Annotated in this window: 44 protein-coding genes and 2 pseudogenes; 22 read left to right on the plus strand and 24 right to left on the minus strand. The window is 64.1% G+C overall.

What is annotated here, in order from left to right:
- Positions 1-1,197 (minus strand): hypothetical protein (locus ACH2AT_RS04080; protein WP_394963874.1); only part of this gene is annotated, 1,197 nt, incomplete at its 3' end.
- A 239-nt stretch (positions 1,198-1,436) separates the two neighbouring features.
- Here ACH2AT_RS04080 and ACH2AT_RS04085 point away from each other — a divergent pair.
- Positions 1,437-1,568 carry a hypothetical protein gene (locus tag ACH2AT_RS04085; protein WP_394963876.1) on the plus strand — a complete coding sequence of 44 codons (132 nt, stop codon included), beginning with the start codon at positions 1,437-1,439 and terminating at the stop codon, positions 1,566-1,568.
- Between the two features lie 50 nt (positions 1,569-1,618).
- On the opposite strand, the gene ACH2AT_RS04090 is transcribed toward ACH2AT_RS04085, so the two are convergent.
- Positions 1,619-3,721, minus strand: coding sequence for a sodium-translocating pyrophosphatase (locus ACH2AT_RS04090; protein ID WP_394963877.1), 2,103 nt, complete (start codon positions 3,719-3,721; stop codon positions 1,619-1,621).
- A gap of 267 nt (positions 3,722-3,988) precedes the next feature.
- Here ACH2AT_RS04090 and ACH2AT_RS04095 point away from each other — a divergent pair, with 267 nt between their 5' ends.
- Entirely contained in the window at positions 3,989-5,137 is a 1,149-nt protein-coding gene (locus tag ACH2AT_RS04095) for a patatin-like phospholipase family protein (protein ID WP_394963879.1), read from the plus strand.
- Positions 5,138-5,179: 42 nt separating this feature from the next.
- Positions 5,180-6,805, plus strand: a complete 1,626-nt coding sequence (locus tag ACH2AT_RS04100; protein ID WP_394963881.1) for a phosphoenolpyruvate--protein phosphotransferase — start codon at positions 5,180-5,182, stop codon at positions 6,803-6,805.
- A 97-nt stretch (positions 6,806-6,902) separates the two neighbouring features.
- Here the strand turns inward: ACH2AT_RS04100 and ACH2AT_RS04105 are convergent, their stop codons facing one another.
- The 9 genes from ACH2AT_RS04105 to ACH2AT_RS04145 are packed head-to-tail and all read right to left on the minus strand — an operon-like array spanning position 6,903 to position 15,341.
- Positions 6,903-7,808, minus strand: a complete 906-nt coding sequence (locus tag ACH2AT_RS04105; protein WP_394963883.1) for a PfkB family carbohydrate kinase — start codon at positions 7,806-7,808, stop codon at positions 6,903-6,905.
- A gap of 22 nt (positions 7,809-7,830) precedes the next feature.
- Entirely contained in the window at positions 7,831-8,847 is a 1,017-nt protein-coding gene (locus ACH2AT_RS04110) for an SIS domain-containing protein (protein ID WP_394963885.1), read from the minus strand.
- A complete protein-coding gene (locus ACH2AT_RS04115) occupies positions 8,840-9,712 on the minus strand; it encodes a sugar phosphate isomerase/epimerase family protein (RefSeq protein ID WP_394963887.1) in 873 nt (290 codons plus the stop codon). The genes ACH2AT_RS04110 and ACH2AT_RS04115 overlap by 8 nt, the downstream gene beginning before the upstream one ends.
- Before the next feature lie 14 nt (positions 9,713-9,726).
- Entirely contained in the window at positions 9,727-10,548 is an 822-nt protein-coding gene (locus ACH2AT_RS04120; protein ID WP_394963889.1) for a TIM barrel protein, read from the minus strand.
- Positions 10,549-10,578: 30 nt separating this feature from the next.
- Positions 10,579-11,460 (minus strand): carbohydrate ABC transporter permease, encoded by an 882-nt coding sequence (locus ACH2AT_RS04125; RefSeq protein ID WP_394963891.1) that lies wholly within the window; start codon positions 11,458-11,460, stop codon positions 10,579-10,581.
- 57 nt (positions 11,461-11,517) lie between these two features.
- Entirely contained in the window at positions 11,518-12,819 is a 1,302-nt protein-coding gene (locus tag ACH2AT_RS04130; protein ID WP_394963893.1) for an ABC transporter substrate-binding protein, read from the minus strand.
- Between the two features lie 35 nt (positions 12,820-12,854).
- A complete protein-coding gene (locus tag ACH2AT_RS04135) occupies positions 12,855-13,676 on the minus strand; it encodes a carbohydrate ABC transporter permease (protein ID WP_394963957.1) in 822 nt (273 codons plus the stop codon).
- 31 nt (positions 13,677-13,707) lie between these two features.
- Complete coding sequence (locus ACH2AT_RS04140) at positions 13,708-14,532, minus strand: sugar phosphate isomerase/epimerase family protein (protein WP_394963895.1); 825 nt, start codon at positions 14,530-14,532, stop codon at positions 13,708-13,710.
- Positions 14,533-14,534: 2 nt separating this feature from the next.
- Positions 14,535-15,341 (minus strand): sugar phosphate isomerase/epimerase family protein, encoded by an 807-nt coding sequence (locus ACH2AT_RS04145; protein ID WP_394963897.1) that lies wholly within the window; start codon positions 15,339-15,341, stop codon positions 14,535-14,537.
- A gap of 274 nt (positions 15,342-15,615) precedes the next feature.
- Here ACH2AT_RS04145 and ACH2AT_RS04150 point away from each other — a divergent pair, with 274 nt between their 5' ends.
- Positions 15,616-16,332 carry a GntR family transcriptional regulator gene (locus ACH2AT_RS04150; protein ID WP_394963898.1) on the plus strand — a complete coding sequence of 239 codons (717 nt, stop codon included), beginning with the start codon at positions 15,616-15,618 and terminating at the stop codon, positions 16,330-16,332.
- A 75-nt stretch (positions 16,333-16,407) separates the two neighbouring features.
- Here ACH2AT_RS04150 and ACH2AT_RS04155 read toward each other — a convergent pair whose 3' ends face one another.
- Positions 16,408-17,289: a Cof-type HAD-IIB family hydrolase gene (locus tag ACH2AT_RS04155; protein WP_394963900.1), complete on the minus strand. Its 882-nt coding sequence runs from the start codon at positions 17,287-17,289 to the stop codon at positions 16,408-16,410.
- Positions 17,290-17,360: 71 nt separating this feature from the next.
- On the opposite strand from ACH2AT_RS04155, the gene ACH2AT_RS04160 reads away from it, so the two are divergent.
- From ACH2AT_RS04160 to ptsP, 6 genes are all read left to right on the plus strand, one after another.
- Entirely contained in the window at positions 17,361-17,513 is a 153-nt protein-coding gene (locus tag ACH2AT_RS04160) for a hypothetical protein (protein ID WP_394963902.1), read from the plus strand.
- Positions 17,514-17,768: 255 nt separating this feature from the next.
- Entirely contained in the window at positions 17,769-18,524 is a 756-nt protein-coding gene (locus ACH2AT_RS04165; RefSeq protein ID WP_394963904.1) for a DeoR/GlpR family DNA-binding transcription regulator, read from the plus strand.
- A complete protein-coding gene (pfkB, locus tag ACH2AT_RS04170) occupies positions 18,521-19,420 on the plus strand; it encodes a 1-phosphofructokinase (RefSeq protein ID WP_394963906.1) in 900 nt (299 codons plus the stop codon). The genes ACH2AT_RS04165 and pfkB overlap by 4 nt, the downstream gene beginning before the upstream one ends.
- 52 nt (positions 19,421-19,472) lie before the next feature.
- Positions 19,473-21,467: a fructose-specific PTS transporter subunit EIIC gene (locus ACH2AT_RS04175; RefSeq protein ID WP_394963908.1), complete on the plus strand. Its 1,995-nt coding sequence runs from the start codon at positions 19,473-19,475 to the stop codon at positions 21,465-21,467.
- Positions 21,468-21,535: 68 nt separating this feature from the next.
- Positions 21,536-21,799 (plus strand): HPr family phosphocarrier protein, encoded by a 264-nt coding sequence (locus tag ACH2AT_RS04180; RefSeq protein ID WP_394963910.1) that lies wholly within the window; start codon positions 21,536-21,538, stop codon positions 21,797-21,799.
- Positions 21,800-21,827: 28 nt separating this feature from the next.
- The gene (ptsP, locus tag ACH2AT_RS04185; RefSeq protein ID WP_394963912.1) at positions 21,828-23,537 is read left to right on the plus strand and encodes a phosphoenolpyruvate--protein phosphotransferase; all 1,710 of its coding nucleotides are present in this window, start codon (positions 21,828-21,830) and stop codon (positions 23,535-23,537) included.
- 73 nt (positions 23,538-23,610) lie between these two features.
- On the opposite strand, the gene ACH2AT_RS04190 is transcribed toward ptsP, so the two are convergent.
- The 6 genes and pseudogenes from ACH2AT_RS04190 to ACH2AT_RS04215 form a co-directional block, all read right to left on the minus strand.
- Complete coding sequence (locus tag ACH2AT_RS04190; RefSeq protein WP_394963914.1) at positions 23,611-24,480, minus strand: DegV family protein; 870 nt, start codon at positions 24,478-24,480, stop codon at positions 23,611-23,613.
- 173 nt (positions 24,481-24,653) lie between these two features.
- A complete protein-coding gene (locus ACH2AT_RS04195) occupies positions 24,654-25,352 on the minus strand; it encodes a TVP38/TMEM64 family protein (protein WP_394963916.1) in 699 nt (232 codons plus the stop codon).
- 58 nt (positions 25,353-25,410) lie between these two features.
- Positions 25,411-25,656: a hypothetical protein gene (locus tag ACH2AT_RS04200; protein WP_394963918.1), complete on the minus strand. Its 246-nt coding sequence runs from the start codon at positions 25,654-25,656 to the stop codon at positions 25,411-25,413.
- Between the two features lie 86 nt (positions 25,657-25,742).
- Positions 25,743-26,462 (minus strand): RsmE family RNA methyltransferase, encoded by a 720-nt coding sequence (locus ACH2AT_RS04205; protein ID WP_394963920.1) that lies wholly within the window; start codon positions 26,460-26,462, stop codon positions 25,743-25,745.
- Positions 26,463-26,465: 3 nt separating this feature from the next.
- Entirely contained in the window at positions 26,466-27,383 is a 918-nt protein-coding gene (prmA, locus tag ACH2AT_RS04210; RefSeq protein WP_394963921.1) for a 50S ribosomal protein L11 methyltransferase, read from the minus strand.
- Between the two features lie 217 nt (positions 27,384-27,600).
- Positions 27,601-27,723, minus strand: a pseudogene (locus ACH2AT_RS04215) (aspartate carbamoyltransferase); the annotation flags it as partial.
- Between the two features lie 236 nt (positions 27,724-27,959).
- On the opposite strand from ACH2AT_RS04215, the gene ACH2AT_RS04220 reads away from it, so the two are divergent.
- From ACH2AT_RS04220 to ACH2AT_RS04230, 3 genes are all read left to right on the plus strand, one after another.
- Positions 27,960-28,172, plus strand: coding sequence for a FeoA family protein (locus ACH2AT_RS04220; protein WP_394963923.1), 213 nt, complete (start codon positions 27,960-27,962; stop codon positions 28,170-28,172).
- A 123-nt stretch (positions 28,173-28,295) separates the two neighbouring features.
- Positions 28,296-30,302 carry a ferrous iron transporter B gene (locus ACH2AT_RS04225; RefSeq protein ID WP_394963925.1) on the plus strand — a complete coding sequence of 669 codons (2,007 nt, stop codon included), beginning with the start codon at positions 28,296-28,298 and terminating at the stop codon, positions 30,300-30,302.
- Positions 30,299-30,481, plus strand: coding sequence for a FeoB-associated Cys-rich membrane protein (locus ACH2AT_RS04230; protein WP_394963927.1), 183 nt, complete (start codon positions 30,299-30,301; stop codon positions 30,479-30,481). Before ACH2AT_RS04225 ends, ACH2AT_RS04230 begins: the two co-directional genes overlap by 4 nt.
- Before the next feature lie 136 nt (positions 30,482-30,617).
- On the opposite strand, the gene ACH2AT_RS04235 is transcribed toward ACH2AT_RS04230, so the two are convergent.
- Together ACH2AT_RS04235 and ACH2AT_RS04240 are read right to left on the minus strand one after the other, a co-directional pair.
- On the minus strand, positions 30,618-31,670 hold the full coding sequence (locus tag ACH2AT_RS04235; RefSeq protein ID WP_394963929.1) for a M42 family metallopeptidase: 1,053 nt from the start codon (positions 31,668-31,670) through the stop codon (positions 30,618-30,620).
- A 77-nt stretch (positions 31,671-31,747) separates the two neighbouring features.
- On the minus strand, positions 31,748-32,650 hold the full coding sequence (locus tag ACH2AT_RS04240) for a LysR family transcriptional regulator (RefSeq protein ID WP_394963931.1): 903 nt from the start codon (positions 32,648-32,650) through the stop codon (positions 31,748-31,750).
- A 182-nt stretch (positions 32,651-32,832) separates the two neighbouring features.
- On the opposite strand from ACH2AT_RS04240, the gene ACH2AT_RS04245 reads away from it, so the two are divergent.
- From ACH2AT_RS04245 to ACH2AT_RS04285, 9 genes are all read left to right on the plus strand, one after another.
- Positions 32,833-33,333 (plus strand): hypothetical protein, encoded by a 501-nt coding sequence (locus tag ACH2AT_RS04245; protein WP_394963933.1) that lies wholly within the window; start codon positions 32,833-32,835, stop codon positions 33,331-33,333.
- 28 nt (positions 33,334-33,361) lie between these two features.
- Positions 33,362-34,531 (plus strand): MalY/PatB family protein, encoded by a 1,170-nt coding sequence (locus tag ACH2AT_RS04250; protein ID WP_394963935.1) that lies wholly within the window; start codon positions 33,362-33,364, stop codon positions 34,529-34,531.
- A gap of 19 nt (positions 34,532-34,550) precedes the next feature.
- Complete coding sequence (gene nhaC / locus ACH2AT_RS04255) at positions 34,551-35,978, plus strand: Na+/H+ antiporter NhaC (protein WP_394963937.1); 1,428 nt, start codon at positions 34,551-34,553, stop codon at positions 35,976-35,978.
- A 219-nt stretch (positions 35,979-36,197) separates the two neighbouring features.
- Positions 36,198-36,506 (plus strand): DUF4176 domain-containing protein, encoded by a 309-nt coding sequence (locus ACH2AT_RS04260; protein ID WP_394963939.1) that lies wholly within the window; start codon positions 36,198-36,200, stop codon positions 36,504-36,506.
- Between the two features lie 3 nt (positions 36,507-36,509).
- Complete coding sequence (locus ACH2AT_RS04265; RefSeq protein WP_394963941.1) at positions 36,510-37,160, plus strand: hypothetical protein; 651 nt, start codon at positions 36,510-36,512, stop codon at positions 37,158-37,160.
- A gap of 120 nt (positions 37,161-37,280) precedes the next feature.
- Positions 37,281-38,135, plus strand: coding sequence for an S-adenosyl-l-methionine hydroxide adenosyltransferase family protein (locus ACH2AT_RS04270; RefSeq protein WP_394963943.1), 855 nt, complete (start codon positions 37,281-37,283; stop codon positions 38,133-38,135).
- Positions 38,136-38,224: 89 nt separating this feature from the next.
- Positions 38,225-38,773 (plus strand): ECF-type riboflavin transporter substrate-binding protein, encoded by a 549-nt coding sequence (locus tag ACH2AT_RS04275; RefSeq protein WP_394963945.1) that lies wholly within the window; start codon positions 38,225-38,227, stop codon positions 38,771-38,773.
- 131 nt (positions 38,774-38,904) lie between these two features.
- Positions 38,905-40,617: an ABC transporter ATP-binding protein gene (locus tag ACH2AT_RS04280; protein ID WP_394963947.1), complete on the plus strand. Its 1,713-nt coding sequence runs from the start codon at positions 38,905-38,907 to the stop codon at positions 40,615-40,617.
- Positions 40,607-41,440 (plus strand): energy-coupling factor transporter transmembrane component T family protein, encoded by an 834-nt coding sequence (locus tag ACH2AT_RS04285; protein WP_394963949.1) that lies wholly within the window; start codon positions 40,607-40,609, stop codon positions 41,438-41,440. The genes ACH2AT_RS04280 and ACH2AT_RS04285 overlap by 11 nt, the downstream gene beginning before the upstream one ends.
- Before the next feature lie 64 nt (positions 41,441-41,504).
- Here ACH2AT_RS04285 and ACH2AT_RS04290 read toward each other — a convergent pair whose 3' ends face one another.
- The 4 genes and pseudogenes from ACH2AT_RS04290 to ACH2AT_RS04305 all read right to left on the minus strand — a co-directional run.
- Positions 41,505-43,154, minus strand: a complete 1,650-nt coding sequence (locus ACH2AT_RS04290; RefSeq protein WP_394963951.1) for a DUF4091 domain-containing protein — start codon at positions 43,152-43,154, stop codon at positions 41,505-41,507.
- 70 nt (positions 43,155-43,224) lie between these two features.
- On the minus strand, positions 43,225-44,811 hold the full coding sequence (locus ACH2AT_RS04295) for an ABC transporter substrate-binding protein (RefSeq protein ID WP_394963953.1): 1,587 nt from the start codon (positions 44,809-44,811) through the stop codon (positions 43,225-43,227).
- Positions 44,812-44,874: 63 nt separating this feature from the next.
- The gene (locus ACH2AT_RS04300) at positions 44,875-45,789 is read right to left on the minus strand and encodes a carbohydrate ABC transporter permease (RefSeq protein ID WP_394963955.1); all 915 of its coding nucleotides are present in this window, start codon (positions 45,787-45,789) and stop codon (positions 44,875-44,877) included.
- 14 nt (positions 45,790-45,803) lie between these two features.
- A pseudogene (locus ACH2AT_RS04305) lies at positions 45,804-46,058 on the minus strand (sugar ABC transporter permease); the annotation flags it as partial.

Raw genomic sequence — 46,058 nt, forward strand, 5'->3', positions numbered from 1 at the left:
GCGCAGGGCGGGCCGCCGCAGGGGGACGATCTCCCCCGCCGCGGCCACCGCCGCGACGGCCAGCGGCGCCACCAGCAGCCAGTAGCTGCCGTTGATGCCGTTCATGTCGTTCATGCAGGCGTAGGCGAGGCCGTCCACCAACAGGCAGGCGGCCAGCGTGACGCCGGTCAGCTGATGGGCGAAGGGCAGCGCGCCGCCCTGCTTCAGCAGCCAGACCAGCGAGACCACCACCGCCCCCGCCAGCAGGACGCCCGCCGCGCCCAGCAGGCCGGGCAGGGAGAACAGGGGCACCGCGCCGGTGGCTCCCTGCTGCCAGCGGTCCGCCGGGTAGCCGAAGAGGGCGAGGAAATCACCCCAGGTGGTCAGCAGATTGGTGAGGGAGAGGGCCGTCCAGCTGCGGCCGCTCTGGTCCTGGAAGAAATAGCTGCCCGCCAGCACCCTGCTGTTGACGGCATAGCCCGCCAGGGAGCAGACGCCCGCCACGAGGGCGGCGGCGAAGGCCCGCACCTGGGGCAGGGCCGTCCAGCCGGGGCCCAGGGGGGCCTGCACAAAGCGCAGCACAAGCAAAAGACAGCAGGCTGCCGCCAGCGGCACATAGAGGTTCATCAGCAGCCGCACCCCGTTGAGGCCGGCGGCAAAGCTCACCAGCGCCAGCGCCGCCGCCAAAAGGCCGGCGCGCAGCCGGGAGGAGGGGCGGACGAGGCGCACCACAAGGCCCAGGCTTGCCAGCACAAAGGTCATGTGCACGAAGTAAAAGCCGCCGAACACCCCGTGGTAGAGCTGCCAGAAGCCGAAGGGGCACAGCAGCGCCCCCGCCGCCCAGGGAGCGCTTTTCCACAGCCCCGCGCCCCGGGCGAAGAAGAGGCAGCTTGCCGCCAGCAGGGCGGACAGAAGCCCCTGGGCCAGCATCCGGGCGGCGTGCCAGCTGGCGGGAAAGACCAGCAGCCCCAGCTTGAACAGCAGCTGCTGGCAGAACACCCGCAGCTCGGTGGAGTAGTACCAGTTGCGGGAGATCACGCCTCCCTCCCGGTTCAGAAGGTCCGCCAGCACCATCTCGGAGGCCATGTCGCTGTCCACCATGGTGTGGCCACAGCGCCACAGGAAGGCCATGCCCGCCAGCCAGGCCGCCGCCAGCCACAGCCAGCCGGCAGCCTGCCAGAGCTTTTCCGGGTCCCGCAGTTTTTTCGTTTCCGTCATCCAAAGCACCCCGCAATTGTGCGTTTTACAGTGCCAGTATAGCACATCCTGGGCAAAAACAGAAGACCGTTCAGGGCGGCCCGCATTCAAGAAGGCGCTTTCCGCCGTCAGCTTCAGCCGCACCAGGGCGGCGTCTCCGGAAGGCCGCCGGGCCCGGCGGCGCGGCGCTGCTGCCCTCCTTCGCCTACCCCTACGGCGCGCTGGACCCGAACGCGGAAAAGGCGCTGAAAGCGGCGGGCATGCAGGCCACCATGACCAGCGAGGAGCACGCAAACCGCCTCGCCCGCTCGCCGGAGTGTTTGTTCGGGATGGGGCGCTTTGAGCGCACCGGCTTTATGACCACGGCCCGGCTTTTGGAAAAGCTGGAATGAAAAAGGCCCCGGGACGTTTCGTCCCGGGGCGCCTTTGCCGATCGCGCGTTTTACAGCAGGTGCACCGCCACGATCAGGCCGGCGAACACGATGGAGACCATGCTGGTCAGCTTGATGAGGATGTTGATGGCGGGGCCGGAGGTGTCTTTGAAGGGGTCGCCCACGGTGTCGCCCACCACGGCGGCCTTGTGGCAGTCGCTGCCCTTGCCGCCGTGCTGGCCGCTCTCGATGTATTTCTTGGCGTTGTCCCACGCGCCGCCGGAGTTGGCCATCATCACGGCCAGCACGAAGCCGGTGACGGTGGTGCCGGCCAAAAGGCCCGCCACACCGTTCACGCCCAGGATGAGGCCCACCACAACGGGCACGATGACCGCGATGAGGGCGGGGGCCAGCATCAGCTTCTGGGCGCTGCGGGTGCACATGTCCACGCAGCGGGCGTAGTCCGGCTCCGCCTTGCCTTCCATCAGGCCGGTGATGGTGGAAAACTGGCGGCGCACCTCCACCACGATGCTCTGGGCCGCCTTGCCCACCGCGTCCATGGTCAGCGCCGCGAACAGGAAGGGCAGCATGCCGCCGATGAACAGGCCGATGAGGGTGGTGGGGTTGGTGATGGTCAGATCCAGGGCCATGTCCGGCCTGATCTGATGCACCTTGTCGATGTAGCTGGCGATGAGGGCCAGGGCGGTGAGGGCCGCCGAGCCGATGGCAAAGCCCTTGCCGGTGGCGGCGGTGGTGTTGCCCAGGGAATCCAGCGCGTCGGTGCGCTGGCGCACCTCGGCGGGCATGTGGGTCATCTCGGCGATGCCGCCGGCGTTGTCGGCGATGGGGCCGTAGGCGTCGGTGGCCAGGGTGATGCCCAGGGTGCTGAGCATGCCCACGGCGCTCACGCCAACGCCGTAGAGGCCCATGTTGAAGTCGGAAACGCCGCCGGCGCAGAAGTAGCTCAGCAGAACGCTCACGCCCACGATGACCACGGGGGCCACGGTGCTCAGCATGCCCAGGGACAGGCCGCTGATGATGACGGTGGCGCTGCCGGTCTCGCTGGAGGCGCTTAAGTTCCGGGTGGGCTTGTAGGTGTCGGAGGTGTAGTACTCGGTGATGGCGCCGATGGCAACGCCCGCCACCAGGCCGCTGAGCACCGCGATGAACACACCGGTGGCGTGCTCGGCGGGCAGCAGCCAGTGCACCGCGAACCAGGCGCACACCGCGATGAGGGCGCTGGCGATGTAGGTGCCGGTGCGCAGGGCGGTGAGCAGGTTTTTCTGGCTGGCGCCCTCCTTGGTCTTGACGAAGAAGCTGCCCACGATGGAGCACAGAACGCCCAGCGCCGCCAGCAGCATGGGCACGCTGACGCCGCTCGCGCCGTAGCCCGCGGCCACGGCCAGGGCGCAGGTGGAGACGATGGAGCCCACATAGCTCTCATACAGGTCGGCGCCCATGCCGGCCACGTCGCCCACGTTGTCGCCCACGTTGTCGGCGATGACGGCGGGGTTGCGGGGGTCGTCTTCGGGGATGCCCGCCTCCACCTTGCCCACCAGGTCGGCGCCCACGTCGGCGGCCTTGGTGAAGATGCCGCCGCCCACACGGGCGAACAGGGCCATGCTGGAAGCGCCCATGCCGAAGGTGAGCATGTTGGAGGTGATGTTCTGGATCAGCAGCTCGGTGCTGGCCACCGGGTCAACGGCGGTGTACCAGAAGCGCAGGAAGAAATACCAGAACGACAGATCCAAAAGCCCCAGGCCCACCACGGTGAAGCCCATGACGCTGCCCGCCGAAAAGGCCACCCGCAGGCCGCGGTTCAGGCTTTCGGAGGCCGCGTTGGCGGTGCGGCAGTTGGCCATGGTGGCCGTTTTCATGCCGATGAAGCCCGCCAGGCCGCTGAAGAAGCCGCCGGTGACGAAGGCGAAGGGGGTGAAGTAGCTCAAAAAGCCCATGGCGGCCATGGCCAGCAGGATGCAGAAAACCACCGCGAAGAAGACGGCCACGCCCTTGTACTGCCGCTTCAGATAGGCGGTGGCGCCGCTGCTCACCGCATTGGAGATCTTCTCCATCTGCGGCGTTCCCGCGGGCTGGCCCTTCACCCGCCGGAACATGGTGGCGGCAAAGACCAGCGCCAGCACCGCGCCCGCCGCCACAAGGAACATCGCGTTCATAAAAATGAGACCCTCCTTTAGCTCTTGGCGCCCCGGTGTAAAACAGCCTGCCGCATTCTGCGGCAGGCTACCGGACGACGCACTGCTTCTGTTTCATTATATCCTGTTTTCCCGCAAAGAGCAAGGGAATTTGCAAAATCCGCGCCGTATTTTGTCAATTCGGCCACCCTCTCCGCCGCCACAGTCTTTGTTCCGTCATAATTCCGTGGTATAATATGGTGGAATAAAGAAATCACACGCGGCCCCCGGGCCGGAAAGGACGCTGGAATGATAAAAGGGCTCGTGCTGGCCGGCGGCGGCGCCAAAGGCAGCTATCAGGTGGGGGTCTACAAAGCACTCTCCGAACTGGACTGGCGTCCCGGCGTGATCGCGGGCACCTCGGTGGGGTGCCTGAACGGGGCGCTCTTCGCGCTGGACAACTGGGAGCTGGCCCAGGAGATGTGGCTGACCATCGGCAACGGGCAGGTGATGGAGCCGCCTCCGGACGGCCGCCCCGCCGGCTGGGGCGACTTTGTGCAGGCGGCGGTGGAGCACGGCGGCATGGACGTGACCCCGCTGGAGGCCACCGTGCGCCGGGCGGTGGACGAAGCGGCCCTGCGGGCCTGCCCGGTGCGCTACGGCCTGGTGACGGTGCAGAAAAACACCCTGAGGCCTTTGAAGCTGACGCTGGAGGAGATACCGGAAGGCCGCCTGGCGGACTACATGCTGGCTTCGGCCGCCTGCTTCCCGGCCTTCCGGGCCCGCACCATCGACGGGGAGGAATACATCGACGGCGGCTGGTCCGACAACATGCCCCTGGGCCTCGCGGCCCGGATGGGCGCGGAGGAGCTGCTGGCGGTGGATGTGGACGGCGTGGGCGTGACCCTGCCCAACCTCACCGGCCTGCCCACCACCTGCGTGCGCAGCTACTGGGACCTGGGGCCCATCCTGCGCTTCGAGCCCGCCACGGCGAAACGGAACATCGCCCTGGGCTATCAGGACTGCTACCGGGCGTTCGGCCGGCTGGCGGGCACCGCCTACGCCCTGCGGGCGGGGGAGGAAAAAAAGCTGGCCGAGCGGTTCGTGCGGCCCTATGCCCGGCTGCTGCGCTCGGCCATCGGCCGCAGCCCCTCCCTGGCGCTGGCGGAGGGCGCGGCGCTGCGCCCCATGGAGCGCTGGTGCGCCACCGAGCAGGCCCGGGCGCTGGCCCCGCTGGAGCGGGCGGCCGAGCTGGCCGGGGTGGACCCGGTGGGCGTTTACACCGCCGACGGGCTGTGCGAGGCTTTTTTGCAAAAGAGCGACGGCGAGGCCGCCGCCCGCTTCTACCCGCTGCTGCGGCAGGAGGCGGGCTGGCGCCCGGTGGAGGCGGCGGCGTCCGCCGCGGCGCCGGGCGAATTTCTGACAGCGCTGGTGCGCTTTGTTCTCACCGGGCAGTAAGGCCGTTTTTTAAAGGGCCTTGGAAGGAAAGGGGGAGCATCCATGCAGATGTATCAGGGCGCGATGGCGTCGCCGGGCCTGGTGATGGGGCCCGTGCGGCGGCTGCAGCACAGCGGGCCGGGCCTGGAGCGGGTGGTGCAGGCCCCCGGCCGGGAACAGGCCCTGCTGAACGCGGCGGTGGTGCTGGCAAAAGACGAGCTCCGCCTTTTGGAAGAAGCCGCCGTGGGCACCGACAAGGACATCTTCCTGTTCCAGCAGGTGATGCTGGACGACCCCGGCCTCAACCGGGAGATCGCGGCCTACATCGCCGCCGGCGCGGGGGCGGCCCCCGCGGTGGAGCGGGCGGCCCAGCTGTACGCCGGGCGCATCGAGGCCGCTGACGACGACTACATACGCCAGCGGGCGGTGGACGTGCTGGACGCCTGCCGCCGGGTGGTGAACATCCTGGACGGGCGGCCCCGCACCCCCCTGCGGCTGGAAACGCCCTCCATCCTGGTGAGCGAATACGTCTATCCCAGCGACATCGTGTCCATCGGGCGGGGCATGCTGCTGGGTGTGGCCTGCGCCGGGGGCAGCGCCCAGAGCCACGCCTCCATCATCGCCCGCACCATGGGCATCCCCGCGGTGGTGCAGCTGGGGGCGGGCTTTCTGGGCCAGAACTGCGCCGCCGGCGCGGTGCTGGACGCGGACAACGGCCGCCTCATCCTGGAGCCGGACGAAGCTGCGCGCAAGGACGCCCAGCGGCGCATCGTGGGCGCTTCCATCCTGAAAAAGCGGCTGGCGGCCCTGGGCGCGGGGCCCTGCCGCACAAAGGACGGCACCCATGTGGCCCTGATGGCCAGCTGCTCCGGCCCCGAGGACGTGGAGCTGGCCATGCAGGCGGGCGCCGAGGGGGTGGGCCTGCTGCGCAGCGAGTTCTCCATCATGGCGGGGCGCATCCCCAGCGAGGAGGAGCAGTATTATTTCTACCTCAGCTGCCTGCAGGCCGCGGGCGGCAAGCCGGTGACGGTGTGCACCTTCGACATCGGCGCGGACAAAAGCGTGCCCGGCCTCACCGAGGATTCCCCCAACCCCGCCCTGGGCATGCGGGGCCTGCGGATGAGCCTGGCCCATCCCCAGATATTCGAGGAGCAGCTGTGCGCCCTGCTGCGGGCGGGGGCCAAAGGGCCGCTGCGGGTGTCCATCCCCATGGTGTCCGGCCCGGAGGACTGGCAGCGGGCCATGCATCATGTGGAAAAGGCCCGCCGCACCCTGCGCCGCCGGGGGGTGGCGTTCAACGGGGAAATGGAGTTCGGCTGCATGGTGGAGACCCCCAGCGCCGCCCTGCTGGCGGCGGACATCCTGGCCGCCGGGTGCCGTTTCCTGGTGTTGGGCACCAACGACCTGGTGCAGTACACCTATGCCGCCGACCGGCTGGACGGCCGCTTCTCCGACCTTTTCGGCGACCGCAGCCCGGCGGTGCACCGTCTGGCGGGCATGGTCATCGAGGCAGCCGCCCAGGCAGGCGTGCCGGTGTGCATCTGCGGGGTGCACGCGGGCAGCCCCAACCAGGTGGCGCGCTATGCCCGGCAGGGCGTGCGCTGCTTTTCCACCGAGGCGGCCAGCCTGCTGCAGGTGAAGGCCCGCCTGCTGGAGGAAGACCTGACCCAGCCCCCCGCCGAACTCTGAGCGCCCGCCGCTTGCGAACAGCTCCGCGTAAAATCGCCGGAAGGCCGCCCTGGAAAAGGGCGGCCTTCCTTTGTGCGCTTCTTTGCCGTGCGGGGCGTCAGCTTTCTGGTTGGATCGGCTGCCCCATCCCGAAGGCGCCTCGGGTGGAGCAGCTTCGCATGGCGCACAGATTCCCGTTGCACAGCGCATATTCCACAAGGTGCTCCCGGTAATCGTCCGCGTCCTTCTGCGCCAGAGAGCGCTCTCGCACCAGTGCGTCCAGAAGTTTGAGTCCGCTGAAATAGGCCACGGAAAAGCCGGTAAGGAAGGCATCGCCCGCCCCCATCGTGTCCAGCTTCTCCGCGCTCACCGCATAGGGCCGCTTGCGATAGAGCCGCTTGCCGTCCCACGCGATGGCGCCGTCGCCGCCCATGGTAGCAATGGCAATCTTTGCGCCGCAGCCGCAGGCGCGCCGCAGCGCATCTTCCAATTCGCCGGCAGAGCGGCCGCCGCCGGACAGGAACGCCACCTTCACGTCCGCGCAGATCGTCTCGAACCCGTCCCGCACCCACTGGTCGGAAAAGTCATACAGGATGGGCACGCCGGTGGAGGCGATACGGTGCAGCTGTGAGGCGAGATACCCGTAACAGCACATGTGGATCACATCGAAGGTCTTGAGATACAGCAGCAGTTCCTCCGTGATGGGCAGCGGATCGGTGCGCACACTGCCGCCGTCGTTGTCGTCGCTGATGACGCGGTCGCCGTTGATCAGCCGAATCGAGCCGATACCCGTCTCACCGCCGGGCAGATGCAGACAATGGGAGTATTCCACACCATATTCCACCAGTGCCCGCTCGATCAGCCTGGCCTCGCGATCCTCGGCCAGCACGCCGCAGTATGCGCTGAAAACGCCCTGCTGCCGGGCATACACCGCGAAGTTGACCGAGTTCCCGCCGGGATACATGGTGTTTTCGTCCCAATACCGGTCTACGAAATTGTCGCCGACCCCCACCACTCTGAGCATGGAAGGACTCCTTTCTGCGTGATCAGTATTCCATCTGCCGATAGTACCGGCGCACCGTGAGCGGGTGATTGCGCTCCTTCTCCAAATGGCAGCTCAACCGTTCGGTGATGGCATAAATCACCATCGGGGAGGCGATTTTGCGATACGCCGGGTCGGTGAAGGGAAGCGCCACTTCCTTGGTGTCGAAGACGCTGATCTCGGTGGTGATCTTTTTGGCAAACGCCAGCACGCGGTCCATCAAAGGCCGGGTCTCGTCCTCGCCATAGAAGAGGATGAGGCTGGTGTTCTTTTCCACCAGTTCCAGTGTGCCGTGGAAGAACTCCGCCGCGTGAATCGACTTGGTCTTGATCCACTGCATCTCTTCCAGGATGCACATGGCATAGTCGTACGCTTCCCCCCACAGCATGCCCGAGCCGATCACCATGTGGTAATCGGTGTCCTTGTGATGGGCCGCCATTGCGGCGCATCGCCCCTCGTACTGCTCTTTGGCCTGCAGCAGGTAGGGTGTGATCTGGGCATACTGCTCCATGAATTGGTCGTAGCCGTCGAACTCGCCCGCGTTTTTCAGGAAGCGGGCCAGCAGCGTGATGGTGTAGGTGTAGATCGCTTCGCACAGGCAATCGTCCTCTGCAAAGCTGAAGAACTTGTAATCCGCATATTCGCAGACGGGGGTGTTGTCGTTGGAGACGTACACCAGGGTTCGGGCGCCCGCCTCTTTGCAGAATTTTGCGGCCGCAACGATCTCCTTCGTGTTGCCGCTGCGAGTGGAAAAGATGCAGACGGAATCCTTAGAGAAAGCTTTGTGGCCCATGAGCATGAATTCCGCAGCGATCACTGAATGCACACAGATCTTCTGCGAAGTGGTGTCCATCCAATATTTCATTGGCAGGGAATGGGCGTACGTACCACCACAGCCGATGAAGAACAGGTTTTTGTAGCCCTGTTGGCAGATCTCGTCCACAGCCTGTTCGATTTGGGGGCGCAGGGCGATTGCGTCGTTCACGACCTTTTCATAGCGGGGCACGTCAAAGTTAAACATCGTATTTTCCTCCATTGCTTAAATTAAACGGGCGGAAGATCTCCGCCAGTTTGTTTTGCACATAGTTCACGTTTTCCTGCAAGGCACGGTCCGCGTCCACGTAGTGAGGCAACGAACAAATCTCTAGTGTGCAGAACTTGTCGTAGTCATACCGTGACAGAACCTCCAGAAAATGCCCCAGGTCCAGCGTTCCCTGGCCCCACGGCACTTGATCGGATTCATTCAGGTGGATATGGCCGATCCCGTCACCCAACAGGTCGAAATATTCCTCCAAAGATTCGCCGCGCACAGACATGTGCGTAGTGTCGACCACGATCTTCAGCGCGTCGCTGCCCACATCCCGCAGGATGTTCTGCGCGTCATAGCGGTCGTTCACCAGGTTGGACTCGATGATCTGCAGCGGTTCTAGCAGCACGGTGACGTCCCGCTGCGAGGCATAGCTGCACAACTCCGAAAGTGAGCCGACCAGCGCGCTCCAGGCGGCGGTCTTGGGCGAATCGTACCAGCCGTAGCCCGGAACCACCTGGACCATCCCCGCGCCCAGTACGCCAGCCGCGTCCACGCCGCGCTTTAGGTATTCCAGCGTGCGTGCACGCACCCCCGGCTCCGTGGACGCCAGATTCAGCGGGTAGCGCACCTGCTCCGGCGTGCAGCAGATGATGCGCAGGCCCCGCTCGTCCGCCGCCGTGCGCACCGCACGTGCGGCGGGCTCCCAGTCCTTGTCCAACAGCAAGTGCGGATATCCCGCCCACAGGTCCACTGCGTTCGCGTTCAGCCTTCGTGCGGTGTCAAAAAAACGGGCCAGCGGGTAAAACTGGTAGTGGATACTCATGACGGCGATCTGATCCGCTTCGATCTTTTTCATGCGATGCCCCCCTTTTAGTTCTCCAAAAAGGAATCCATCAACCGCTTGCTGTTTGCCAGATACAATTCGGGGTCCCGGAAATAGGGGCTCAGCAGTTCGATGGAATACCAGCCGTCAAAACTGTGCTGCTGCAAAACAGCGAATACATCCTGCAGCGGTAGTACCCCCCGCCCCAGCTCCGCATGGAATTCACTCGCCCCGTCGCTGTTGCAGACATGTACATAGTCCAGCCGACCCGCGAAGCGGTCAAGATAGCTAGCCAGCGGTTCATTGGCGATGATGGGCGGGACCAGGTCCAGCATCACCGTCATGGCGTCGCTCGCCACCCGTTCCAAAAGGTCCTGCGCCTCGTCCGCCGTGGTGATCAGGCTGCTCTCCGAGGGGGAAAGGGTCTCAAGCATTAGCTTCACTCCCAGCCGCTGCGCCAGGTCGCTCAGCCGCTTAAGGCGCTGCACCGCTTCCGCCAGCACCTTTTCGCGGCGAGCGGCATAGCCCGGATGTGGCAGGGTGAACAATACCCTCTCGGCCTCCAGCTCCGCTGCGATTTCCAGCGCCCTTGCCAGATATTGCTGCGTCTCTTCCCGCTCCTTTTCCAGCGGTGACACGAGGTTGTAAGGATAGGCTAAAAGCTCCGGGGTGTAGGCGGAGATGCGCACCCGGTTTTCGCGTGCGGCGCGTCGGATATCCGCGATCTCGCCGGCACCAAGGTCGGGAGGATACGCGTGAGGCCTGGCTCCCCAGATCTCCACACCGTCAAAGCCATAGCGGCCCGCCGCCGCGAAGCTGTATTCCAGCGGGAAGCGGCGGAACAGATAACTCAAAAAGGACAGTTGCAACGTATCTCCCTCCTTGGCAGGGCGCCCGCCTCACTCACGGCGGCTCATCTTGACAAAGAACACACTGATCGCCATAACGATCAGCAGCAGGATGTACGACATTGCCGCCGCACGCCCGGTGTTCAGATACTGATAGGCTTGTTTGTAGATGTTGTAGGTCATCACCTCGGTGCTGACCCCCGGGCCGCCCTTGGTGACCACATACACCAGATCGTAGGTCTTCAGCGCGCCGATGGCCCGCAGAAGCGTGGCCACGATGAGCGTGGGTTTCATCAGCGGCAGCGTGATGCGCCAGAACGTTTGCACCCTGTTGGCACCCTCGATGATCGCTGCCTCGTAGGGGTCCTTGGGAAGCGACACCAGCCCCGCGAGGATCAGCAGGGACATGTAGGGCGTTTCCTGCCAGACGTCAATGAAGATCAACGTGCCCAGCGCCAGTGACGCGTCACCGTACCATGCCCGTCCCGTTCCGCCCAGGCACTCGATCACATAGTTGACGATGCCGAGTTCCGGGTGCAGGAGCAGACGCCAAATCATGCCCACCGCCACGCAGGAGATCATCATGGGAACGATGATGATGGAGAAAAACAGCTCCCTGCCCCGCCCGACGCGGTTGAGCAGCGCCGCGATGAGGTACCCGAAACACAGCTCAAACACCACCGAAACGACGGTGTATTTCAGCGTTGTGAAAATGGACTTGCGGAAGTATTCGTCGGTAAGGGCGGTGACATAGTTTTTCAGCCCCACAAAGTCTCCCAGCCCCTGGGATCGTAGGTTGGTGTCTGTAAAACTGAGGATCAGGGAATAAGCCAGCGGAAAAACGACCACCGCGGCGATGCAGAGCATCGCTGGCAGGAACAGGATGGCCATGTCCCGCCGGTTTCGCTTCCCGAGCCGTTTTGATTTGTTCATGATTGGCGTTCCTTTGTCTTAGTGCGTCTTACATGTTCGTGGGCTTTGCGCGTGCCATCAGGTCATGGCTTCCATTTCCTGGGCAACGGTGTCCAGCGCCTCCTGCGGGCTCTTCGAACCGGCGACCGCTTCCGAGAGCTCGCGGCCGAGGATCTCCAGGATCTGCGGCAGCTCCGGCATGCGGGGCAGCGCCTTGGCGTTGGAGATGATGGTCAAAGCGTCCTGGTAATAGGGCCAGGCGGCCAGTACGTCAGGATCGCTGAAAACGTCGGAACGGGTGGGAGAGCCGCCCTTGATGGCCCGCTCTTTGGCTACCTCGAAGGACTCGATGTACTCGATGAACTGCCAGGAGGTATCCTTGTCTTTGGCGTTGCTGGGAATACCCCAGCCCCAACCGCCGTTGTTGGAATGGCCACCGGGCGCGTCGGTAAGATACACTTTGCCCTCCACCTCGGTGCCGGCCAGCTGCGGGATCATCCAGTAATTGCCGATGTACATGGCGGCCTTGCCGCTGGAGAAGACCGCCAGGGTCTCGTCGAAGCCAAAGCCGGCAGATCCTTCGGGGGCGGCGTTGTTAACGCAATCCACATAGTACTCCAAGGCCTGCACTGCCTCGGGAGAATTGATGGCAATGTTGCCGCTTTCGTCGTAATAGTCGCCGCCGTTGCCGAACAGGAAATTGGTGTACTCCATGGTGATGGGGTCGGAGCGTTGGGCCTGCATGGCCGCGCCGTAGAGTTCTGTGTCGGTGTAGGAGGTTAGGAATTTGGCCACATTCACATACTCTTCAATGGTAGCGGGCACACCAAAGTCCTCGCCGGTCGCCTCTTTGTAGGCAGCGGCGTATTCCTCGTTTTCAAACACATCGGTGCGGTACAAAAGGGCATAGGTATAGGTGCAGAAGGGGATGAAGTAGGTGGTGTCAGGGTCGGAAGCACAGCTCATCATCTGCTTGACGGAATCCAGATACACGCTGGTGTCAAAGCCGGAGGACTCGATGTAGTTGTCGAGAGGAATCACCCAGCCCGCTTCCGCGAACTCGCCGATCCAGCTGTGGTCACAAATGACCACGTCGTAGCTGCTGGTGGCCGCAGTCATCTCCGTGACGATTTTCTCGTGCATCGTCTGGTAGTTGACCGCCTCGATCTCCACCTTCACGCCGGTCTGCTCGGTGAATTTTTCGGCGGCTTCCTGTACATATGTGGTGTCCGGCACGGCCTCCATCAGAATGTGGATGGCGTCGACCTTTTCCTGCGGCTGCGAAACAGAGGCTCCGCCTGCCCCGCATCCGGCAACGCCGATGCTCATGACGACCGCCAGGCCTATCGCCAATGCATTTTTCAACAGTTTCGATTTCATGTTTTTACCTCCTTGTGCGTGTGATGTATTGCGGTTTACTTGATCGAACCGAAAGCAAGCCCCCGAACCAGGTACTTGCGAACGAACAACGACAGCACGGCCACCGGGATGATCACCACGATTACCGACGCGCACAGCTCGGCGATCTGCACGCCCTGCTGGGTCTCCATCGCCGCCACGCTCACCGGGATCGTTCTGGTCTCGTTGCCTGTCAGTACCAGTGCGAACATGAACTCGTTCCAAGAGTTCAAAAAGCTCAGCACGCCGGCGGCGATGATCCCTGGCGCGATGATGGGAAACACGACCCGCGCATAGGTTTGGAACTTGGAACAACCGTCGATCTCCGCCGCATCATCCAGTTCCTCCGGCACGCTCTCGATAAAGCTCAGCAGCATCCAGATCACATAGGGCAGATTGAAGCTCAAGTAGGTGATTATAAGCCCTAAATGGGTGTTTTTCAGCCCGATGTTCGTCATAACGTTGAACAGCGGGATCACCAGTACGATGGCTGGCAGCATCTGCACCGAGAGCACCCCCACGCGCAGGCCGATCCCCTTGGACTTTCTGCGGGCCAGCCAATAGGCGGCCATGGACCCGAGAGCGATGGAGATCAGCGTGCTGGCGAGCGAAACGATCAGGCTGTTCAAAAAATACTGGCCGAAGTTGTTCTCGCGGAAGATCGTGATGTAGTTGTCCAGCGTGAACGGTGCGCTCCAGTCAGGCGGGATCTGGTAGGCGATCTGCTTGGTGACCAGTGAAGTGCGCAGTACCCAAAGAATGGGCAGCAGGAAAAACAGGGATATTAAGATCAGCGCCGCATAGGTGAACGCGTCGGCAATCCGTTTGCGTGTACGCATCTTTAACACGGAAATCCTCCTTTCTGCGTTCTCAAGAGAGAAGCGAACGCAGCGCTCGTGCGCTTTTTTCCAGCGCCGTCGATGGGTCGAGCAGATAACGGTCGTTTAAGATCTCCATTGTCAGAATACCTTTGTAGCGACGTTCGTCGAGCTGGCGCAGCCAGCGCTCCAGCGGGAAAGCTCCATCTCCCCAGGCCTGATGGGCGGAATCGATGAAGTGAGCGTGCCAAAGCTTATCGCCAAGGACCTGATAACATACCTCGAGGTCCTCGCCCGCCGCAGCCATGGGGCAGGTATCTACGATCGCGCCTAGGTTTTTCGCCCCCACTTGATCGATGGCCTCCCGCAGTTCCGTCGCGGTGCGGATCAAGTTCGACTCCTCATCTTCCAGCGCTTCCAGCACTACCCGGATGCCCAGCCGCTCCGCCTCCTGGCAGATCACGCTCACAGACTCCAGACTTCGCTTCAGCGCCTCCTGCCGCGGTTCCGTGCGCATCCCCCAGCCGGGTACGATCTGGAACAGGGGCGATTCGAGCGCGGCGGCGATCTTTAGGTTCCGCAAAAAGTATTCCAGGCTGTACTTTTGAAGCTCCGGGTCCTTTGCGGCAATGTTGAAAGGATATACGCATTGTTCGGGCGTGTAGCAGATCAGCTCTATCTGTCGCCGGCGAAGCTGGCGGGCGATGTCGTTCACCTTTTGGGGCGTTGTGTCCGGCGCATAAAGATGCGGCAGTCCTGCCCACAGCTCGATTTTGCGGATACCGCTGCGCTCGGCGCTGTCCAGGAAGGACGAGAAGGTGTGGAGAACGAAGTGTTCGTTCATTGCCGCCACCTGTGAAAAGCTCAGATTCACCATCTTCATCCCTCCATATACATTTGCAGCCGGCCCGCCGCTCGCTGCAGGGCCGCTGCGGGGTCTTTGTAATAGGCAGAGCCGCAGATCTCCAGGCCCAGAGAGCCGCCGTACCCGTTCCGGTCCATGACCTCCAGCAGCTCTTTGAGCGGCATTTGGCCGTCGCCGCAGGGGACCCACCCCGTCTGCTCGGTCCGGTCGCAAAAATGGAAGTGGTTGATTGCCGCGCCCAGCTGGTCAAAGTAGTCCTGCAGTGGGGTATGAGTGAGGTCTGCGGGCACTGTGTCCACGTTGATCCCCAGACAGGGCGAGCCGATCTGGGCAAGCATCGTTTTGGCCGCGTGCAGGCTGTTTACCAGGTTCGACTCGTAAGGCGAAAGTGGCTCGAGGGTGAGCTGAACGCCGCACTGGTGCGCCCGCTCCGCCAGCAGGCTGAGGCTTTCACGAGCCCGATCCCAAGCTTGGTCATTTGGCTCGTCGAAATACCCCTTCCCACTGACCACCTGCATCAGCGGCGCTTCCAGCTCGGCCGCGATGTCCACGCCCCGCAGGCAGTAGCGAAGGCTCCTGTTTCGCGTTTCCTGGTCCGGCGAGGCCAGGTTGATGGGGTAAAAGCAGGTCTCCGGTGTGAAGCAGGCGATCGTCAACTCCCGCTGCTCCACCATCTTTTTGATCTGCCGCACGCGAAAGTAGGAAAGCGTGTCAATGCAAACCTCCGGCCCGCCGCCCCACAGCTCTATGCGCTCCAGTTCCAGCGCGGCCACGGTGTCGAGGAAATATTCCAGAGGAAACTGCACGAAATGAATGTTCATGGGCGCCAGTTGACAGAACTTCAGATGTTTCATATTTCCCTCCGCTCCAAAACGTTCTATAACATTATATTACATTTAAACTTTTTGTCTGTCAAGATAATGGGAAAAAATGTGCTTTTTCAATAATTTGGAAATAAATTTTTTAGTTAATCCGATATATGGCGCAAATTTCGACTCACTTTTAGTTGACTGTTGCCTATTTTGTATCGTATTATAATATCATAAGCTTCCGTTCACGAACGGAAGAGGTCGGATGGGAGTGGAGGTTGTCTTTATGGCGCCGCAGAAATTGAATCCCAGCAGCAGCACGCCCCTTTATAAGCAGGTCTACACCATTTTAAAAAACCGCATCGCCAACGGCGAGTTAAAGCCTGGTGATAAGATCCCCACCGAAAACGAGCTGATACAGGAGTATGGCGTCAGTCGCATAACCATCCGCGCCGCCATCTCTGAGCTGGTGGAAGACCGGGTGCTGGAGCGGGCACAGGGCAAAGGGACCTTTGTGTGCAAACCGAAGGATGCCTATCAAGCGGATGATTCCCACGGCTTTACCCAGTCTTGCTATCTAAGTGGCAAGATCCCCAAAACGACGCTGCTGACGCTGGAGTATGTTCTGCCCTCTCCGAAGGTGCAGTCCTTTTTGCAGCTGCGGGACGGGGAGCCGACACTACTCTCCCGCCGGCTCCGCTTTGCCGACAACGAACCGATCCTGATCGAGAGCAATTATTACGCCCCCTGTTTGTCTTTTCTGGAAAAGGAAGATCTTTCCGGCTCGCTGTTTAGCATCCTGCATCAACATGGGTATTCCATCGTGACACAGGCCCGCAGCCTGGACGTGTGCACCGCCAACAAAGAGGAGGCGGCCCTGCTCAACGTGAAGCGAGGCTCCCCTCTGTTGCTGTTCACCGACTATCAGCTGGACAGCGAGGGCAAGCCTCTTTTCTTCTCCAAGCAGGTCTACTGCACCGAGCGCCTCAAGTTTTACATTTGAGGCAAAACGGCCGCATGGCGGCCTCGCCAGCGCAAAAAGGCCCCGGCGCCCTTGGGCGCCGGGGCCTTTTTGCGGTCATGGGGCGCTATGCAAAACGCCTCGGGTGGCGCCCCCTGTGGGGAAGGCTTCGGAGGGCCACGCTTCGCCCTGGAGCAGCCGGCACAGTGCCTGGGCGGCGCCGTCGCGGGCACAGGTGTCCGTCACCAGGTCTGCCTTCTCTCGGATTGCGGCGGGGGCGTTTCCCATGGCCACGCCAACACCGGCAGCCTGCAGCATCGAAAGATCGTTGTAGCTGTCCCCCATTGCAATGGTCTGTGGCAGCGGGACTCGCAGGTGGGCGCAAAGCTGTTTCAGAGCGGCGCCCTTGCACACTTGGGGCCGCACACACTCCAGAAAATAGGGCTTGGACCGGCAGAGCGCAAAACGCCCGCAGGCCTGCCCGGCCAGCTGGCGCTCGATCTCCGCAAGGCGGGCCGGCGCCTGCATCATCAAAACCTTGGGCGTATAAGGCGGAATGACAAAGGGCAGATCCGGACACACCACCGCCTCCAGCCCAGTCAAGCGGCTTTCGATATCCGTGTATTCATTCGCCTGGGGAGTCAGCAAGCGCGAGCCGTCGTAAACGTGAACGAAAGCCCCCCACTCCCGGGCCTTTTGACACAGCCAAAGCTGGTCGGGCCGGTCCAGCATGCAGGAATAGAGCTGCTCGCCGGTGGAACAGCAAACGATCTGCGCCCCGTTGAACGCGATCAGAAACCCGTCGTGCGCCGCCATTTCCAGCTCGTCGGCAATCCGCTCCATCGCCTGCACGGGGCGCCCGGAAGCGAGCGCGATGCGCAGTCCCTGCGCCTGGGCCTGCCGCAGGCAGTCGCGGGTGAATGCAGACATGCATCCGTCTTCCCGGAGCAACGTGTCATCCAGATCAAATGCCGCAAGTGCGTAGGGCAACTGTCCCACCCCCGTCCTCAGTTTATATTATATTATAATATAACATATTATAATATTTTTGACAAGAGGCCTTTGTTGCGGTGTGCATCTGCGGGGTGCACGCGGGCAGCCCCAACCAGGTGGTGCGCTATGCCCGGCAGGGCGTGCGCTGCTTTTCCACCGAGGCGGCCAGCCTGCTGCAGGTGAAGGCCCGCCTGCTGGAGGAAGACCTGACCGCCCCCGAAACGGACTGACCCCCCATCAAACCTTCAGGTCCCGGCACGCTGCGTGCCGGGACTTTTTTGCGCTTTGCGTGCGCGAACGTGCTCGATTTTTGGCGATTTCATCCACAAGCGGGTGAAATCCGTCGGCATTTCAAGATAATCCAGTCAAAACTGTGCATACTATCCAAAACCCGCCGTGAAATTTGTGCGTTATCTTGAATGAATTTGCTTGATTTTGATTATTTTCCGTGGTATAGTGAAGGCAGAAGAAAGGAAGTGAGGGAAATGCTGGCAGAGGAGCGGTTCGCGGCCATCCAGGAGCTGCTGCACAAAAAGCGGGCGGCCACCGTCACCGAGCTGGCCCAGGCGCTGGACGCATCCGAGTCCACCATCCGGCGGGATCTGATACTTCTGGCCGGGCAGGGCAAACTAAATAAGGTGCACGGCGGCGCGGTGGCCCGGGAAGAGGCCTTCGACGCGGGCGAAGCGGCCATGAGCGCCAAGGAGCAGCTGCACGTGGCCGAAAAGCAGGCCATCGCCCGCTATGCGGCAAAGCAGATCCAGCCGGACGACGTGGTCTTTCTGGACGCGGGCAGCACCACCCTGATGATGCTGGACTTTCTGCAGCCGGGGGGCGCGGTGATCGTGACCAGCGGCGTGATGCACGCCCAGAAACTGGTGCAGAAGGGCTTCAAGGCCTATGTGCCGGGGGGCATGCTCAAGCCGGGCACCGAGGCCATCGTGGGCGCCGCGGCGGTGCAGGGCCTTTCCCGCTACAACTTCACCAAAGCCTTTTTAGGGGTGAACGGCATCGCCCTGGGCCAGGGCTACACCACCCCCGACCCGGAGGAGGCGCTGGTGAAATCCACCGCCATGGACCAGGCCTATGTGAGCTACATCCTGGCGGATTCCTCCAAGTTCGGCCGCGTCTCGGCGGTGACGGTGGCCCCTCTTGAGCGGGGCTGCATCATCACCGACCGCCTGCCGGACAAAGTTTACGCAAAACATGCCGTCATCAAGGAGGTCGAGCCTGACCAATGATCTACACCGTGACCTTCAACCCCGCGCTGGACTATGTGGTGCGCCTGCCGGCCTTTGCGCCGGGGGAGGTGAACCGCACCGAGAGCGAGGACATCCAGCTGGGCGGCAAGGGCATCAACGTCTCCTGCGTGCTGGGCCAGCTGGGCGTCCAGAGCGTGGCCCTGGGCTTCGTGGCGGGCTTCACCGGCGCGGCCCTGGAGGAAGGGCTGGCCCGCCGGGGGGTGCGCGCCGATTTCATCCGCCTGCCCGAGGGGCTGACCCGCATCAACGTCAAGATCAAGGCCTCCGTGGAGACCGAGATCAACGGCCAGGGCCCGGCCATCCCCGCCGGGGCGCTGGAAGAGCTGTTCCGGAAACTGGAGCGCCTCGCCGCCGGCGACGTGCTGGTGCTGGCGGGCAGCATTCCCGCCAGCCTGCCCAGCGACATCTACCAGCGCATCCTGGAGCGGCTGGCCCCGAAAGGGGTGCTCTGCGCGGTGGACGCCACCGGCGAGCTGCTGGTGAAGGTGCTGCCCTACCGCCCGTTCCTCATCAAGCCCAACGACCACGAGCTGGGCGAGATCTTCGGCCGCACCCTTTCCTCCGACGGGGAGATCGCGGAGTGCGCCCGCCTTTTGCAGCAGAAGGGCGCGCGCAACGTGCTGGTGAGCATGGCGGGCGACGGCGCGCTGCTGCTGGATGAGGGCGGCAACGTGCACCGGCTGGAAGCCTTTAAGGGCAAGGTGAAGAACTCGGTGGGCGCGGGCGATTCCATGGTGGCCGGCTTTTTGGCCGGCTGGCTGGAAAAGGGCGACTACGCCTGGGCCCTGCGCCTGGGCTCCGCCTGCGGCAGCGCCACCGCCTTCTCCGACGCCCTTGCCACCCGGGCCGAGATCGAGGCCCTTTTGGATCGCTGACCCTGAGCGGGCAGAGCCTTAGCTTTTAGAGATAGAGAGAGGAAGGAACAACATGCGCATCACAGACTTGCTCAAACCCCAGAGCATCCTGCTGGGCGGTCAGGCCGCCGACAAGGCGGGCGCCATCGACGCCCTGATCGACCTGCAGGCCGCCGGCGGCCACCTGGCGGACAAAGCCGCCTACAGGGAGGCCATCCTGGCCCGCGAGGCCCAGAGCAGCACCGCCATCGAGGCGGGCATCGCCGTGCCCCACGCCAAGAGCGAGGCGGTTTCGAACCCCGGCCTCGCGGCCATGACCCTCAGCCAGGGCGTGGACTACGGCGCCATGGACGGCCAGCCCAGCGACCTGTTCTTCATGATCGCCGCCCCCCTGGACGGCAACCTCCATCTGGAGATCCTCAGCCGCCTGATGGTGCTGCTGATGGACCCGGAGTTCACCCGCGGCCTGCGGGCCGCGGGGACCGCCGAGGAATTTCTGGCGGTGATCGACAAGGCCGAGGCCGCCAAGTACGGCGAGACCGGCGTGCCGGGCGTTGAATCGGTGGACACCGCCGAGGAAGCCGCCGCCAAGGCCGCCAGGAACGCGGGCGCCGAGTACCGGGTGCTGGCCGTCACCGCCTGCCCCACCGGCATCGCCCACACCTACATGGCCGCCGAGGCCCTGGAGAAGGCCGGCAAGGCCCTGAACATCACCGTGAAGGTGGAGACCAACGGCTCCGGCGGCGTGAAGAACGCCCTGACCGCCGCCGAGATCGCCGCGGCTGACGGCATCATCGTGGCCGCCGACAAGAACGTGGAGACCGCCCGGTTCGACTCAAAGCCCGTCCTCTTCGTGCCGGTGAGCGACGGCATCCACAAGGCGGAGGAACTGGTGAAGAAGGCGGCGGCGGGCGCGGCTCCCGTCTACCACCACCAGGGCGGAGCCGGGGCCGTGGAGGCTGCCTCCACCGTGAAGGAATCCCTGGGCCGCAAGACCTACAAGGACCTGATGAACGGCGTTTCCCACATGCTGCCCTTCGTCATCGGCGGCGGCATCCTCATCGCCCTGGCTTTCCTGCTGGACACCTTTGACCCCAACAACGCCGCCAACTTCGGCATGGGCACCCCCGTGGCCGCCTTCTTCAAGACGGTGGGCGGCGTGGCCTTCAACTTCATGCTGCCCATCCTGGCGGGCTACATCGCCATGAGCATCGCCGACCGTCCGGGTCTGGTGGCGGGCTTCGTGGGCGGCAGCATGGCCGCCGCGGGCACCAGCTTCGCCACCATCGCCGGCACCGCCGACCCCGTTTCCTCCGGTTTCCTGGGCGCGCTGCTGGCGGGCTTTGTGGGCGGCTACTTCATGCTGGCCTTTGAAAAGCTGTGCGAAAAGCTGCCCCGCAGCCTGGAGGGCATCAAGCCCATCCTGCTCTACCCCGTGGCGGGCGTTCTGTTCATGGGCCTGTTCATGTGCGCCTTCGGCCCCATCGTGGGCGCGCTGAACGCCAGCCTCACCGGCTTTCTGGCGGGCCTGGGCGGCACCAGCAAGGTGCTGCTGGGCGCTGTTCTGGGCGGCATGATGAGCATCGACATGGGCGGCCCCTTCAACAAGGCCGCTTACGTCACCGGCACCGGCGCCATCGCCACCGCCCTGGCGGCGGGCCTGGGCCAGGGCGCCATCGAGTACCAGATGATGGCCAGCGTCATGGTGGGCGGCATGGTGCCCCCCATCGCCATCGCCCTGTGCACCACCTTCTTCAAGAAGAAGTTCACCGCCGACGAGCGCAAGTCCGGCGTGGTGAACTACATCATGGGCCTGTGCTTCATCACCGAGGGCGCCATCCCCTTCGCCGCCGCCGACCCCCTGCGGGTCATCCCCAGCTGCGTTGCGGGCAGCGCGGTGGCCGGCGCTCTGTCCATGGTCTTCGGCTGCGGCCTGATGGCCCCCCACGGCGGCATCTTCGTCTTCCCCGTGGTCAGCAATGTGATGGGCTATCTTCTCAGCCTGGCGGCAGGCAGCGCCGTGGGCATGGCCCTGCTGGCGGTGCTGAAGAAGAACAAGGAAGCCTGAACCCTTTGCACCCCGCGGGGGCGGCAGCGCCCCCGCTGTAAAACCAACGAACAAAAAGGAGGATCAAAATGGTCTCGACTAAAACCACGATCACCAACCCCATGGGCATGCACATGCGGCCCGCCGGCATGTTCGCCAACGCCATGATGAAGTTCGACAGCGACGTGAACCTGGTGGCGAACGGCAAGACCGTGAACGCCAAGAGCATCATGAACCTCATCGCCGCCTGCATCAAGTGCGGCACCGAGGTGGAAGTGCAGTGCAGCGGCCCCGACGAGGAGGCCGCCCTGCTGGAGGCCGTGCGCCTGATCGAAAGCGGCCTGGGCGAGTAACCACAAAAAAGGGAAGGAGAGGTTCGACATGCTGAAGGGAACGGGCGTTTGCGCGGGCGTGGGCCTGGGCACGGCGCTGGTGGTGCAGACCCAGGCGCTGGACTGGTCCGGCGTGCAGTACGCCGGAGCCGAACAGGAAAAGGCGCGCCTTGCCGCGGCCGCCAAATCGGTGAGCGACACGCTGGCCGCCATGGCCCAGGCCATGACCAGCCAGGTGGGCGAGCACGCGGCCCAGATCCTCTCCGGCCAGATCATGATGCTGGCCGACCCCTTCATGGTGGGCCAGATGAACGAGCAGATCGAGGGCGGCGCGGTGGCCGAGGCCGCGGTGGACGCGGTGTGCGGCAGCTTCATCGCCATGTTCAGCGCGGTGGAGGACGAACTGACCCGCCAGCGGGCCGCCGACGTGGCCGACCTGCGGGACCGGCTGCTCAAGACCCTGCTGGGCCGGGAGGACCAGGACCTGGCCGCCGCCCCGGCGGGCACGGTGATCGTGGCCCATGACCTGACCCCCAGCATGACGGTGGGCCTCAAACGGGAGAACATCGCCGGCATCATCACCGAGACGGGGGGCGCCACCAGCCACTCGGCCATTCTGGCCCGGGCGCTGGAGATCCCCGCGGTGCTCAGCGTGCCGGGGGCGCTTTCGGCCATCGCCCCCGGCGCGAAGATCGCCATGGACGGCGAGCTGGGCCACGTTTATGTGGACCCGGACGAGCGCACGGTGAAGGACTACGAGGCGCGGCGGAAGGCCTTTGAGGCCCGGCGCGCGGTGCTGAAGGAATATCTGGGCAAGCCCACCGTCACCGCCGACGGGCGCCCGGTGGCGCTCTACGCCAACATCGGCCGCCCGGAGGACGCCGCTGCCGCCCTGGAAAAGGGCGCGGAGGGCGTCGGGCTGTTCCGCACCGAGTTTTTGTTCATGGACCGGGACGCGGCCCCCACCGAGGAAGAACAGCTGGCGGCCTACCGGCAGGCAGCGGCCCAGTTCGCGGGGGGCGAAGTCATCATCCGCACCCTGGACGTGGGCGGCGACAAGGATGTGCCCTATCTCGGCATGGACAAGGAGGAAAACCCCTTCCTGGGGCACCGGGCCATCCGCTACTGCCTGGACAATCCCGACCTTTATATGACCCAGCTGCGGGCCCTGCTGCAGGCGGGCGCGGAAAAGCACAACGTGCGCATCATGCTGCCGCTCATCACCGGCGTGGAGGAACTGCGGGCGGCCAGGGCCCTGCTGGAAAAGGCCAAGGGCGAGCTTGCCGCCGAGGGCAAGGCCTTTGACGCGGACATCAAGGTGGGCGTGATGATCGAGACCCCCGCCGCCGCCCTGGTGGCGGACCTGCTGGCCCAGGAGGCGGACTTCTTTTCCATCGGCACCAACGACCTGACCCAGTACACCCTGGCGGTGGACCGGGGCAACGCCAAGGTGGCAAAGCTCTACACCGTGTTCCATCCGGCGGTGCTGCGCAGCATCAAGAGCGTCATCGCCGCGGCCAAGGCGGCCGGCATCCCGGTGGGCATGTGCGGCGAGGCCGCTGCCGACCCGGCGCTGCTGCCGCTGCTGCTGGCCTGGGGCCTGGACGAATTCAGCGTGAGCGCCAGCTCCATCCTGGCCGTCAAGCGGTCCATCAGCCTGTGGAGCGCCGCCGACGCGGCCTTCGCCGAAAAGGAGGCCATGAAGCTCAGCGCCGCCGAGAGCATCCTGGGCTGCCTTGGCTCGATGAAACGGGAGTAAGCGGGGCAGTGCGCTGGCCCGTTTGCACAGCAAAAAAAGCGCCCCCCGCAAGGGGGGCGCTTTTTTTGCCTGTTTATCGTTTTGCGCTCAGGAAGAAGAGCGCCACGGTGCCGGGGCCGGAGTGGGCGCCGATGACCGGGCCGATGGTGCCGATGTGCACTTCCTTCGCGCCCAGGGCCTTGCAGCGGTCGGCCACATACTGGCAGTCCTCGGGGCAGTCGCCGTGGCTGACGAACACCACCTGCTCGGCGGGGGGCACGTCGCTGGAAGCGAAGTGCTTCACCAGGCCGTCCAGGCTGGCGCGGCGGCCGCGCACCTTTTCCATGGCGATGAGGTGGCCCTCGTCGTCCACATGCAGCACCGGCTTGATGCCCAGCAGCGTGCCCACCACAGCGGCGCCGCCGCCCAGGCGGCCGCCGCGCTTTAAGAACATCAGGTCGTCCACCGTGAACCAGGCGCACACCCGCATCTTGTTGGCCTCGAACCAGCCGGCCACTTCCTCGAGGCTCTTGCCCTCGTTCTTCAGGGTGGCGGCGTAGTAGACCGCCAGGCCCTCGCCCATGCTGGCCTGCAGGGTGTCGATCACCCGCACGGTGCGCTCAGGATACTTTTCCGCCAGCTCCTCCGCCGCCAGGCAGGCGGATTGGTAGGTGCCGGACAGGCCGCTGGAAAAGGCCAGGTACAGGATGTCCTTGCCCGCTTCCAGCACGGGGGAGAAGGCCTCCTCAAAGGCGGCCTGGTTGATCTGGCTGGTGGTGCTCATGCCGCCGGCGCGCAGGGCGTCGTAAAAGGCATGGGGATCCAGCTCCCGGTTGTCGGGGTAGTTGCGGTACTCCTTGCCGTCAAGGGAAAAAAGCATGGGCAGCACTTCCACGCCCAGCTGCCGGACGAGCTCCGCCGTCAGGTCGGCGGTGGACTCGGTGAACAATACGTATTCAGCCATCGTTTTCACACACTCCTCTTCTGTGGCTTATGGGGAAATTGTACCACATGCGGGCCGGTTTTGAAAAGGCCCGCCGTTGTTTTTTTAACGGGGCGGCGCGGCAAGAAAGCCGCCCCCTGCCGGGGCGGGGGAGGCGGGGCTCCCGCGACGCGCCGGCGTTGAGGCGGCTGGTTTCATTTTGGCGCCAGCCTGTCGCGGCGGCGGTGCAGCCAGTCCACGATGCGCTGTTCGCCCCGGATGCACGCAAGGCCCAGCGTGCCGGTGACCGCCCCCAGCACCAGGGGCAGCACGATGTTGCCCTCGAAGAGGCTGTCGCCCGCCACGGTGCTGGCCAGCAGGGCGGGGAAGCGGGCCAGGGTGCAGATGAACAGGAACTGCCGGGGCTTCAGGGGCAGGAAGGGCCCGATGTAGGTGAGCAGGTCCTTGGGCATGCCGGGCAGGAAAAAGAGTAAGTACAACGCGCTGCGGACCCGCTTTTCATCCTGCAAAAAGCGGTATTTGTGCAGCACCGCCGGGTCCACCGCTTTGGCCCCCAGGGCCCGCACGAAAAAGTAGATCAGGGTGCTGCCGATGAGGATGCCCACAAGGCAGAGCAGCAGCCCGCCCACCGGGCCGTAGAGCGCGCCGGCCATGATCTGCACCGGCTCGCCGGGCACAACGGCCACCACGATCTGAAACACCTCCAGCCCCAGGAACACAAGCATGCCCCACACGCCGTGGGAGCGCACCCACTCCACAAATTCGTCCCGGGCGGTCTGGCTGGTGATGAGGGCCCAGATCTCGTGGCGGAAGGCCACCGCCACCGCGGCGCACCCGGCGCACAGCAGCGCCAGCACCGCCGCCGAGGCAAGCTGTTTTTTGCTTTTGTTCATAGGCTCCTCCCAAAGAGTGCGGCCCGGCGCCCCAAAGGCGCCGGGCCGGCGGATGCGGTCAGCCGGCACTGCCGGAGGTGACGGCGCTGTTGCCCATGCCCTCGCTGGCGGCAAGGCTGCCGCTGCCGGACGTGCCGGCGGAGCCGGACATGCCGCCTTCCATGGACGAGCCGCCCGGGGCGCTGCTGCGGGCGGAGGGGGTGGGGGTGGGCTTTGTGCTGGAGGCGGGCTTGTCGCCGCCCCAGCAGCCGGCGAGGCTCAGCGTCAGGGCCAGAGCCGCCGCCACGGTCACGATGCGTTTCATAAACGATGCTCCTTTGCAGAACGATGTGTGGTATAAAACCACCCGTAGTGTTCCACAAAAGATGCGCGGCTATGCGCCGCCCGGGCTCATTCCAGCTGGCCGGCCAGGGTCATCACCGCGGCGAGGCCCGCCACCGGGGCGGTCTCGCAGCGCAGGATGCGCCTGCCCAGGCCCACCGGCACCGCGCCGGCGGCGGTGAGGGCCGCCGCCTCCTCGGGGGAAAAGCCCCCTTCGGCCCCGGTGATGAGGGCGATGCGCTTTTGATCCTTCACCAGCGTGCGCAGGCTCCCGCCGCCGCCCTCGTAGAAAAAGAGCACCAGGTCGAACTGGTCAAAGCGGGCGGGCAGGTCCTTGATGTCCAGGGGCAGCTCCACCGCGGGCACGAGGCCCCGGCCCGCCTGCTTTGCCGCCTCGGCGGCGATGCGGGCGTAGCGGGCGTTCTTCTGCTCCTCTTTTTTGGGGGCGGCCACGCAGAAGCGGCTGAAAAAGGGCACCACCCGCACCGCGCCCAGCTCCACCGCCTTCTGGACGATGAACTCCAGCTTATCCTGCTTGGGGTAGCCGGCGAAGAGGGTCACCTCCACCGAGGGCTCGGCGGCGGTGGGGCGCTTTTCCAGCAGGCGCAGCTCCACCCGGTCGGGGGCCACGGAGGTGACGGCGGCGGTGTAGTCAAAGCCCGCCCCGTCGCACAAAACGACCGCGTCGCCGGGTTTTGCCCGCATCACCCGGCCCAGGTGACGGGCGTTTTGGCCGGTGAGGGCGGCGGTGGTTTCGGTGAATTCCGAAGCAAAATAGCGGTGGGGCATCTTTCACACCTCACCCCTGCAGAGGATGGCCGCCCAGCCGCCCTGGCGGCGCACTTCGTCCACCTTGAGGCCCGCGGCGGCAAGGCCCGCGCACACTTCCTCTTCCCGGGCGTCGATGATGCCGCTGGCGATAAAGACGCCGCCTTCCGCCAGCAGGCCGGGCACGCGGGGGGCCAGATGCAGGATGGCGTTGGCCACGATGTTGGCGGTGATGATGTCGTACTTGCCGGCCGCCTTGTCGGACAGGTCCCCCACCAGCACCTTCAGCCGGCCTTCCACGCCGTTGAGCCGGGCGTTTTCGCCGGCGGTGCGCACGCACATGGGGTCGATGTCCACCCCTTCGGCCTCGGCCGCCCCCAGCTTGAGGGCCGCGATGGCCAAAATGCCGCTGCCGGTGCCGATGTCCAGCACCCGCTCGCCGCCCTTCACCAGCTCGTCCAGCGCGGCAAGGCACAGGGCGGTGGTCTCGTGGGTTCCGGTGCCGAAGGCCATGCCGGGGTCCAGCCGGATGACGGTGCGGTCGGTGGGGTAGTCCTCCCAGCTGGGCACGACGGCCAGCCGCCTGCCGATGGGCAGGGCGTGGTAATAGGCCTTCCAGGCGGTCTCCCAGTCCTGCTGCTCCACGCCGTCCGCCGCCAGCGAGTAGTCCAGCTCGGCCCCCTCCAGCCGGCCCCGCAAAAGGTCCAGCACCTCGGCGGGGTTCTCGTCGGGGGAGAGATACAGGTGTACCGTCACATGGGTGCGGTCCTTATCCAGCAGGTCCTGCTCGATGAGGTCCACGTGGGCGATGCGCTCCACCTGCTCTTCCAGGTCGGAATAGTCCTCGATGTAGATGCCGCCGCCGGACACGCCGGTGGCGATGGCCTCGGCGTCCTCCGCCTGGGCTTTGGGAACGGTGATCTTGATGTCGGTCCACTGCATAAGGGGCCCTCCTTGGGGTGGTTTCGTCTCTAATGTATTATTATAGCATCCCTGGCGGCGTTTTTGTGAAAAAAGAAAGAACAAACGCCCCTTTGTTCCATAGAACGAGGGGCGGGGCCGGGAGTTTTCAACAAAAAGCGGCTCCCGTGTTCAACGCACGGGGGCCGGGCGAGCCGTCCGGCCCTCTGCCGGGCCCCGCGGGGGCGGCAGAGGGCCGGCGGGCCTTCAGCCGGTGGATGGTGAGCAGGTCGGTGAGGGTCTGGGTGGGATGCTGGTGGCCGCCGCCGGCGTTGATCGGCGGGCAGCCCACCCTGGAAGCGGCCACGGCGGGGGCAGCATCCACTGCATCACCCAGCAGCAGGTGAAATGAGCCTTTCGGGCAGCGGCGCGGGCCGCTCCCCTTTTTTTGCAAAAAGGGATTGACAAATCCCCGCCGGTGGAGTATCATCAGGTAGAAGTTAGTAATAGCTAACGCTCCGCCGGGCCGGCTCTGCCGGCTTTTTTGCGGCGGCGGGATTAGTTTTATCTAACCACCGGTGCCGCCGCACCGTGTTCCGCTGAAAGCAGGTGAAACAAATGACCTTGAACGACGCCGACACCGGCCGGGAATACATCATCCGGGCCATCGACACCGACGACGAGGAGATGGATGCTTTTCTGTTCAGCCTCGGGTGCTTTTCCGGCGAGCCCATCACCGTGGTCTCCCGCCTGAAGGGCGGCTGCGTGGTGGCCATCAAGGACGGCCGCTACACCATCGACGACCAGCTGGCCGGGGCCATCCGCGTCTGACGCGCCTGGCCGCCCCCGCATGTTACAGACCGCCGCGCCCCGTGGTTAGTTATGGCTAACCATCCGGCGTTTGCGATAGAACGCCCCTTTGCGGGGCAGTGAGCAAAACAGGAGGAACCGCTTATGAGAATCGCTCTGACCGGAAACCCCAACTCCGGCAAGACCACCATGTACAACGCCCTCACCGGGCGCAGCGAGAAGGTGGGCAACTGGGCCGGTGTGACCGTGGAAAAGAAGGAACACCCCATCAAAAAGAGCTTTTGCCCCGCCGGGGAGGAGCTGGTGGCCGTGGACCTGCCCGGCGCCTACTCCATGTCGCCCTTCACCTCGGAGGAGAGCATCACCAGCAGCTATGTGCGCCATGAGCACCCGGACGCCATCATCAACATCGTGGACGCCACCAACCTCTCCCGCAGCCTGTTCTTCACCACCCAGCTGCTGGAGCTGGGGGTGCCGGTGGTGGTGGCGCTGAACAAAAACGACTTGGACGAGAAAAAGGGCATCACCATCGACGACGCCGCCCTCTCGGCGGCCCTGGGCTGCCCGGTCGTCCCCACCGTCTCCACCGCAGGCGCCGGCCTGCGGGAGGCGGTGGCCGCCGCGGCGGGCCTCTACGGCAAAGGCCAGAAGGCTCCCTACGTGCAGGGCGAGGTGGACCTGACCGATAAAAAGGCGGTGGAAGAGGCCGACCGGCAGCGCTTCGCCTTTGTGAACCAGCTGGTGAGCAGGGTGGAAAAGCGCCAGGTGCTCACCCGGGAAAAGGGCACCGGCGACGCCATTGACGCGGTGCTCACCAACCGCTGGCTGGGCATTCCCATCTTCGCGCTGGTGATGTTCCTGGTGTTCCAGATCAGCCAGGTGTGGGTGGGCCCCTTCATCGCCGACGCGCTGGTGGCCCAGATCGAGGCCTTCCAGGGCTTCGTGGCGGACAGCCTGGCCGACGCCAACCCCCTGCTCACCGCCCTGCTGGCGGACGGCATCATCGGCGGCGTGGGCGCCGTGGTGGGCTTCCTGCCCCTGGTGATGGTGATGTACTTCCTCATCGCCCTGCTGGAGGACTGCGGCTACATGTCCCGCGTGGCGGTGGTGCTGGACCCCATCTTCAAAAAAGTGGGCCTGTCCGGCAAGTCGGTCATCCCCTTCGTCATCGGCACCGGCTGCGCCATCCCCGGCGTGATGGCCAGCCGCACCATCCGCAACGAGCGGGAGCGCCGCGCCACCGCCATGCTCACTCCCTTCATGCCCTGCGGCGCGAAGATCCCGGTCATCAGCCTGTTCGCCGGGGCCTTCTTTGCGGACGCGGGCTGGGTGAGCTTTGTGATGTACTTCACCGGCATCGTGCTCATCTTCCTTGGCGCGCTGCTGGTGAGCCGCATCGCCGGCTACAAGAACCGCAAGAGCTTTTTCATCATCGAGCTGCCCGAGTATAAAGTGCCCTCCCTGTGGTTCGCCTTCAAGGCCATGTGCAGCCGCGGCTGGGCCTACATCGTGAAGGCCGCCACCATCATCCTGCTGTGCAACACCGCCGTGCAGATCATGCAGACCTTCAACTGGAGTTTTGCTGTGGCCGAAACTGCCGATAGCTCTATTTTGGCCTCCATTGCCCACCCCTTTGCCTATCTGCTGATTCCCATTGTTGGCGTCCTCAGCTGGCAGCTGGCCGCCGCCGCCGTCACCGGCTTCATCGCCAAGGAGAACGTGGTGGGCACCCTGGCCGTCTGCTTCGTGGGCCTTGAGAACTTCATCGACACCGACGAACTGGCCATGCTGGAGGGCTCCGGCGCCGAGGTGGCGGGCATCATCGCCATCACCAAGGTGGCGGCCCTGGCCTACCTGATGTTCAACCTTTACACCCCGCCCTGCTTTGCCGCCATCGGCGCCATGAACAGCGAGATGAAGAGCGCCAAGTGGCTGTGGGCCGGCATCGGCCTGCAGCTGGGCACCGGCTACTCGGTGGGCGTGCTGGTCTACCAGTTCGGCACCCTCATCACCACCGGCTCCTTCGGCCCGGGCGCGGTGCCCGGCCTTGCCGCCGTGGCCGTCTTTGCCGCCATCCTCACCTGGCTGTGCCTGCGGAGCGACCGCTCGCTGGCCAAGGAGTACTCCCTTAAGGGGGTGAGCGCCGCATGATGGCCAACCTCATCGCCGGCGGCATCATCGCCGCCATCGTCCTGGCCGCCGCCTTCTATGTTTACAAGGCGAAAAAGAGCGGCAAAAAGTGCATCGGCTGCCCCGACTCCGGCGGCTGCTCCGGCGGCTGTTCCGGCTGCCAGGGCTGCCACGGCAGCGCGGCGCAGGAGGAGCGCTGAACGAACCAATTCATCCACGCCCGGCCCGCCGGCGGCAAACACGGCGGGGCCGATGGGCATTTTCTCTCCAAAGGGCCGTCACGGCCACAAAAAGCGGGAGCGGACTGTTCGTCCGCTCCCGCTTTTCGCCTTTCTGTTACGCCAGCTCCAGATACAGCCCCGCCAGCTTGAGGGTGGCGGAAAGGCCGTCCAGATGGGTGCGCTCCATGCCGTGGGAGGCGTGCACCCCCGGGCCGATGAGGGCGCCCCGGGCGTCCATGCCGGCGCGCCAGGCCACGCCCACGTCGGAGCCGTAGTGAGGATAGACGTCCACCGCGTAGTCCACGCCGTGTTCCTTCGCCAGCTGCACCAGCCGGCTGACCATGCCGTAGTCGTAGGGGCCGCCGGAATCCTTTGCGCAGATGGACACCTGGTACTCGGTGCAGGCCAGGTCCTCGCCGATGCAGCCCATGTCCACCGCCAGCAGCTCGTCCACCACCGGCAGGGTGGCGCCGCCGTGGCCCACCTCCTCGTGGACGGTGAGGGTGAAGAAGGTGTCATACCGGGGGCGCTGGCCGGTGGCGTGCATCCGCCACAGAAGGGTCAGCAGGCAGGCGGAGCTGGCCTTGTCGTCCAGAAAGCGGGACTTCACAAAGCCGCTTTCGGTCACCACGGTCTTGGGGTCGTAGCAGACGTAGTCGCCGGCGGCGATGCCCAGGGCCTCCACGTCCGCCTTTGTGCGCACCTTCTCGTCGATGCGCACCGCCATGTTCTTTTCGTCCCGGGGGCGGGTGGCCGCGTCGTCCTGCACGTGGGCTGCGGGGGAGAGGCTGAGCACCGTGCCGGTGTAGACCCTGCCGTCCCGGGTGTAGATGCGGCAGTATTCGCCGTCCAGCGTGGGCATCAGCGGGCCGCCCACCTTCGTGACCATCAGCATGCCGTCGGCGGTGACGGAGCGCACCATCAGGCCCAGGGTGTCCACATGGGCGCACAGGCCCACCGTGCGGCCGGCCTCCCGGCCGGGCACCTTCACCACAAGGTTGCCCTTGCCCGTGAGCCGGGCCTCGAAGCCCAGCCCTTGGGCGATGTCCTTGGCCAGGGCCACCGCCTTGTGGGTAAAGCCGCTGGGGCTGTCCTGCCCGAGGAGTTTTTGCAGCGTGTCCAGCAGGAAGGCCTGCTGGGCCTGTTCCAGCGTTTTTTCGTCGTTCATCTTCCGTTTCTCCTCCTTATAAAAAGGTCCTGGCCCCATCTTACAAAAAATCCCGTCGAAGCGCAAGGGCGGCCGCCTTACTCTCGGAAGGACTGTACCTTGTCCGGCGGCATGGTGCGCAGGTGGCGGTCCAGCATGTCCAGAAAACGCTGGATGGCCGCCTCCTTACGGCCGTTGTTGGTCAGGCAGTAGATGATCTGGTTGGGCGGTCCGTCCACCACGTCGTACATGTGGGCGCCCATCTGCGCAAAGCGCAGCCCTGTCACATAAGGGGTGAACATCCAGGCGTCGCCGGTGAGGAAATAGCGGGACAGGGAGAAATACTCCAAGATCACCACCGGCTCCACCGTCTCGTCGAACCGGGCCCGGTGCCAGGCCATGAACTCCTTGTTCCAACGCAGCAGCACCTCTTTGCTTGCGTCCAGCGAACTTACCGTGACCCGCCCATCGGTGTTGGGCAGCTCGCTGAAGGACACCGCCACAAAGACTTCGGAATAAGCCGGGTGGATCTGGGTGCCCTCGGGCATGGGTTGGGTGTAGTCCTGGATGGCGATGAACGCCAGGTCGTACAACTCCTTTTCCATAAACTGGAACGCCGTTTCAGAAAAGGCGTTGTTCAGCTCCAGCAGATAGCCCTGTCGGGTGAACTCCACCAGCAGCTCCGACAGGATGTTGTGCAGCACGCTGTCGGTAGCGGCGATGGACAGATACTCCCGCTCCTGCACGTTGCGCAGCGCGTTCATCTCCGCCTGCAGGCGCTGCCACTTCTGGGCCACGTGATAGAACTTCACCCCCTTGGGGGTGAGCTGGATCTCCCGGTGGCCCTTTTGCCGCACGAACAGCGCACAGCCCATCTCCTCCTCCATGGTCTGGATGCGCCGGGTCAGCGCCGGCTGGGTGATGAACAACTTTTGGGCCGCCGCCGAGAGGGTGTTGTATTTCGCCACCGCCAGAAAGGCCTCGATCTCCAGCTGGGTCACGGGCATTCTCCTCCTTTAAAATATAAACTGTTATTTATAATATATATCGAAATTTGGCATTTTACAAGGCTAAAGCAGCGGGTTATACTGGGCACAGAACAAGTTTTTCGACATTTAGTTCGAAAATTCTGGTGATTCTTCCCTTTGAAATATCAGTTTTGGGAATGATAGGGGGCTCTGCCGTGAAGCGGGACGTCTGGCGTGCCGCGCTGGCCTGCTTGCTGGCGGGCGGGCTGTTCGGCCTGACCAAGCTGCTGTTTGAACTGGCGGAGGGCAGCTTTGGCACAATGCTGTATTGCTGTTTTTTGGGCATCAGCTGCTGCCTTGCCGCCGGGGCCAGGGCCTGCGGGCTGCCCGGCTATCTTTTGAGCCTGGCGGTGGGGCTTGTGTGGGTGGGCCTTTACACCGGCGCCGAAACGGCGCTGCTGGCCACGGCGCTGCCGCCGCTGGCGGCGCGGGTGCTGGCCTTCGGGGCGGTGAGCGCCGTCATCGAAGCAGCCAACCTGTTCTGGCTCAAGCGCACCCCCGCCCGGCACGCCATCTTGCAGTTTTCCGCCATCATCGGATGTTTTTCCCGCACGCCGGCCGAATACCCGGCGGTGGCCGCGGCCATCGTTACCGGCATCGTGGTGAGCATCCTCTACAAAGGCATCTACGGAGCCCTGCGGGACCCCGATCAATAACACCCGAGCCGAAAGGAGCATCTTTTCCATGCAATACGAGTTTGACAAAACGCTGGATCACCGCCGGAACGGTTCCATCCGCTGGAAACAGCCGGCGGGCCGCGACGATATCCTCGGCATGGGCACCGCGGACCTGGACTTTTTCTGCGCACCCTGCGTAAAGGAGGCAACACAGGCGGTCTGTGACGAGAACACCTTCAACTACCGCTTCAAGTCTGACCGCTACTACGAGGCGGTGCAGAACTGGTTTTCCCGCCGCTACGGCATGCACACCGAACGGGAGTGGCTGCGGGAGATCCCCAGCACCATCGGCTCGGTGCGGCTGACCATCGGCGCCATGTGCCACCCCGGCGACTACATCCTGATGCAGTCCCCCTATTTCGCGCCGCTGAAGTGGGCCATCGAAGGCGCGGGCTGCCGCTTTTTGGAAAACCCGCTGGTGCTGAAAGACGGGCGCTATGAGGTGGACTTTGAGGATTTTGAGGCCAAGATACGCACCTATCATCCCACCATGTTCATTCTGGTGAGCCCCCACAACCCCACCGGGCGGGTGTTCACCCGGCAAGAACTGGCCCGCATGGCGGACATCTGCGCCGAAAACGGGGTGGTGATCCTGTCCGACGAGGTGCATTGCCTCATCACCTACGACGGGCTCCGGCACACCCCCATTCTGGATGCATCCGACCGGGCGCGGGAGATCTCCATCCTCACCTTCAGCTTCAGCAAGGGGTTCAACCTGATGAGCCTGCCCCACGCCATGACCCTCATCGCCAATGAGGAGCTGCGCCGCCGGTGGGACGCGTACGTGGTGCCCTTCGACTTCCATTACGCCTGTAATTCCTTCAGCATCGCGGCGGTGACCGCCATCGCCGAGGGGGGAGCGGATGCCTGGCTGGAGGAGGCCACCGCATATCTTCAGCATAACCGGGACCTGTTCGCGGAATTGGTGAAGGAGCGGGGCATACCGCTGGACCCGCTGCCCCCGGAGGCCAGCTTCGTTTACTGGATCGGCTGTAGCCGCGCGGGGCTGGATCCGGACAAGCTGGGCGAGGCTTTTCTGGAACAGGCGGGCATCAGCCTGAACAACGGTTTGGAACACGGAGAGCAAGGGCGAGGCTTTATCCGTTTAAATTTTGGTGTGACGGAACAAACGCTGCGGCAGGCGGTGGAGCGGATCGACCGCATGTTCCGCAAATGAAACAAAAGGAGTGAAAATCATGAGTGAAAACACACCCGTAAAAGCGCCGAAGGAAATGACCCTGACCCTCGGTCTCATCGGCTTTCTGGTGCCCATCGGCGTGATGATCGTGTTCATCCTGCTGGGGGTGAACATGACCATCTGCATGCTGCTGGCCGATGTTCTTCTTTGCGGCTACGGCCTTCTTTTGGGCCATAAATGGGACACCCTGGACGATGCCATGTGCAGCGGCGTGAAGGCGGTCGCCTCCGCGGCCATCATCATGATCCTGGTGGGCGTGCTGGTGGGCGTGTTCATGGCCGCCGGCACCATCCCGGCCATGCTTTACTACGGCTTCAAGATCATCACCCCGATGTTCTTCTTGCCCGTGGCCTTCCTGCTGACCTGCTTTGTGGCCCTCTGCACCGGCACCTCCTGGGGCGCCGTGGGCACCATCGGCGTGGTGCTGATCGGCATGTCCACCGGCCTGAACATCCCCCTGTGGATCACCGCCGGCGCCATCATCTCCGGCGCTCAGATGGGCGACAAGATGAGCCCCCTGTCCGACACCACGCTGCTGGCCGCCGCCTCTGCCGGCACCAGCGTGTTCAAGCACGTGGTCTCTATGTTCTACACCACCCTGCCCGCTGCGGTGATCTGCGTGGTGCTCTACTTCGTGCTGGGCCTGAACAACGCCGGCGAAATTGACAAGGCCCAGATCCAGATGCTCAGCGACGGCCTGACCTCCGCCTTCAACATCAACCCGCTGATGCTGGTTCCGGTGATCGTGGTGCTTGCCCTTTCGGTCAAGCGGGTGCCCGCCTTTTTGACCTTCGCCATCGGCATTGCCGTGGGCGGCGTGTGGGCCATGGTGTTCCAGGGCGTGAACATTCTGGACGTCTTCGGCTACGGCATGAGCGGCTTTGTGTCCAACACTGGCATCGAAAGTCTGGACAGCCTGCTCAGCCGGGGCGGCATGTCCGGCATGATGGAAATGATCATCATGGTGCTGCTGTGCGGCATGCTCAGCGGCCTGCTGGACAAACTGGGCGTGCTGAATCCCATCGTCAGCGCCATCACCGCCCGAGTGCACTCGGTGGGCGGCATCGTCACCGCCACTTTGGCCACCGCCGGCATCCTGGCCATCCCCGGCGGCCAGTATCCTCCTCTGACCGTGCCCGCCTTCGCCTTTAAGAGCGCCTACGACGAAATGGACATCAACCGCGCGGTGCTGTCCCGCTCGATGGAGGACCTGGGCACCCTGCTGGTGGCCATCCTGCCCTGGGGCGCGGCGGCCGCCTACTACAGCGGCTCCCTGGGCGTTTCTCCCCTGGATTACATCCCCTACACCTTCCTGCCCATGCTCAGCCCGCTGATCGCCGTCATCAACGCCTGGACCGGCATCGGTGTGTTCCGCACCACCGACGAGGTGAAATACCGTCCCTTCTGGCGCCGCCCCAAGCAGTGACCTTTTTGGAGCGGCTCTGACCTGCCCGGTCACGCCGCCGTCCATCGGGCGGCGCCGGGTCTGGCCCGCCCTGCCTGATTCTCTCTTGCCCGCATAAAGCGAGGCTCTTCTGTCCCGTCAAAGCCCCCGGAGACCATCGCTCCGGGGGCTTTGGCTTGTCCGGCTGTCTTGCACCCCCTTTCCGGGGCCTGTATAATAAAGGAAAAGGGGGGCGATGTGATGTACAAAAATCTTCTGCCCATCGGCTCGGTGGTACTGCTCAAGGGCGGCCAAAAGCGGATGATGATCTGCGGGCGCATCCAGACCCGGGCGGGAAGCGACAAGGTGTACGACTATTCCGCCTGCTTGTATCCCGAGGGCATCACCGGCCCGGCGGGGATGTATTTCTTTGACCGGGAGGCAGTGGAGACGGTGTTTTTCCTCGGCTTTCAGGACAAGGAGGAGCTGGACTTCCGCGCCAATGTGCTGGACAAACTGGGCGAGGTGGAAGTGCGGGACGGAAAAATCGTGAGCAAGGGGCAGGGATGAGCCATGCTGTGTGAAGTAAAGCAGACAGTGAGCGGCCTGCGGGCGGAGTTCACCGTTCTGGAGGGCGGCCAGACCATCGGCAGCGCCCTTTTCCCGGATAATTTCCTTTTCGGCGGGCCCTGCGTCCTGCGCTACCGGGACGAGGAGCTCTCCCTCCGCTATGATCCCCAGCCGCCCCTGCGCAACCTGGGCCGGCCGGTGGAGGAGCGCACCTGGGCCCCTTACACCGTGGCCAGCGGCGGCCAAAGGGTGGGGGAGATGTGCGACAAAATGGCCCGCTGCGGGCTTTTCTCCCGCTACGGCTACACCGCCATGACTCTGGACGGCGTGCCGCTGGAGATGTTTGAGGTGGGCCTGGGCAAAGAGGGCATCGTCTGGCCCGTCTGGGCCGCCGGGCGGCAGATCGCCCAGATCGAAAAGGGCACCACCGTGCGCGACAACCTGGACGCATACACCCTCTGTTCCCTGGGGGAGTGGACCCAGCGGGCGGCGGTGCTGCTGTGCCTGTATCTGGACGCCCGCGCCTTCGCCCGCCGGGGCCAGATCGCCGTCGCCTCGGTGGAAAAGAGCTATCTTGTGACCTTCAACAAGGCGCTGAAGGCGAAATACGACCCCGGCTTCCACCACCGGGCCGCCCCGCTGCAGGGGCCCTGAGCCGTGGGCGGAAACCGCGCGCCGGGCCGCGCTTTTTCCGCCCCTCCAGCCTTGACAAGCCCCGGCGGAAAAGCGTATACTTAATTGTAATTTTTGCGTGCAAAAGGACGTGTTGAGAGCTTGGAACCGCTGATCCTTCAATCCGACTTCGGCTATGCCGACGGCGCGGTGTGCGCCATGTACGGGGTGGCCCAGGGCGTGTGCCCCGAACTGCGGGTGTTCGATCTGACCCACGACATCCCCCAATACGACATCTGGGAGGCCAGCTACCGCCTCATCCAGACGGTGAGCTACTGGCCGGAAAACAGCGTTTTCGTGAGCGTGGTGGACCCGGGCGTGGGCTCCACCCGGCGCAGCATCGCGGTGAAGACCGCCGAGGGCCACTACATCATCACGCCGGACAACGGCACCCTGACCCACATCAAGCGGATGTGCGGCATCGAAGAGGCCCGCGTCATCGACGAAAGCGTGAACCGGCTGGCGGGTTCCGGCGAGAGCTACACCTTCCACGGCCGTGACATCTACGCCTACACCGGCGCGCGGCTGGCTTCGGGCGTCATCACCTTCGAGCAGGTGGGCCCCCAGGTTCCGGTGGACAGCGTCATCGAGCTGCCGGTCATCGAGGCAAAGTGCGAGGAGGACGTCATCACCGGCACCATCGACGTGCTGGACGTGCGCTTCGGCTCGCTGTGGACCAACATCCCCCGGGAAATGTTCGCAAAACTGGGCGTGAAGCACGGCGGCCGGGTGGAGGTGTCCATCGCCAACGACACCCGCACCCTCTACAAGAATATCATGGCCTATGCCAAGAGCTTTGCCGACGTGAACGTGGGCGAGCCGCTGCTCTACGTCAACAGCCTGGACTGCGTGGCCGTCGCCATCAACCAGGGCAGCTTCTCCAAGGCCTACAACATCGGCACCGGCATCAAATGGCGCATCGCTTTGCGCAAAGCGCCCCGCATCGTCTACGAATAAGGCGGTGCATCCCCTTTGATTCTCCGCGGAAGGGACAGGCCCTTCCGCCGGCGGATAGTTTTGTTTTTATAATGTGAGGAGTGTGCAACATGAAAAATTCTTCCATCAAGACCGTGGTCGCGGTGGGCATCGGCGCCGCCCTGTTCTTTGTGCTGGGCCGTTTCGTGGCCATCCCCAGCGGCATCCCCAACACCAACATCAGCCTGCAGTACGCCATCCTGGGCATGCTGGCCGCCCTGTACGGCCCTGTGGCCGGCGGCCTCATCGGCTTCATCGGCCACACCCTGATCGACCTGTCCTGGGGCGGCAGCCCCTGGTGGAGCTGGGTCATCGCCTCCACCCTGGTGGGCGTGATCGCGGGCCTGGTGGCCAAGAAGCTGGCCCTCAGCGAAGGCGATTTCGGCAAGAGCAAGTTCGTTCTGTTCGCCGTGACCAACGTGGTGGCCAACGCCGTCGCCTGGCTGCTGGTGGCCCCCGGCCTGGATATCCTCATCTACGCCGAGCCTGTTGGCAAGACGTTCTCCCAGGGCGCCTTCGCCGCCATCGCCAACAGCCTGACCGCCGTCATCGTGGGCGGCCTGCTGGTGGCTGCTTTCTGCAAGACCATCGCCAAGAAGGGCTCGCTGGACAAGGAGTGAGTTCCTTTTTCCGGCGCTTCGCCCGTCGGAACGCTTGTGCGGCAAGCCGTTCCGGTGCGTTTTGCATCGGGGGCAGGGCAGCGCCCTGCCCCCGTTTCCTTTGATTTTTGAACTGCGAGGAGCGCTGCTTTATGGAACCCATCATTTCCTTCCGGGATTTCACCTTCCAATACCGCGCCCAGGCCCGGCCCACCCTCTATAACATCGACCTGGACATCTATCCCGGCGAAAAGATTTTGATCGCCGGGCCCTCCGGCTCGGGCAAATCCACCCTGGCCAGCTGCATCAACGGGCTCATCCCCTTCAGCTACCCCGGCGAATCCTCCGGCACTTTGACGGTGGACGGCAAGCAGGCCAGGAAGGAGAGCATCTTTGCGCTGTCCAAATCGGTGGGCACGGTGCTGCAGGACCCGGACGGCCAGTTCATCGGCCTGACGGTGGCCGAGGACATCGCCTTCGCGCTGGAAAACGACTGCGTGCCCCAAAAGGAGATGCACGCCGCCGTGGCCCGCGCCGCCAAACTGGTGGACGTGGACCGTCACCTGGGCCGTGCGCCCCACGAGCTCTCCGGCGGGCAGAAGCAGCGGGTGAGCCTTGCGGGCGTGATGGTGGACGCGGTGAAGATCCTGCTGTTCGACGAGCCGCTGGCAAACCTTGACCCGGCGGCGGGCAAGCAGACCATCGAGCTCATCGACCGCATCCAGAAGGAGACCGGCACCACCGTGCTCATCATCGAGCACCGGCTGGAGGACGTGCTCTGGCGCAGCGTGGACCGCATCGTGCTGATGGACGAGGGCCGCATCGCCGCCGACCTGCGGCCGGACGAATTGCTCTGCTCGCCGCTGCTCACCGAGGCGGGCATCCGGGAGCCCCTCTACCTCACGGCGCTGAAATACGCCGGCGTGGCCCTTTCGCCGGACAAAAAGCCCGCCCACCCCGACACGCTGGAGCTCACCGGGGCCGACAGGGACGCGGTGCGCGCCTGGTACCACGCGGCCCCCGCCGCCGCCCCCGCCCCCCGGCAGCCGGTGCTGCTGGAGGTGAAGGACCTGCGCTTTGGCTACACCAAGGGCCGCGACACCCTGCAGGACATCTCCTTCGCCGTGCGAAAAGGGGAGATGGTGAGCATCGTGGGCCGCAACGGCGCGGGCAAATCCACCCTTTCCAAACTCATCTGCGGGTTTGAGGCCCCCGGCTCCGGCTCCATTTTGCTGGACGGGCGGGACATCACCGGCGACACCATCCGCCAGCGGGCGGGCCGCATCGGCTACGTGATGCAGAACCCCAATCAGATGATCTCCAAGACCATGATCTTCGACGAGGTGGCCCTGGGCCTTGTGCAGAGCGGCCTTGGCCCCGACGAGGTGCGGGCAAAGGTGGAGGACACCCTGAAGATCTGCGGGCTCTACCCCTTCCGCAACTGGCCGGTGAGCGCTTTGAGCTTCGGCCAGAAAAAGCGGGTGACCATCGCCAGCGTGCTGGCCCTTGGCCCGGACGTCATCATCCTGGACGAGCCCACCGCCGGGCAGGACTTCCGCCACTACACCGAGATCATGGAGTTCCTGCGGGGGCTGAACCGGCAGGGGGTGACGGTGCTGATGATCACCCACGACATGCACCTGATGCTGGAATACACCCCCCGCGCGCTGGTGTTCAGCGACGGGCGGCTCATCGCCGACCGCTCCGCCGCCGAGGTCCTCTGCGACCCGGCGCTCATCGAGCAGGCGGCGCTGAAGGAGACCAGCCTGTTCACCCTGGCGAACCGCTGCGGCATCGCGCCGCCGGAAGCCTTCGTCCAGCGGTTCATCGACTTTGACCGGGAGGTGCGCGAGCATGGCTGCTAACACCGTTTTGAATTATCTGCCCCGCAAGAGCTTCGTGCACTCGCTCACCGGCACCACCAAGCTGGCGTTTTTCCTGCTGTTCACCTTCGCCAGCATGATCACCTACGACACCCGGGTGCTCATCGGCCTGATGGTGGTGAGCTTCGCCGCCTTCAAGGCCAGCCGCATCAAGCTGCGGGAAGTGCGCTTCATGCTGGTGTTCATGCTGGTGTTCCTGATTTTGAACAACGTGTTCATCTATCTGTTCAGCCCCGAGCAGGGCGTGGAGATCTATGGCACCCGCCACGTCATCGCCACCCTGTTCTGGCGCTACACCATCACCTGGGAGCAGCTGTTCTACACTTTGAACATCTCGCTGAAATACTTTGTGGCGCTGCCGGTGGCCATTCTGTTCATCTCCGCCACCGACCCCAGCGAGTTTGCCGCCAGCCTCAACTCCATCGGCGTTTCCTACCGGGTGGGCTATTCGGTGGCCATCGCCCTGCGCTACATCCCCGACATCCAGCGGGACTACCACAGCATCAGCCAGGCCCAGCAGGCCCGCGGCGTGGAGCTGGGCAGCGGGGAAAAGCTGAGCGCCCGGCTGAAAAACTCGGTGAACATCCTTCTGCCCCTCATCCTCTCCAGCCTGGCCCGCATCGACACCATCAGCAACGCCATGGAGCTGCGGGGCTTCGGCAAAAACAAAAAGCGCACCTGGTACGTGCAGCGGCCCTTCTCCCGGGGCGACTGGCTGGCGCTGGCCCTGGGCGTGGCCCTGCTGGCCGCCAGCCTCGTCATCACCTTCTGGGACGGCGACCGGTTCTTCAACCCTTTCATCTGACAACGTGCGGCAAAAGCGACAGGCGCCGCGGCCCCAAAAGGGCCGCGGCGCCTGTCGCTTTGTCTCACAGTTCCAGCCGCTCCAGCACGGCCTGCCACAGCCGGGTGAAGAACTCCTTTGTCCGGGGATATTCGGTGAAGGTCATCTCACCGCCTACGCCCTTCAAAAGGTCCAGCGTGGCCTTGCGGCCAATGCGGCCCTCGCACAGGCGCAGCAGCCGCAGGTCCTGCAAGGCGGCCTTGTGGGCCTCGCCCCGCAGCGAGCCCCAGGCGGCGCCGTCGGGGGCGGGGTAGACCAGGAAGGCGTCCCCCGAGGGGAAAGCCTCGCCCGCGTCGGTCACCCGGAAAGGGTCGACGGGGCGCACCGAGCGCTGGGCATTGTAGAAGTTGAAGCCCCAGTGCAAAAACCCCTCCAAATCGTACTGATAGAGCAGCGCGCCCATAATGCGGCAGCGGGCGCTGGGCATGGCCATGAAGCGGTTGGGCACCGCCAGCGCCTGCACCGTGCAGTAATAGGTCCACAGGTGCTGCACTCCGTGGTCCGCAAAGGTCTGGATGTGGTCGTTGCAGACCACCGGCTTTTCCACAATGCCCTGGCGGTAGATGTCGTAGCTGCTGAGGGCGTCGATGACGTGGCAGCCCGCCAGAAGGCCAGCCACCGTGGCCTTGGCGGCGGCGTAGGTCTCCTTTTCCTGGTCGTGGGGCTCGTCGGAGATGTGGAACCACACATGGTCCAGCCCCACAAGGCCGTCCAGCTCCGCCTTCAGCGCGGGCAAAAAGGCCCGCAAAAAGCCGGTGTACTCGCCGCCCACCGCCGGGGTGTGCCAGCCGAAGCGCTTTTCCAGCCCCCGGGGCGTCTGCACCATCACCTTGGGGGCGAACTCCGCCCCCCATTGGGTGAACAGGTGGGCCACCTCGATCTCGGTGATGCCGTGGCGGCGGGCCATGCCCACCCAACGGCGCAGCTTATCAAAGCCAAAGCTCCACCGGCCATCCTCAAACGCCACGTCCACCAGCTGCACGGTGGTGCGCTCGCCGCCCTTCGCGGTGTCCAGCGGCGGGGTGAACACCGGGGTGAGCAGCATGTTGATGCCGTGGTCGGCGGCGCTGGCCATGAAATTGTCCAGGATGCGCCAGTGCTCCTCGCTGAACACCGGCACATGATAATAGTCCGCCAGGCAGTCGGCGTGGAACCACTGGGTCTGGAGCAGGGTCTGGGGCGGCAGGGCCGTGTCCAGCACCTCCACCCCGAAGGCAAACTCCGCCAGCTCCTCGCCCTCCGGGCCCAGCACCTCCAGCCGCAGGTCCGCCGGGCCGGGGGCAAGGCGCGCCGCGTCCAGCGAGAACCACAGGCTGCGCCACTGGGCGGGCACCGCCTTGAAGGATTCCTCCCAGCCCGCCGGGCGCAGCAGGTCCGGCAGCAGGCCGGGGCGGGTGGTGAGGTAGCCCTCGTCCCAGGTGCCGTGGCAGGGGTAATCGCAGGGCACCAGCTCCACCCGGAAAAGGCTCAGTGCCGCCCTGGCAGAGCCCCTGCACCGCAAAGAAAACAGCGTGGAGGTCTCGCCGAAGTCATCGTTCTGGCAGGTGTAGGCCAGCTGGAAGGCCCAGCGCTGGTTTTTCAGCAGCCGGGGCGCGCCGGGGCTGGCGGCTTCGGGCCGCCGGTCCGGCAGCACCTTTTCCAGACTGTCGGTGAGGAAAAATTCATAGCTTGTCATAGAAAAACTCCCATCGATGCCAAAACAGGGGAGGCGGGACACGCCCGCCTCCCCCGGTTCAGGGTCAGGTTTATTCCACAGGGTTGTTCTCCAGGAAGGTGAGGGCCTGGGTGTGGAAGGCCTCCTGCAGCGCATTGATGCCGGCGGCTTCCAGTTTGGTCTTCAGCTTCGCCACATCGCCCTCCGGGTCGTCGGTGAAGCCCAGCTGCAGCAGCTTGTAATCGGAGTTGTAAATTTCGCTCACGGCGGCCACTTCGTTCTTCACGGCGGAGTCGTCGAACACGAAGGTCAGATAACGGCCGCTGCGGGCGGTGGCCTTCCAGTTCTCGGTCAGCTCCTCGGCGTTGGGGATGCCGCCCTCAACGGTGCGCCAGAACTTGTCGTTGCGCACGCCCCAGTTGCAGTTGCTGTCGTAGGCGTAGTTGGTGCTGTCGGGCAGGGACTTCAGGCCATGCTCGCCAACGGCCTCCCAGTGCACGCCTTCGATGCCGTAGCAGAACAGGTTGTGGCAGATCTCGTCGTTGCGCAGGTAGTCCAGAGCCATCAGAGCGCGCTCGGGGTTCTTGGACTTGGAGAAGATGCTCATGCCGTTGGCAAGGTAGGACTGGATGGTGGCGGGGGCGCCGTTCATGGCGTCAAACACGCGCACGTCCCACTCGGGATGCTCGGCCTGCAGGGTAGCGTAGAGGCTCTTGGCGGTGTTGATGTTCATCACGGCCAGAGCGGACTTGCCGGCCTGGAAGCTCTCGGTGTTGTTCTGGGTGTTGACCACCGCGTTGCGGCTCCAGAAGCCGCGGTCGCGCCAATCCTTCACCTTGTTCAGGGTGGTCATGAAGATGTCGGTGTCCAGCGTGGTCATCACGTTGGCTTCGGGGTCGTTCGAGCTCACGCAGTTGAGGAGGTTGGTGGGAGGGAGCACGGCGTAGCGGGCGTCGCCCTTGGCGTTGGACTCCACGTTCCAGAAGAGGTCGAACACGAACTGACGGTCATAGTCGGAGCCCACGTCCAGGGGGATCATGGAAGGCTCGTTGTCCACGATGGCCTGCATGTACTCTTCGGCGCCGTCAAAGGTGTCCAGAGATTCGATGCCGTATTTGTCCATCAGATCGCCGCGGGCCATCCAGACGTAGGCGGTGAGCTCCTGATAGTTCATGGGCAGCATGTAGACCTTGCCGTCCACCTTGGCCTGCTCCCAGGCTTCGGGGTACATGGTCTCGGCGGTCATGGGGGCGTAGGTCTGGAGCGCTTCGGGGGTGATCTCCCAGAAGCCCTGCTTGGTGGCCTGGGCGTTGTAGAAGCACCAGTCGGCGGTGAAGATCATATCCCAGTCCTCGCCGGAAGCGAAGATCAGCGGGTATTTCTGTTCATACTCGCTCCAGCTCATGAACTTCACATCGATGGTGGCGTTGATCTCTTCCTTCAGGCGCTCGTTGATCTTCTCGAACACCAGGTCGTTGTCCACCGGGCGGTCGCCGATGAGGTACATGGTGAGGGTGACTTCCTCGGAGATGTCCGGGCCGGCGGCGGGCTCGGAGCCGGACGTGCTGGCGGGGGTCGCCGCGGAGCCGGAAGTGCCCGTGCCGCCGCAGCCTGCGAAGGCGGTCAGCACCAGCGCCAGGGCCAGAACGAGGGCCAGCAGTTTCGCTGATTTTTTCATGGTTGTTCCTCCTTATAAGTAAATTATACACTGCCGCGCGCCGATGTGCGCGGCTTCTTACCGTCAGCCTTTCACGGCGCCGATGGTGACGCCCTTGACGAAATACTTCTGCAGGAAGGGGTAGAGCAGGATGATGGGGCCGGTGGCCACCACCGTCATGGCCAGCTTCATGGGCTCGCTGGGCACCTCGCTCATGGGCAGGCCGCTGCGGGCGGCCGCCTGGGCGATGGCCTGGGCCTTGGTGAGGATGTTGTTCAGGTAGTACTGCAACGGATACAGATCGCTGCGCCCTTCGTCCAGAAACAGCATGGCGTCGTACCAGTCGTTCCAGTAGTTGAGGGCAATGAACAGGCCCACCGTGGCAAGGCCGGCCTTGCACAGCGGCATGGCCACCCGCAGATAGATGGTGAAGTCGCCCGCGCCGTCCAGCCGGGCGGATTCATACAGCGCCTCGGGAATGCCCGCCATGTAGCTTTTCAGGATGAGCAGGTAGGTCACATTGATGAGGATGGGCAGGATCAGGGCGATGACGCTGTTGTGGAAGTGCAGGTACTTGGTGTTGAAGATGTACCAGGGCACAAGGCCGCCGCCGAAGATGGAGGTGAAGTAGAAGAAGAAAGACATCTGGTAGCGGTAGCGGAAGGTGCTGCTGGCCAGAACGTAGGCCGCCATGCTGGTGAACAAAAGGCCCAGGAAGGTGCCGGTGGCGGTGACGAAGATGGTCACGCCGTAGGCCCGCAGCAAGTCGCCCGGAATTTTGAACAGGGTCTGGTAGGCGTCCAGCGAGAAGGTCTCGGGGATGAGCCGGTAGCCGTGGGTGAGGATGGAGGCCTGGTCGGAGAAGGAGCCGCTGATCACCAGCCAGAAGGGCAGCAGGCAGAAGAGAGAGAGCACCGTCAGGACGGCCACCGAGAGCACGTCAAAGGCAACGCGGTCCCGCCCCACGGGCTTTTTGCCGGTTTTGGTCTTGCTTGCCATGAGGCCGCCTCCTTTCAGAACAGCGCGTAGTCGGGCTCCACCTTTTTCACCAGCTTGTTGGCCAAAAGCACCAAGAGGAAGGAGAAGGTGGACTGATACAGGCCCGCGGCGCTGGTCATGCCGAACTCCTGCAATTGCAGCAGCGAGCGGGTGACGTAGGTGTCGATGACGTCGGTGACATCCAGCACCATGGGGTTGTTGCCGGTGACCTGCCAGAACATCTGGAAGTCGCCCTTCATGATGGTGCCGATGGCCAGCAGGAACAGGAT

The sequence above is a fragment of the Candidatus Allofournierella excrementigallinarum genome (assembly GCF_944388085.1).
GTDB classification, from domain to species: Bacteria; Bacillota; Clostridia; order Oscillospirales; family Ruminococcaceae; genus Allofournierella_A; species Allofournierella_A excrementigallinarum.

Coding starts and splice junctions, on each gene's coding strand:
- ACH2AT_RS04085 (WP_394963876.1), top strand. CDS start 1,437: ATGCAGGCCACCATGACCAGCGAGGAGCACGCAAACCGCCTCGCCCGC.
- ACH2AT_RS04090 (WP_394963877.1), bottom strand. CDS start 3,721: ATGAACGCGATGTTCCTTGTGGCGGCGGGCGCGGTGCTGGCGCTGGTC.
- ACH2AT_RS04095 (WP_394963879.1), top strand. CDS start 3,989: ATGATAAAAGGGCTCGTGCTGGCCGGCGGCGGCGCCAAAGGCAGCTAT.
- ACH2AT_RS04100 (WP_394963881.1), top strand. CDS start 5,180: ATGCAGATGTATCAGGGCGCGATGGCGTCGCCGGGCCTGGTGATGGGG.
- ACH2AT_RS04105 (WP_394963883.1), bottom strand. CDS start 7,808: ATGCTCAGAGTGGTGGGGGTCGGCGACAATTTCGTAGACCGGTATTGG.
- ACH2AT_RS04110 (WP_394963885.1), bottom strand. CDS start 8,847: ATGTTTAACTTTGACGTGCCCCGCTATGAAAAGGTCGTGAACGACGCA.
- ACH2AT_RS04115 (WP_394963887.1), bottom strand. CDS start 9,712: ATGAAAAAGATCGAAGCGGATCAGATCGCCGTCATGAGTATCCACTAC.
- ACH2AT_RS04125 (WP_394963891.1), bottom strand. CDS start 11,460: ATGAACAAATCAAAACGGCTCGGGAAGCGAAACCGGCGGGACATGGCC.
- ACH2AT_RS04130 (WP_394963893.1), bottom strand. CDS start 12,819: ATGAAATCGAAACTGTTGAAAAATGCATTGGCGATAGGCCTGGCGGTC.
- ACH2AT_RS04135 (WP_394963957.1), bottom strand. CDS start 13,676: ATGCGTACACGCAAACGGATTGCCGACGCGTTCACCTATGCGGCGCTG.
- ACH2AT_RS04140 (WP_394963895.1), bottom strand. CDS start 14,532: ATGGTGAATCTGAGCTTTTCACAGGTGGCGGCAATGAACGAACACTTC.
- ACH2AT_RS04145 (WP_394963897.1), bottom strand. CDS start 15,341: ATGAACATTCATTTCGTGCAGTTTCCTCTGGAATATTTCCTCGACACC.
- ACH2AT_RS04150 (WP_394963898.1), top strand. CDS start 15,616: ATGGCGCCGCAGAAATTGAATCCCAGCAGCAGCACGCCCCTTTATAAG.
- ACH2AT_RS04165 (WP_394963904.1), top strand. CDS start 17,769: ATGCTGGCAGAGGAGCGGTTCGCGGCCATCCAGGAGCTGCTGCACAAA.
- pfkB (WP_394963906.1), top strand. CDS start 18,521: ATGATCTACACCGTGACCTTCAACCCCGCGCTGGACTATGTGGTGCGC.
- ACH2AT_RS04175 (WP_394963908.1), top strand. CDS start 19,473: ATGCGCATCACAGACTTGCTCAAACCCCAGAGCATCCTGCTGGGCGGT.
- ACH2AT_RS04180 (WP_394963910.1), top strand. CDS start 21,536: ATGGTCTCGACTAAAACCACGATCACCAACCCCATGGGCATGCACATG.
- ptsP (WP_394963912.1), top strand. CDS start 21,828: ATGCTGAAGGGAACGGGCGTTTGCGCGGGCGTGGGCCTGGGCACGGCG.
- ACH2AT_RS04190 (WP_394963914.1), bottom strand. CDS start 24,480: ATGGCTGAATACGTATTGTTCACCGAGTCCACCGCCGACCTGACGGCG.
- ACH2AT_RS04195 (WP_394963916.1), bottom strand. CDS start 25,352: ATGAACAAAAGCAAAAAACAGCTTGCCTCGGCGGCGGTGCTGGCGCTG.
- ACH2AT_RS04200 (WP_394963918.1), bottom strand. CDS start 25,656: ATGAAACGCATCGTGACCGTGGCGGCGGCTCTGGCCCTGACGCTGAGC.
- ACH2AT_RS04205 (WP_394963920.1), bottom strand. CDS start 26,462: ATGCCCCACCGCTATTTTGCTTCGGAATTCACCGAAACCACCGCCGCC.
- prmA (WP_394963921.1), bottom strand. CDS start 27,383: ATGCAGTGGACCGACATCAAGATCACCGTTCCCAAAGCCCAGGCGGAG.
- ACH2AT_RS04220 (WP_394963923.1), top strand. CDS start 27,960: ATGACCTTGAACGACGCCGACACCGGCCGGGAATACATCATCCGGGCC.
- ACH2AT_RS04225 (WP_394963925.1), top strand. CDS start 28,296: ATGAGAATCGCTCTGACCGGAAACCCCAACTCCGGCAAGACCACCATG.
- ACH2AT_RS04230 (WP_394963927.1), top strand. CDS start 30,299: ATGATGGCCAACCTCATCGCCGGCGGCATCATCGCCGCCATCGTCCTG.
- ACH2AT_RS04235 (WP_394963929.1), bottom strand. CDS start 31,670: ATGAACGACGAAAAAACGCTGGAACAGGCCCAGCAGGCCTTCCTGCTG.
- ACH2AT_RS04250 (WP_394963935.1), top strand. CDS start 33,362: ATGCAATACGAGTTTGACAAAACGCTGGATCACCGCCGGAACGGTTCC.
- nhaC (WP_394963937.1), top strand. CDS start 34,551: ATGAGTGAAAACACACCCGTAAAAGCGCCGAAGGAAATGACCCTGACC.
- ACH2AT_RS04260 (WP_394963939.1), top strand. CDS start 36,198: ATGTACAAAAATCTTCTGCCCATCGGCTCGGTGGTACTGCTCAAGGGC.
- ACH2AT_RS04265 (WP_394963941.1), top strand. CDS start 36,510: ATGCTGTGTGAAGTAAAGCAGACAGTGAGCGGCCTGCGGGCGGAGTTC.
- ACH2AT_RS04275 (WP_394963945.1), top strand. CDS start 38,225: ATGAAAAATTCTTCCATCAAGACCGTGGTCGCGGTGGGCATCGGCGCC.
- ACH2AT_RS04280 (WP_394963947.1), top strand. CDS start 38,905: ATGGAACCCATCATTTCCTTCCGGGATTTCACCTTCCAATACCGCGCC.
- ACH2AT_RS04285 (WP_394963949.1), top strand. CDS start 40,607: ATGGCTGCTAACACCGTTTTGAATTATCTGCCCCGCAAGAGCTTCGTG.
- ACH2AT_RS04290 (WP_394963951.1), bottom strand. CDS start 43,154: ATGACAAGCTATGAATTTTTCCTCACCGACAGTCTGGAAAAGGTGCTG.
- ACH2AT_RS04295 (WP_394963953.1), bottom strand. CDS start 44,811: ATGAAAAAATCAGCGAAACTGCTGGCCCTCGTTCTGGCCCTGGCGCTG.
- ACH2AT_RS04300 (WP_394963955.1), bottom strand. CDS start 45,789: ATGGCAAGCAAGACCAAAACCGGCAAAAAGCCCGTGGGGCGGGACCGC.